Genomic DNA, 57,671 nt, shown 5'->3' on the forward strand with positions numbered 1-57,671 from the left:
AACATGTCTGTAACTCGACCTTAGGGGTTTTTTTGTGTTTTGTCCAGATAAATACATCATTTAATTACATATTTAGGAATATATTCTAACGAAATATTCATGTTAGGTTTTTTGCAAAGCTTCTGTGAATTTGCCTTGAAACAGCAAAATAGCGGACTGTAGTTCCCTCACCCCCGCGATATGGATACTTTTGGCTAGAATAGCGGACTGTAGTTCCCTCTGTTCGCACAAGGCGGCTGGAGTAACTCCGCGCTCACTCCAAAACATATAAACTCTTATATTTAAACAAAGGAGCTAAGCGCATACAAGCCGCTTAGCTCCTTTTACATTCAAATATGTTTTATGCCAGCCACTGCTTCACTTTGGAAGCAAAGCTCGTTAGCATCTCTTGAGAACCGAATTGACCGCTAAAATCTTCAATACCCAGGTAACCATCGTAGCCAACCGCTTTCAAGTCGTCCAACAGTTGCTTAAAGTTCACGATGCCATTATCTAATGGCGCCCATTCGCTTTTCCAAAGTTTAAGACCGTTTTGCTCCTCGCCTGAAGGTATCCATCTTGCATTTTTCACATGGACATGCGCCAGATAAGGTCCCAACAACTCAAGACCCATCCGATAATTCTCGTATCCCTCATGCACCATATTGCCTGCATCGTGCAGAACGCCTAGATTGTCAGGGTTAAAACCGGAGATCAGCTTGTGTGCCAGACCAGCGCTCGACGTAATTGTATTATGATGAATTTCGATAATTCCTTTGACTCCATACTGCTGTGACAGCTCCTGAGCGTGGTGTAAATAATCGACAGCCTTTTTGAACAAATCATTATAATTTTGGCTGCGATCATAGCCGGGAACACCTACACGAATGAAGGAAGCTCCAATTTGGCGAGCAGCTTTGAACACATTCTCCGTTTCTGCCACATTACAATCATTCAGGTACGGAGTAACACTTAGGTTTACCAAATTATGATTAACAGCGATGAGACGGAATTGCTCCAGCTCTTCATCCGTTGCTTTAGGGTCAATCGAACATAAGTTATTTCTCCAGAACGAAGGCGCTTCATTAGCGACATCCGCTGGAATATCTTTAAAACGCCATTCAATGCCTTCAATCCCAGCTGTAACAGCCGCTTTGGCTAATTCTACAGGTGTCAAATCAGGTGTGGCTACAGTGAATACAGATAGTTTCATATAAGTTCCTCCTTGGCATGATGAACATTTAGCAGGTTTGGCGAAAGCCGTTTGTTTATCTATTGTTTATTTTGCAGTATAATAAAAACGTATTCATTGCATTAATTGGGCAAAAGATTGCTAATATTGACTCCAGTTTAATTAGAGGAGAGCCTCACATGCAGGAACTATACCATAACTTACATCAGATGATTACTTTCAGGCATTCGGTTACCCATGATCCGATTCCCCTAGATTTTCATCAACATCAAGACCTATATGAAATCTATTTCTTCCTCACGGGAGATGTTCACTATTTTATCGAAAAACAAGTGTACCCTTTGCAATATGGCGATCTGCTGATCATGCACAGCAATGAACTTCACCGGCCCAATTTCCAATCCAAAAAGCAGCGCTACGAAAATGTCGTCATCCATTTCAATCCATCTTTAATCAAGGCTTTCAGTTCGCCGGAGTTTGATTTGCTGGAGTGCTTCAATAAACGAGTATTCGGTGAACAAAACCGCATGCGACTGACTCCGCAGCAAATCGACGACATCATGAAGATCTACGAGCGCATGGAAACTCACAGCCGGCACCAAGCGCTTCCTGGATCGGAAATTCTGTATGTCTCTGCCTTCATCGAGCTGTTGGTGTTCATCAATCGAACTTTCCAGAATCAAGGCAAACAAGAGGAACAGGTCATGATTCCTGACAAGCTTTCCTCCCTGTTCACCTATATTGATGAAAACTTAGAGCAGGATCTCTCACTCGAAGTCCTCGAGCATGTCGTTTTCATGAACCGCTCTTATCTTTGCCGCTTGTTCAAAAAACATACTGGCAGCACGATTCATGAGCATATTCTATTCAAGCGCATCGCCAAAGCGAAGCAGCTCCTGCGCGAAGGCTCCACCGTCACCGACACCTGCCAGCTCGCTGGCTTCAACGACTACTCCAACTTCATCCGAACATTCAAGAAAGCTGTCGGCTTGCCGCCGCGACAATACCAGACGCAGCAGCGGCGGGTTTGAGGTGGGGCGGCCGGGGACGGCCTTGCGGTTACGCTGCAGCGGTGGGCGGGCGCGGCCGGGGGCCGGCTTTGCGGTTACGCTGCAGCGGTGGGCGGGCGCGGCCGGGGACCGGCTTTGCGGTTACGCTGCAGCGGTGGGCGGGCGCGGCCGGGGACCGGCTTTGCGGTTACGCTGGAGCGGTGGGCGGGCGCGGCCGGGGACGGCGGAGCGGGGACGCTGGAGCGGCGGCACCTGTAGTTCGCCGCTGCGCCTTTCCCCCATCCTGCCTTGCATTGCGAAAACAAGCAATGGCCTAGAGGAATCAAAGGAAACGTAGATCCGTTATTTCGCGAAAATCAGGCTGATTACAGGCTTCCGCGGAACTACGATTCGTTATTTCGTGATTTCTCAAGAAATCTGCCGATTTCCTAACTCATAACACATCTACGTTCCGCGACACGTCGGTTTCAGCTATACTTCTAGCAAATAGCGAACCACAGTTACTCCTGGCTCCACTCACCACGCGCACAGCATAAAACAAGATAAATCTACGAGGAAAATCTACAAGAATTGCTCATAAGATTAGCTCATTAAGAAAACCGGCTTCGCCGCCCTGAGAGATCGGCCTCTTATTAGCGACAAAACCGATTAAGGGAACTAGAGGATGCTATTTAGGCAAATAGTAGGGATGCGAGGGTCAAAGCGGAACTACAGGGTCTTATTTCCACGAAAAGCGCTAATTTTCCCAGGAAATAGCAAAATAGCGGACTGTAGTTCCCTCACCCCCGCGATATGGTCACTTTTGGCTAGAATAGCGGACTGTAATTCCCTTACCGCAGAACACAGACTCCCAAATTTCGGGCGGGGAACACGATATAACTGCACAACAAAAAAAGGTTGCCCAACAAGTCACAAGGACTTTGGGCAACCTTTCCTGCATTACTTCAAATTTTCCGGGTTTAATTGCAGCAGCTCAGGCAGAACGAATAGGCCGTCTTTGCGAATCAGCACGTCATCAAACCAAATTTCGCCGCCGCCATACTCTGGACGTTGGATATTCACGATATCCCAGTGCAGCGAGGATTTGTTGCCGTTATAGGCATCATCGTAGCAGTTGCCTGGCGTGAAATGGAAGCTCCCGTCGATTTTCTCATCGAATAACGTATCTTTCATCGGGTGTTGGATGTACGGATTCACGCCAATCGCGAATTCGCCGACATAGCGAGCGCCTTCATCCATATCAAAAATTTCATTAATGCGATCCGTATCGTTCGCGGTCGCTTTCGTAATTTTGCCATTTTCAAATTCCAGCACAATGTTCTCAAAAATAAAGCCGTCGTGAGGCGTTGGTGTATTGAAGGAAATAACCCCATTAACGGAGTCGCGAACAGGCGCGGAGTAAACTTCACCATCTGGAATGTTCAATTCGCCATCACATTTGACGCCGCCGATACCTTTGATCGAGAAGGACAAGTCCGTTCCAGGACCAACGAGACGCACCTTGTCTGTGCGATCCATAAGATCTTTCAAAGCGTCCATCGCTTTGGACATTTTGCCATAATCCATCGTACAGACGTTGAAATAGAACTCCTCGAACGCCTCCGTGCTCATGCTGGCAAGCTGTGCCATGGAAGAAGTCGGGTAGCGCAGCACAACCCATCTCGTATCCTTCACTCGAACATCAAAGTGAACTTGCTGATAATAAATAGAATTGTAAAGCTTCATCCGATCAGCCGGAATGTCCGACAGTTCATAAATATTCGCTCCGCCACGCACACCTATGTAGCCTTGCATCTGTTTCATTTGGAACGCGTCGGCTGCTGCCCAAGTCTGCATTTGTGCTTCTGTACCATTCATAATAAGCTGACGCATAATCGCATGGTCTCTAACATTTACATAAGGATGAGCGCCTGCTGCGTGCACGTTTTTCACGATTTCTTTCACCAGAGCTGCATCAATACCGTATGCTTCAATCAAAATATTTTCACCGGGCTGCGCCTTAACCGAATAGTTCACAAGGACATCAGCCAGCTTCGTTAGTCTTGGATCTAACATGTCTATCTCTCCTCTTCTTCATCCATCGCAAAGGATGGCTCATTGATTTGGAACCCCACTGTCGTCAAATAAAACCACTCCCCTGTTTCCTCCTGCTGCCCGTCCAGTTCAAAGATCAACGCCCGAAACTTGCTAAGCCACTCTGCAAATTTCTCCCTGCTCATCTTGACTTCAAGCTGCGTGGACATCCGATGCCATAAGGCGCGATCTGAGGAAGGAATTTGAAAAGCTTCCTCCGGTGCGGCAATCGCACGAAGCCTCGCACGACCGAGCACATTCAGCGTCGTTTCACGGTAGTAATTCTCTACTTCGGATACATAAGGGAGCAGCGCTTCGCTTGGCACAAAGCCACGTGCAACAGCGCGGTAGAATTTCTGTACAATGCCATTCTTGAGTTCCGTACGAACGACCGAAATCAAGCTATGCTTCTCAAGCTCATTCAAGTGGTAATGCACCTTCGCACGCGCCATTCCCAGCAGTTTAGCCAATTGCTGACCGGTGTAAGCTTTTTCGATTAAATAAAGTAACACCTTCGCGCGAAGGGGATCACTTACCGTTTTCAATTGCTCAAGATCTTCAATAATGTAAACCGGTTGCAGCTTCATCTTGGACTCGACCTCCTCTAATGTACCTGTTCGACCTCGTATAGCAGGGCGTCTGGGTCAACTTTTAACCTCTTAATGAGATTAATTAAACGACGGTCAAATCTTTTTAACCGTATCATAATGCGAAAAAGAATTCATGTCAATTGCGGTTTCAGCATGCCCGGTATCTCTTCCCTGCAGCCAATTCAGCGCTTTAACGAATTACCGAAGTTAAGCTTTTCTCTATGGTAGCAAAAAGGGACGTTCCTGTCACCACATTAATGGTGAAAAAACGCCCCAAATGCTATTACTGATAAATTCGACTTCCCGCTTCGCGGAATTGCTTGGATTTCTCATCCATTCCACTGTTGCGAGCAATCTCTTCGTCATAGGCCAACTGCCGAATATCCTGCGTAATTCGCATGCTGCAGAACTTAGGTCCGCACATCGAACAGAAGTGCGCAGTTTTGGCCCCTTCAGCCGGAAGGGTCTCGTCATGGAACTCTAATGCCCTCTCAGGGTCCAAAGAGAGATTAAACTGATCGCGCCAGCGGAATTCAAAACGCGCCTTCGACAAAGCATTGTCACGGATCTGAGCGCCAGGGTGCCCTTTCGCCAGATCGGCCGCATGCGCGGCGATTTTGTAGGTGACGACACCTACCCGGACGTCTTCTTTATTCGGCAAGCCCAGATGCTCCTTAGGCGTCACATAACACAGCATCGCCGTGCCGAAAGAACCAATCATCGCTGCGCCAATCGCAGAGGTAATATGATCGTAGCCCGGCGCAATGTCCGTCGTCAGCGGTCCAAGCGTGTAGAATGGTGCTTCTTTGCACACATCCAGCTGACGGTCCATGTTTTCCTTAATCAGATGCATCGGCACATGACCAGGCCCTTCGACCATCACCTGAACATCGTGGCGCCAAGCCCGCTCCGTAAGTTCACCGAGCGTATCCAACTCAGCGAATTGGGCTTCATCGTTGGCATCCGCAATCGAACCCGGACGCAAGCCGTCACCGAGGGAGAACGCGACATCATAAGCTTTCATAATTTCACAAATATCATCGAAATGGGTGTACAGGAAATTCTCCTGATGATGGGCCAAGCACCAAGCAGCCATGATGGAACCGCCGCGAGATACTATGCCTGTCACACGGTTTGCGGTCATTGGGATGTAGCGCAGCAAGACGCCTGCATGAATGGTGAAGTAACTCACCCCTTGTTCAGCTTGCTCAATTAGCGTGTCCCGGAAGACGTCCCATGAGAGATCCTCGGCTTTCCCGTTCACTTTTTCCAGCGCCTGGTATAACGGTACCGTGCCTACAGGAACTGGAGAATTGCGAATAATCCATTCGCGTGTTGTATGTATATTTTTGCCTGTCGATAAATCCATGATCGTATCTGCACCCCAGCGGGTAGCCCACGTCATTTTCTCCACCTCTTCTTCAATGGAAGAAGCTACTGCAGAATTACCGATGTTGGCATTTATTTTCACAAGGAATTGGCGTCCGATGATCATCGGCTCGCTTTCTGGATGATTGATATTCGAAGGGATAATGGCGCGGCCCTCGGCTACTTCTTGGCGAACAAACTCCGCAGCTAAATTCTCGCGAATGGCAATGTACTCCATTTCCGGAGTCACGATACCTTGGCGGGCATAATGCATCTGCGTCACATTGCAGCCTTTTTTGGCTCGAAGCGGTTTGCGGTTTAAGCCTGGAAAAAGTTCAGCGGCCCCTTTCGCTTCTGGCAAAGCAAGCCCATTGTCCTCCGGCTTCACTTCACGCCCCGCGTAGGCTTCCACATCACCGCGCTCTTCAATCCATGGCAACCGATTCGCGGGCAGCCCCAACCGAATATTGGTTTGGCAGTCGGCATCCGTATAAACACCGCTGGTATCATACACTTGGACAGGCTCGTTGCTTACTTCTTCTCCACTCATATTGGTCGATGTTCCCAAAGCGATTTCTCGCATAGGCACTTGGATGTCTGGCCTTGAACCCTGAACATACACTTTGCGGCTGCCTGGAAATGTGCTCACTTCGATGTCTTTCACAGGCTCCTTGCTTGTCGTTGTCAATGGAATTCCTCCTCTTACCTATTGATGATTCGCCTAAGTTCCTTTGCTGCCTCGCGTGGTGAGCCTGCAGCGGCAATCGCGCTCACTACAGCAATGCCATCCGCCCCGGCTCGGATAACGGGCGCGGCATTCGCGGCATCGATGCCTCCGATGCCGACTAACGGCAGCCGGATACCGCTCTCGCGTATCCGGACGATCATGGCAGGCCCCTGAACCTCACGCGCATCGAGCTTCGTGCGCGTGGCGTATTGGGGGCCTACGCCCAGATAGTCGGCGCCTTCGGCCAGCGCCGACTGGGCTTCTTCCGGATCGTGGGCCGATACCCCCACGATCATGTTCTTCAGCCGCTGCCGCACGGCGGCGGCTGGGGCATCCTCCTGGCCGATGTGAATACCATCGGCCGCAAGCTCTAGTGCGAGCCCCTCATCATCGTTCACGATGAAGGGTATCGCATGCTGCGCGCAAAGGCGGCGCAGCCGCGCGCCCAGCTCGCGCTTCGCCGGCCCCTCCAGGGCTCCGGCGCCTTTCTCGCGGAACTGAAACATCGTAATGCCGCCGGCAATTGCAGCCTCCAGCACAGCATAAGGGTCAGCCCCGCCGCAGTTCGGGCTGCCCATGACCAAGTACAAACGCAGCGCGTCTCTCAGCTTCTGGCTGTTCATCGCGCACCTGGCGTGGCCACATTTTCGTTGATGCGAACATCATCATTGCTCACGCCACGCCGATAAGCCCAATGATTCGTAGGTCCATGCCCGTTGCCGATATTCAGCGGTTCAGCAATTGCCGCTTGGATGAAGCTCTTCGCCAAATGAAACGCTGCCTTCATAGGCAATCCCTGCGCAAGTCCGGAAGTAATAGCAGCTGCGAATGTACAGCCCGTACCGTGCGTATGGCGAGTCACCAGCCGACGTGAGGAGAACTCCGTAAACGATTGGCCATCATATAACAAATCCGTCGCCTGTTCGCTGTTGTCCTCATGTCCACCTTTGATCATGACCTGTTTGCAGCCATATCCATGAATTCGCTGAGCCGCTTCCTGGCGCGACATGCTGTCCGTAATTGCGATGCCGCTAAGAGCTTCGGCCTCCGGGATGTTCGGCGTAATCACATCAGCAAGCGGCAATAAATAGCGAATCATCGCATCAATAGCCTCCTGCTGCAGCAGGGAAGCGCCGCCTTTGGCGATCATCACAGGGTCGACAACGACCTGCTCCCACTTGTACTTCTGTATCGCTGCTGCCACCACTCGGATGATATCCCCGCTGAACAGCATGCCCGTCTTTAACGCAGCTGGCGTAAGATCCTCGCCGATCGAAGCTAATTGCTGTTCAATAGCCTCGGCACTCATTGGATATACCCCTTGAACGCCAAGCGTATTTTGAGCTGTGACCGCTGTAATGACCGACATCCCATACACGCCTAGCTCCTGAAAAGTCTTCAAGTCTGCCTGAATCCCGGCGCCACCGCCGCTATCTGAGCCTGCAATGGTCAGCGCTTTATAAATTGACATCTGCATCCCCCTTCTCTGTCATCAGGCAACCTGCTAAACCCGACTAAAACCTTCCATAGGGCTGCTTGCGGAGGCATAGCGTTTCTTCGGAATTCTTCCTGCTTCAAAGCCAGCGCGCCCCGCTTCAATAGCAAGCTTCATGGCGTAGGCCATTTTGATTGGATCTTTGGCGCCAGATACGGCTGTGTTCAGCAGCACGCCATCCGCACCCATTTCCATCGCAAGCGCAGCATCGGATGGAGCCCCGATTCCTGCATCCACAATGACCGGAATCGTCGATTGCTCAATAATGAAACTTAGATTAAGCGGATTAATAATTCCTTGACCTGTGCCGATCGGTGATGCGCCAGGCATAATCGCGTGAACGCCAAGTGCTTGCAAACGCTTCGCGAGCAACACATCATCCGATGTATACGGAAGCACGATGAAGCCTTCTTCGAGCAGCATTTCCGAAGCTTTCAAAGTTTCCACTGGATCAGGAAGCAGCGTTTTCTCATCGCCGATGACTTCCACCTTGATCATGTCGCAAAGTCCCGACGCTTTCGCTAATTTCGCGATACGCACCGCTTCTTCGGCCGTTTTGGCGCCTGCGGTATTGGGCAGCAGCGTGAAGTTGGCAACGTCCAGCATCGCCAAGAAATTCGGCTGACTCGCTTCAAAAATATTCATCCGACGCACCGCAAACGTCAAAATTTGCGACTCACTGGCAGCAACTGCCTGCTTCTGGATATCAAAATCCGGGAACTTCCCCGTGCCTAACAATAAACGTGAACGAAACTCATAAGGACCAATTTTTAACATGTGGATTATCCCCCTCCGACAAAATGTACGATTTCGATTTGATGTCCTGCCGAAAGCTCAGCTTTGGCATGATCTTCCTTTTGTAAAATAGCTTGATTATGTTCCACGACGAGCATTTTTTCTCCCAAAGCAAAATGCTCGAGCAACTCGTCAATGGTCCGAATGGTATCCGGAACTTCCACAGATTCACCATTAATGTGCAGCTTCAATGCTTTGCAGCTCCTTTCTACTTCCGTTTGTTGCTGACAAATGGGACTGGTCCTGCTGCACGACACGCTTGGATACTGCTGAAAAATCCGGGCTAAAAGCATCCAGCCACGGCTCCACGCCTAATGCCGTCCCCAGTTCGCCAACGACTTGATCGGCAATTACCTTACCGGTAATTGGGCTGAGCACAATCCCGTTGCGGTAATGCCCGCATGCCGCATACAGCCCCTCATACTCCGGTACTTTGCCAATGTAAGGCAAGCCATCGGCTGTCTGCGGCCGCAGCCCCGACCAGGCCTTTTCCCACTCCGCAGCGCCGATTGCAGGCATAAGCTGCCTCGCCCGATCCATCAGCTCGGCAAGACCCGCCATCGAAACCTTCCGGTCGTAGCTATGCGGTACCATTGTTGCGCCGACCAGCAATCGACCGCCAGCTTTAGGGACAATATAGCACCCTGGTGTAAACAGGGTTTTCCTAAGTTCCTGCTTCGGGGTCAGCACCGAGAAGCACTCGCCCTTCACAGGATACATCGGCAGCTCGATGCCGATGCCAGTCAGAAGCTGTCCGCTCCACGTGCCAGCAGCCACAATGACTTGCTCGCTCCAAAGCGGACCTTCGCTCGTCATTACGCCACTGATTCGGCTGCCGTCCTTGAGCAGCGCCTGCACTTGGGCGAATTCTTGCACCTTCGCCCCGAGTGCCCTCGCTGCCTGCGCGTACGCCGCCGCCAGCCGTGGCGCCTCCACCTGCCCATCCTCAGGCAGGTATAGCGCACCCCGCGTCGCCTCGCCGAGAGCGGGCTCCAGCTTGGCGGCTGCGGCTGCGCTCAGCCACTGCGCCTGCTCGCCCGCTGCGAGCTGCAGCTTCTCACGCGCTCGCAGCTCGCGCTCTTGCTCATCGCTGAACGCGACGTTCAGCAAACCTTCACGGACGAGGCCGATGTCGATGCCCGTGAGATCTTTCAGTTCCTCGCTCAGCTGCGGGAACATCGCCCGGCTGTGACGGGCCCACTGGAACAGCGGGCCTGTGTCCGCCATCTCGGACTGCGCGCCGAGCATGCCTGCTGCCGCTGCCGAGGCTTCCGTGCCTAACCTGCTGCGTTCCAGCAGGGTTACGGCCTGGCCCCGCTTCGCCAGATAATAGGCGATGGATGAGCCTATGACACCACCGCCGACAATAAGAACATCACTCGTCTGCTTCATTTAACTCACCTCCGTTCGCTCTAGTCCGCGCTTGTATGCCAACACCGCAGCGACTGGGTCAGCCGCTTCCCAGATGCCGCTCATGACCGCTACACCTGAAGCCCCTGCATCCAGGACAGATTGAACACGCCCAGGCGTTATGCCGCCGATTGCGATCACTGGAATGGAGACGCAGCCTGCCACATTTTGCAGTTGGTGCAATTTCCTAGGCTCAGCGCCTTCCTTCGATCTTGTCTCAAAAATATGACCATACAGCAGATAATCCGCGCCCTCTTCTTCACGAAGCTGAGCCTCTTCCTTGCTATGAATCGATAGCCCAATCCGCTGCACGCCTTCGCATGAATTCTTGATTGTCGGCAGAGCCGGTGAACGACCTGGGAGATGAAGACCGCCGAGTTTCTCTGCTGCCGCTATCCAGGGAAAGCCATTCATGTAGATCCTGTTCGCAGGGATTCCTTTATCAAGCAGAAACTGCAAACCGATATAATTTTCATCCATGGATCTCGTTTTTTCACGAATATGGATCGCCGTCACATAGGGATGAATCTCGGCGGCAATGGCCGCCAGCTCCGCCCACGCCAGCTTCCCATTCGATATAACGTGCAGCTCATGTTCTGGCATCGAAGTCTGCCTCCTTTGTTCAAAAGGTCTAAAAACCACACAAAAAAACCACTTTTCGCAAAGAAAAGTGGTTGTAGGTTGCCGCATAATAAACATGCATAGATGGCGCGCCAATGATCGTTTTCCACTTTCCTCCGCTGGTATGACCCAGTTCAGGTTCGAAGGGTTCAGATTACTCTGTCTCAGCCTCACGGCGCCCCTAGGGATACAAATGTATGCAATTGCTACCTATCATAGCACGTCATCCAACAGTTGGAAATAGAAACTTTCTATCAGTCCCTATTCTAGTCACAGGCTCCGATTCCTCCTATAATAGGGAGAATGAATCCCCCCCTGATGAGCTACACGAAAGGATGTTCACCTAGATGCTGTTGCAATTCAATCGTCAGTTGGAAAAGATTTTGCCTCTTATTACACCCATCAGTGTTCTTATCGGCGTTCTTTTGGGCAGTCATTTATCCGGCTTCACTTTTTTATCTCCTTGGCTGTTTGCCTTCATGACTTTCTCTGGCAGTATTAGCTCCAGCTTCAAAGAGTTTGTCAAAGTAGTCGTTCAACCGCTGCCGCTCATCACCACACTGCTGATCCTGCATGTCGGAATGCCGCTCATTGCTTTGGGACTTGGACATGCCGTTTATAGTCATGAACCTTTGACGATCACGGGTCTTATTCTGGCAGCAGCGATACCTACGGGTATCACCAGTTTTGTCTGGGTTGCGATTTATCGCGGCAATATCGTACTGACGTTGTCTATTATTTTAATGGATACGATTCTTTCCCCGTTTGTCGTGCCTTACACCTTATCAGCTTTGGTGGGAACGAAAGTCCAGCTGGACTCTTTGGCCATGATGAAAGGTCTCTTCTTCATGATCGTAGTCCCGTCTTTAATCGGGATGCTGTTAAACCAATGGACGAAGGGGCAGATCAAAGAAAAATGGAGCGGACGTCTCGGCCCCTTCTCCAAAATAACGATGGGGATCGTTGTCGCTATCAACAGCTCAGTGATCGCCCCCTACTTGCGTGATTTCGATGCTGAACTGCTAGGCTTAGCCGGTCTCGTTCTGCTTATAGCTTCGCTCGGCTACATGCTGGGATGGCTGATTGCCTGGCTGATGCGATGGGATCAGGATGTTGTCGTTGCACTCACTTTCAACAGTGGCATGCGTAATATCAGTGCGGGCGCCGTGCTCGCCGTTGCTTATTTCCCGCCTCCTGTGGCGATTCCCGTTGTGCTTGGGATGCTGTTTCAGCAATCATTGGCTTCACTTTTCGGCTATTTATTGAATCGACGGTATGCTTTGAAGAAGCCTTCATCTAACGTAGAGGTACGTGTATAAAAAAATACCAGCCATAGATTGTACGCGCTTGCTGATGCCCAAACCATCACGATATCCCGAGGAACACACTCATTTTCATTATCAAAGGTGCTGGAGTCGGTGAAACCCCCGATCGCTTACTGTCCCTTTTTTCCGCAAATACCCTTCTTCTTCCAGTTGGAGCGGTGGCACTGAAATTATACAGTCGGGATCATCAGCCGCTTCAGTACAGCCGGTTTCGCTTTAATGCCTACACAGAGGGGCAAACCTAGATGGAGGGAACTCTGGTAAGCTATTTAGGCAAATATCAGCGATACTGGGGCATTAGCGGAACTACAGGGTCTTATTTCTATGAAAAGCGCTGAATTTCGCTTGAAACAGCAAAATAGCGCACTGTAGTTCCCTTTAGCCCCCGATAATAACACTTTTTGCTGGAATAGCATCCTGTAGTTCCCTTACCTCCTCGCGAGGCAGTTGGGCTACTCCGCGTTCACTTCAAAATATTGAAAAAAGGGCAGTGCAAAAGGTTAAATTGACCTTTGCGACTGCCCTTTTTGATGTTCCTCGTCTTGCTGAACGGAAGGAAACCTTACTACCTCAACGCCTGAATAACCTGCTCTGCATCAGCTTCACCGCTGGCTACCAACTCCACATGCTCTGCAAACATATCGCACATATAGACGAACAAGCTAAGAATTTCCAGCACTTCTTCGCTTTCGAAGGTGCTTGTTGCTGGAATGCTGTACACATAGCGGTAGTGCAGTTCATTTTGTTCATTGATGCCGAAATGGCCGATCGGGAGTCTTGTATTGATTTCCAGCAGAACAGATCCGACTTCCCCACGTTTGCCCTCTTCCAGATGAAAGGGCAAAGTGCTATAAATTTGCAATAATTGAATGGCGCCGATTTCTTCATCATTTAACGGCAAAAAGCTAAAGTGAAGGAAACGTTCACGGCCTTTCTTGTCTTCTTGGAAGCCAGCCATCAAAACGTGAAGCGGAATCGCCTCCGATTTTTCCAATAAATTCGTGGCTAGTCCGGTTTCATCCAATATATCTTTCAGCAATCCTAATTGCGCCAAGTGACGTGCATGTACAAGGTCAGGCAGCATCTAATTCACTTCTCCTATTCTCGTTTAGCCATAGCATCAACAAGGAATTTTCTCAGTTCAGGCAAATCTGTTTTATATTTATCCAGTTGAAGCGTACTTACACCCGCAGCCTCGATAAATCGGTCAACATTGATATACGCATCTGGTGTTGCACTCGTTCTGGCAGGCAGCTTGTGGATCATGTCGAGGATTAACTCAGCATCTTGGACCCGCTTGGCATGCTTCTTCTCCGTTGACTTGTCCGCGTTAAAGACAGCCTTGGTAATGCCCCATGCGTCTGCTTTGGCCGCTCGATCGCGCCCTGCCTGTTTCAAGGAACGAACCACCGGCATGGCCGCGCCAACGCCTGACGCCACAATTTTCAGTGGTGTTCCTACTTGCGCCCCGACACCTGTCAATGTCGCGATATCTGCCGCAATCTTAGTCAACTCGAGTCCGATTTGCAAGCCTCCGCGCGTGGTGCGCTTCACGTTAATCTTCTTCATCTCTTTGGCTAGCTCATACTGGGTAATTTCATCGAGTTCGATCTGGGCATCTGCAGATTCTTGCGCACTGCCATTCGCTATCTTGTCGCGAAGGGTTTGCTTATGCAAGTCCATTTTCACTTTATCGACACCAGCATTCCCACCGAACCAGCGCTTGGCCTTGATGTAGGAAGCATTCGCATGCTTGCCTTTGAACTCGCGCTTCAACGTCGTCATAGCTGATCGATTCAGCCCCGCTTTGATCACATCAACGGTTTTAATAGCTATTTTCACACCGCTTACTGCGATACTAACACCAGGAATAACCGAGGTCAAACTACCTGCGCCGGTCTCCATGATTTCCATTATGCCTTTAGCCACTTTGAGGCTGGAGTGCGCCGCCGAAATGGCGTTGCTGACAATCTCAATGGCGCCTTTGGATTTTTCTCCCTTGTCCAAGCCGCCATTTTTGCTATGTTTGTCGTACAGATCGTAAATGCCTTTAACGGCCATAATGGTGCTCTTAACCGCAGAAATGGCTTCGCCGACAGTCCCCGCATAATCACTTACAGCCGAAGACGCTCCGACCCCATCCACTTGCCCGGAGGATTTCGCAGCTTTATCGACAAGCCCGGCTGATCCGCTGACCATTTTACCTGTGGATTCAATCATGGATGATCCTGTTGCCGCATAATTCCAGTTCTTGTTATGCACAGTTCTGCTGCTATCTCCAGAAACCTCCATTGTTTCTCGAATAGCGTTCAAAATTTGAAAAGGACCTGCTACCAAATCAGCGGTTGCGGCTACTGCACCAAAGGAGGCTGCCTGCTGTCCTGTAGCGGCGTCACTGGTTGTATCATAAGAGTCTTTCAGGTCATCGGCCCTCGCGCCGAAGCTGTCACTGAACGTGGAAACGGCTCCACCCTGCGCATCAGTGACACTGCTGGCCGTATCTGGCGCATCCAATGTCCCGTATACCGGACGAGGCGCTGGCACTGCCACAGGTGCCGGTGTTCCTGGCGCTGGCGTTCCTGGGACCACTTGCGCTCCCGGCGCTGGTGTGCCTGGAACCACTTGCGCTCCCGGCGCTGGCGTCCCTGGAACCACTTGCGCTCCCGGCGCTGGCGTCCCTGGAACAACCTGCGCTCCTGGCGCTGGCGTGCCTGGAACAACCTGCGCTCCTGGCGCTGGCGTGCCTGGGACCACTTGCGCACCTGGCGCTGGCGTGCCAGGTGCGCAAGTGGTCCCAGGCGCTGGTGTTTGAACCGCAGCTGGGACCGGTATGGCCTGCTGAGTAGCTGTGGTGTTCCTTTGAATCAACTGATTCGTATAGGCTTGTGTTGCTCGATTGCCCGCCGTACGCTGCATCTGCATGAAAAAATCCATTGCCATAGGTGACACTTGAGGTGCTGTGCTGCTGGTTTGAGCGGCTTGCGATTGGGCGGCCCGTTGATGAGATGGACTGGCTGATCTAGACTGGAGCTGCTTTCCTTGTGGCATTATTGACCGCCTCGCTGCTGAACGACATGCGTCAATTCATGCCCTAGCAATTCCTGACCCTGATGGGTGTCTGGATTGTAGCGTCCCTCACGGAAAAAGATATCGTTCCCCGTAGCGAATGCCTCCGCCCCCAAAGAAGCGCTAAGCTTCGTAGATTCTGAATCATTATGTATATTAACGTTGCTGAAATCCTTGTTAAAAGCGGATTCCATCTTCGCCTGAATACTGCCATCCATTTTGCTGCCGTTGCCTTGCTTGGACTTAATCTGAGATTCGATAGAGTCATCTACCCCTTCGTCCTCGCCGCCCTTCCGCTGGATCGAATCTGTCGACGGCTTCATCTGCAGCTCTTCCTCTTCAGACTCCGACCGCTGGATCGAATCCATTGACGGCTTCATCTGCAGCTCTTCCTCCTCGGACTCCGTCCGCTGGATCGAATCCGTCGACGGCTTCATCTGCAGTTCTTCCTCTTCGGACTCCGTCCGCTGGATCGAATCTGTCGACGGCTTCATCTGCAGCTCTTCCTCTTCGGACTCCGACGACTCCATCCGCTGGATCGAATCCAAGGAAGGCTTCATCTGCAGCTCTTCTTCCTCTGAGCCCTCGCCTTCGCTCTCCATGCGCTGCACATCCGGTTTAGGGGAACCGCTGCTTTCGGAGGCAGCAATACGATCAGCTACTTGTTTGCCAACTTGGTCCGCTTCTTGCTCATAGGCGTCACCGACAGGACCTACGGTCAGCTTGGTTTGGACAGACAGCATACTGCACACTGCTTTATTGCCGATCGTCTGCTGTATATTCATAAGATCCTGCGATTGCCCCTGTGAATTGCTCTTGGAACGATGATTGTTTTGCAGAGAAGTATCTTGGTGCCTGCTGATGCGTGATTGGTGCATTGGCATATGAACCCTCCTATTTGTATTGGCTTGCGCTCCTTTACATATCCGTGTCTAAGCGCATGGAGTCTATAATTTCACTATATCATAGCTGGCTAAGTTTGAGGCTACATTTCAGATGGTTTTCGATCAACGATCAGCACAGCGATATCATCAGACTGAATCGCCCCATTGGTGAAGTGATCTACATCTTCAACCATACGCTCTAATAAGCAGGTTTGAGGGCTTGCCTGCTCTTTTGCCAATAACTGCTGAAGACGTGCGAAGCCATATTGTTCGAGCTGACGATTCTCCGCTTCGGTAATCCCATCCGTATACAGGACTAACCGATCGCCAAGCGCTAATGTGACTTCATTGTCCCTGTATTCCATGTCCTCCATCACACCTAATGGAAGGCCTTTCTTCCCTTTCAGCTGCTCTACGTCCCCGGCCTGCCGCATTAGATATGGCGGGCAATGACCGCCATCACTATAAAGCAATTGTCCAGTACCTACGTCCAGCAAGCCGCAAAATATGGTCGCAAACATCGAGGAATCATCCTTGTACAACTCCCTATTCACGGCCGTTAAGAGCTCTCCAGGCGTCATCTCGGCGGTCATCTTCCCTTTCAGCAGGGTCATGGTTACAGCCATGAATAATGCCGCTGGAATCCCTTTGTCCGAGACATCTCCGAGTATGAAAAACAAGCGATTGTCATCGATGGGGAAATAGTCATAGAAGTCTCCGCCAACTTCTCGAGCCGGACGAATGACAGCCTGCGCTTGCGCTGTGGCAGCTAGACTTTCAGCGGGCACGCCTGAGACTGCCAAGCTTCGGCGAGGCAGGAAGCCCATCTGAATCTCCGTAGCAATGCGCAGCTCGCTTTCCATTCGTTCTTTGGTCGCTGTCGTCTTCTCGAGCGCATCGTACAGCATGGCGTTCTCTAGCGAAGCCGCAATCGGCGAGGCAATGGATTCCAAGAGCTGCAGATCGCGTTCTGAGAAATGGGCGCCATCCCGTTTATTGAGCACCTGCAGGACGCCGATGATTTTCCCTTTGCTGATCAGCGGAACGCACAGCATACTGCGCGTGGGATAATCAACACGCTTGGCTACCTTGGACGACCAGCGCTCATCCTGCGCCGCATCGTCAATCTTGACCGACTGGCCCGTCTGAGCCACCCAGCCTGCGATGCCTTCCCCGATTTTCAGGCGAATTTCCCGCACTTCATCGCCCTTGGTTCCGAGCGCAAGATCGAAGAACAGTTCCCCCTTCTCCTCATCGACCAGAATAACGGACGAAGCTTCCGCATTCATGATGCGAGACGAAGTCTCCATGATTTTGACAAGCAGATCCTGTTTGTGGATCGTCGAGTTCACTTCCAAACTAACATCGAACAGCTGCATCGTTCGCCCAAGCTCCAACTCAGCTGAATTGCGTTTGCGCTCGCTTCGCTGCCAGCCTGCAACAACCGCCAGACAAATAAGCAGAAGCACACCAGCGACTATATTCATTCAGCGTGCCTCCTCTGTGTACAGCTATGCAATGGCTTGAACCGCTTCTTCTTGGGTTTCATAAATCGCAAAGATCGCGCTGAACCCTGACATATCAAAGACATCCTTCACATGTTCATTCATGCTCGCCAGCGCCAGCTTGCCCTGAATGACTTTAATCATTTTGGCCGCTACCAGCAAGCTTCTTAGACCTGCACTGCTGACATACTCAAGTCCTTGCAGATTGAATACGAACTTCCCGTTCCCTTGCTCTACAAGCTTCATAAAAGCCGACTCCAGTCCCCCCGACGTATTCGCATCCAAACGGCCGTTTAAGCCGAGAAGAATCGTAGCCCCTTGCAATTGCTCTGTAATATTCATAAGATTCCCTCCTCCTGAACACGTCGTTTCACCATCATAAGTACATTTTCATTGTTCAATCGTTCATAGCGGATGTCATCCATCACTTGTCTCACAAAGTGGATGCCCAGGCCTCCGATACCGCGTTCGTCAACGCTCAAATCGATACACGGCGCGGACTTCAGCAAAGGGTTGAAAGGGATGCCGCGATCCGTAAGGCGGAGTTCCCAACCATCAGAAACTACCTCAATATCGATTCGTATCGCTTGGTCTACAAGCACATCCTCTGGATACCCATAGAGAATAATGTTCGTTACCAGCTCGTCGCAGACCAAATTCACGCGATACAAGGTCATTTCATCAAGTTGCAATGTTCTTGATGCGTCTTGCAAGAATGCGCCTAACCGCTGCAGTTCCTTCAGATCATTGCTCAGCATGATACTCTCGACGGTCACGATATTCGCCCCTTTGCAGATAGTTATCGCCAACTGAACTCAGGCCATTTTGAGAAGCATGTTTTCCAGCAACCGCACTCTTGCGCTTGAGGCATGCAGCAGCCCAATGCCAATCTCCGGATATAGTCTCACTAGACGAGACAGGCTTTCTCCTTGCAGCGTCAGCACCCGAACCTCGTCAAAGATAACCTGCGCAGTAATGGAAGAAGGTGAGCCGTCCAATGCGGTTGTTTCACCAAATGCCTGCTTAGGACCAAGTACGCCGATCGTTCCGGTTTCTCCCTCACCTGTCTCATTGCTCAGCTCTACGTTGCCTTCAATAATCAGATACATGGCTGCATTGCTATGCCCGCGACGGAGCAAATAAGTCAGGTCTTCATGCACTTCTTCCGTAGCAATACCGGCAATCAAACCAAGTTCGTCTACCGAAAGATCCGCGAATAAAGACACTTGCTTCAAAAATATAACTTTATCCAGCATCGTTAAAAACTTGCGCTCTTCTCTCATATCAACACGCTCCAATGAACTTAGTGCGTAACTGGCAATCTCACTGAGCCAATCATCCGACCATGACCTAGCCTCTTGTATAATAAGCAGCGGCGCTTGTTTGACCGAGCTGTTGTTCGCTGCATCTTGCTTCAAAAGTTCCAGCAAAGCCAACGCTAATCGGCGGTCACCGAGCCCTTCTGCGAGCACTTCCAACCCATTGTCGCGTACTTCTTCGCTGTCATCCTCCGTCGCTTCGCGCAAGGTCGCAACCACACGCTCGTCTGCGAACTTCGCCATGACAGCCCAGGCGCCACCAACCAGCGCTTGGTGAAGTTCTGCGCAGCGCTGGCCGGCAAGTTCGGCAAGCCCCTTCATCCCCAGCTCATTGAGCGCTGTAGGCAGGGCACGTTCCTGCGTGGAAGCCAGCATCCGGTTTACGCAAGGATCAACAAGCTGTTTGCGCAGCATGCTTTCATCGAGCAGCTCCGCGAGCGCCGTCACAGCCGCGTTCCAGATAAACGGGTTCGCGTGGTTCACGTACGTCAGCAAGGCAGGCAAGGCGTTATCGCCCATATCGACGAATGCTTGCAAAATCGCTTTGCGCATCTCTTGATCCGCAAGCGGCACCATGGTCAGAAGAAGCGGAATAGCTTCCACATGCTCGAGCTGCCCGATGCAGTGCGCAGCGGCAACCTTGACGGCCGGACGAGGATCATCCAGCAAAGACAATACCCACGCCGCATACGAGTGAAGCTTCAAATCAGCGACGGTATGACAGCCATAGACGGCCCACTCTCCGCCGTTATCGAGCATTTTGATAATCGCTTCTTCACAAGCTTGATAGCTTTCTTCGCTCTCAAGCGCATAAAGCGCCTTAACCCCCTCGTGCACCACTTTCGGATGATTATCCAGCAGTTTCACACGAATGAAGAAATGGGATTGGCTGCGCAAATGAGTCGCTTTGGAAATGAGCTTCACACTTTCCGCACGCACTTCCGGGTCTTCATCCTCCAGGAAGGAAGCGACTTGCACGAGATCTTGAATCGTCGCACCCTGCAGATTCATGGCTCTTAGCACAGCTAGACGAATTCGCGAGCTTTCCTCACCGATCATGCCGATCAAATGAGGCAGAAACGCCGAATCTTTCGCTTTCCCGATGACTTCTAGCGCAAGCTCACGCACATAATCATTGGGATGTTTGAGATATCCAAGCATCGCGGACAACGCCTTCGAACTGCGAATCCCCCCGATGAAGGAGCCTGCAATCTCCGATAAATCGGCGTGCAGGGATTGCACGCTTTTCACCAGCTCACGGACATACAGATTTCTGCCAAACCAGGCAACAACAACGAGAATCGCAGCTACAGCCACCCCTAACCAAGCCAGTGGAGACAGTTCGAGCCAGCCAAAAGAATGCAGCAGGGAGAGCAGAGACCCAATTAAAATTCCGCCGGATGCCGCTACACCCTGAGCAAAATAGCGGTAGCCGTCCCTTTTGGAGATCGGCATCATTTTGAAAAACAACTGATAACAAGGTTCGGCAATGTAGTAAAGCAAAATATAAAAAACAGCATAAGAGCCGGATACCATGAAAAGTCCAAGCGATTGATTCAGGAACATAGCCGTCAGTCCAAAGCCTCCGAAGAAAATGACGGTAATGGCGAGCAGCATATTGCTTGCGCCAAGCCAATTCATTAAGCGCGTTGAGACGGTTTGCAAAAGCAGGCAAAACGTAAACTGAATGGCGGTAATTAAGCCATAGAAGGAAGTCAGATCCCCTTCTGCCGGAAACTTGGCTTCAGCAGCCGTAAAGTATTGATATTCAATCATAAAGTAGACAGCCGGCATCAGTGTCATCAAGGCGACCGCACAAAGCAGAAACGGGCTGCGCAGCATCTGTTTGGCATAATAGCCAGCAGGAAGCTGTGTCAATTCTTTGGGATCAGCAGCGATTTGCGTCTTGAGACGAATATCTTCCTTCAATGTCAATGGCACCAGATAGCGGGCTAACGCTTTGCGAAAGAAAACAAATCCGAACACCATTAACACCGGTGCCAGCGCATAGACAGCTTCGGTACCTAATAATTTACCGATTTGGTGAGCGATCAAACCCGCGGTAATCCCGCCTGTTGTCGTTGAAGCAATAAACACAGGCATCATCCGTTTCGCTTGTTGGGTAGGGCACAAATCAAATGCCGTGCTCCACAGCAGCAGTGTCAACTGCCTGACAACAAAGTTCGAGGAGAGAAACAGAATCGGATAATAGTAGCGAAAATCAATACCGCCTGCCTTGAATCCAAGCAAAACAGCGCCATTGAGTACAAGCAGTCCAATCATGATCAGGTACAGGGTCATCATCATTCTGGCTTTGGGCAGGCGATTTGCCAGTTTGGCTAGCAGCCAGCCCTCCAGCGGCATAATAGCCGCCTCAGCAATGTAGATATAGGGCAAATACTGCACACCGAATCGCTGGTTAAAAAGCGCCATGAATGCCGTATAGTTCAAGGATTCTGCGATCCCGCTGAAATAAAAGATCGGCAGCATCATCCATAGCTTGCGAATATCTTCTGTGCGCAGTCCCATCCATCGGGTTAAGCTTCCTTGCATATCATCAGGTCCAATCTATTAGTTCATCTGTCACTTGGACAGTGGTTTGTAGAAGGCTAATCTGGCTTCACCTTCATAATAATAATTCGGATAGGTGCCGATGAGTTCAAAACCATTTAAGGCAAACATTTTTTGAATAGGCTGATACTCAGGCAGGTCACAGGTGTAAGTCAGTATGTATCGTCCCTCCGCTTGACGGGCAAACGTTTCAAGTGCTTGAAACAAAATTTTGGCAAAACCATGTCTCCGATAATCCCGATGGACGGCCAAATAATCCCATAAGAAACCTCCGGATTGATGCTCATTCTCCTTGCAACTGGTTACAGCGATAATCTCGCCTTCCTCATTCTCTATATACCAATGCCGATGATTGCGCTGCGTTAAGCTAAGCAGAGGAGCATGACGGAAATGTTCCAGTTCTCCCGGTGTATGCCTTTGGTCATCGAAAGAGACCGGCGAGAGATAAAAATCCGTGATCCGCCTTGCATCTGATTCCGTCATTAATTCGCGTACGTGCATGCCAGTTTCGCTCCTTTGTTATCAAGAAACAGATAAAGTACCATTCCACTCAGCAGTTGTACCATGTTGGAAAAATTCATCGCATAAATAGAAGTAAAGCTGTGCCGCTTTATCTTGACGGTTCTGCTTAATAACCATCAGGAAAGCTTCTCTTGCATCATAGAAACGTCCCACTTGATAATAGGTGACCGCTTGCTCGAATAGCACTTTCGTCTTATCTTTCAAGGTACGAATCGTATCCAAATCCCCTTGATAAACATCGAACAGATGGAGCGGTTCTTTGACCCCTTCTACTTGTATCAAACCCAGATTCCGATATTGGAATCCTGCCGGCTTTTCCAGAGATTGAATGACATAATCGGTAATCAGGATGGAAGCGCCTAACGGCTCTGTCATTTTCTCGAGCATCGTAGCCACGTTGACCCCATCCGAGATAACGTTGCCTTCCAAGCGCTGTTCTTCCCCAATAATTCCGAGGCGAAGCGGCCCTTTGTGCAGGCCAATGCCGAAATCAATAGGCTGGTAGCCGACTTTGGCGCGATGGGAATTGTAGATCTCCAGTTCTTTGCGCATTTCAATGCAAGCCAGCAGCGCTTCATCAGCTTGATTTGGGAATAACGCCATGAAGCCAGCGCCCAAATATTTATTCATAAGCCCTTGGTGGTTGCGAACATAAGGACCGAATCGTTTGAGAAACGAGTTGACGAAATTGAAATTTTCTTCCGGCGTAAGCCTCTTCGAAATATGGAAAAATCCGCGAATGTTAAAAATCAGAATCGACATATTCTTCTCGACTTGGTCACCGAGCGCAACATCCAGAATGCTTTCTTTATTCAGGAAATGCAGAAACTGCTGCGGCACGAATCGATAGTACGCTTGACTGAAATTCTCCACCTTCGTGATATAATCCCGGATGCGCGCGGCCATCGTATTGACGCTATCGCCCAAGTCCGAAACTTCATCTCTTGTGTTAATGGTAACGACTGTATCCCAATTGCCCTTGGCGATCTCACCCACACTGTTGCGCAGCTTGCGAATCGAGGATAGCAGGACATACGTCATTAGGAAAAGCACCAGCAGCAGACCGACGGAGATTAAAGCAATATTGCGAATGATGGAATTCAGCACCGTTTGGCGATGCTTGAGTATGCCGTCCAGGTTCTTGCTCGTTTCGAACACCCCGACGATTTGGCCGGCTGAATTGAAAATAGGAGCAATGGCGTAACGCCACTCGCCTGAGAAATCCTGCCATTGCCCTTTGGCCGGCTTGCCTTCCAATACGACTTGCTGATTCTCCGGCGTTTGTTGGAACGGATTGAACATATGCATCCCGTCATCATCTTCCAAGATGCGATAAATGACGCCGTTTTCGTATTTATAAACAGCTTTGTAAAAGCCTTGGTTGTCGTCTTGGTCATTGTTCTCGAAGACAGATTGAATCTTTTTGCGGAAGGATTGATAGATCGCGCCTTTGTAATCCAGCGGGGACGTGAGGCTCTCCAGTTTATCGCCATCGATCAGGTTTTGACCGTTTTTGGCCAGCAAAGTAAGCTCGCTGAAGGTTTCTTCTTCCATTTTCTTCGAAAAACTGTTGTAGATCACAGTGGACAGCAAAATCATAGATGCCGCAATGACCGGCACAAGAATGAAGATTTGTTTCATCATCAGAGGCAATCTGCGATTCAGCAAATTGAAGAAAATAATTTTAATCGCAATGAGCAGCAAAATAACTCCCACAATCGCCAGAGACCACAACAGAATAACCTTCGTTCGCGCCGCATCGCTATACTGAGCCTCAACGAGCGACGGCGTAAGTGTGCCGTCCGCCAGACGACGATTGATTTGCGCCGATTCCACGATAATCAGACTGTCATCATCGGCAATACTGCTGGAGGTGGCGTCGAAAGCAAGCTCAATTCCGCTCGCTTTGGCCTTATCCTCATTGACCAATTCCTCAATCACATAGGGCTGTTTGGGATCGAGCCTGGAGATGGTCTTACTGTTAAAATCAATAAAAATGAGCCGCCCATGATTGTCTAGATGCATGCTTTCGGGAAAATTGCGTCTGGTGCGATCGAGGCCCGGTACTGGATACACAAGCTCTGAGCGCCCATCTTCGAAGGCGCGATAAATCTCGCCGCTGCGTGTTGAATAATAAATTTCACCGGGCTTAAAGCCATCGGCTTCGGATATGTATTTATTCGTTGGAAGCTTAACGGAGTAAGCGATTTGAGGTGTCGAGGAAGCCGTTTCACCCACAGGCTCCTTGTACAAGGTTAGCTTGTCGGTCTCATCATTGAAAAAGTAAACCATACCTTGGCGAATCTGCACGTTGCGCAAGGAACCCAGACGATATCTGCGGGCTTGTGAATCCGTATATTCTTGCGTAAACAAGCTGCGATCGAACTGACCCTCCGGTGTGTAACGCACGATCTGCTCGGATTTCACAGCTATGCCATAAGGGTCCAATAGCGTACGAATCGTATATAGATAGCCTTGATCGTCAACTGCCATGTCATTAAACCGATAGACTTCGCCGTTCTTCCCCGTGTCGCTGGTAATGGAGAATTGCAGGACACCCTTGTCATTAAGCTTATGAATGGTTTTCTTGGCATTATCGATAACGAATAAATTGTCTTGATGGTCAGAGATCGCCTTCGATAAACCGTCAAAAGGCATGCTTTTGTTAAAAGGCCATAGGGTAAAGCTATCCCTGTGCATACTCAGGTAGCTTCCTGCAGCGCCCAGAAGCAGCAGGACGAGCAGCAATGCCGCAATCGATTTCTTCATCGCTCTGTAATCTCCTCTTAATTGGCAATCTGAATAATTTGCGTAGGGGCGTTCCATTCCACCTGTAGGCCCAAAGATTCAGAAATGAATCTTAATGGCACGTAGGTCTTTCCTTCCAGAAGCAAGGCAGGCGCCTCGATTTGGAAGGGCTCTCCATCTATGTAAGCCGTAGCATTGTTGATCTGACAAGTAATGGCCGCATAATCCGAGCTGACCGTAACCGTCATGCTCTCTTGCTCCCAATCCACGGCTGCTCCGAATGATTCGGATACAGATCGTATAGGTAAATAGGCCTGCCCATTTATTATAACAGGCGGAGCGTCGAATTTGATGAAAATATTAGGTGAAAAAACATTTTCTGCTGCGATCGGTCGAATGCTGACATCAAGATCCTCGGGGATCGCTGTCGTCTGGGCCAGAGCCGCCGCAAGATCTGCAAGCTTCTGCAGCTCCTCAGCGCTGTACTTGGCCTTCTCCTGCTGCTGCAGCTGGCCCAGCAGCTTGTTGACCTGCTGTTCAAGCAGCGGCTGCACCGAGGAATCCAGCGGCAAGCTAGCCGCCAATTCCTGCACGGCATCCAGCTGCGCGAACAGCGCATCCTTCTGCATCGACTGCGCAGCCTCGTCGACGGCCGCCAGCGAGCGGGTCAGCGTCGCGACCCGCTCTGCGTCCTGCTGCGCCTGTGCTTCGCGCAGCGCAGCTTGCAGCTTCTGCTTCGCTGCGGCGAGCGAAGCCACGCCTTCGGATGCGCCGGCCTGCGCATCCGCGAGCTGCGCCTGCGTCGCCAGCAGCGGCAACAGCGCAGCTGCTGCCGCACTGGCATCGCCGGCGGCGATGGCTTGCTCCAGCTTCACCTGCTGGAGCTCAGACTGCTCGGCCAGCTGATCTTCGCTGGCCGCAGTCTCGGCCCCGCCGCCCGGTTCCGCAGGCGGCGCCGCCCCCTCCTCAGCCAGCGCTGCGATCAGCGCGTCCGGGTTGTTCACCAGCTCTATCTGCTTGAGCGCTGCTCCGGCGTCGCCGGCAAGCAGCGCTTCCGCCATGCCGAGCTGGGCCTGTGCATCCTTCAGCTGCACCGCCAAATCCGCGATCTCGGTCAGTTTCATATCTGTGACTGCAGCGGCTTTGGCAGCTTCCAGCTTCACGATATCCTTCTTCAAGGCATCAATCTGCTGCTGTAATTGTGCAGGCGTTTCTGTGGCGGCAATCGCGCCAGGCTTCGTTATTTCCACGGTCACCTTCAGTGCGGCCGATTCTTCCTTCGAGAGTGCTGCCGAACGGCCTGAATCCGTCAGAACGCTTGGATCTACAGCATTATCAAGACCGAACCAACCTGCCCCTGGCTCAGCAGATTGATAAAAAACCCCTTGCCCCGACTTGGCCATCGTCGCCGCAGCGGCATTGTAAGCCGCAGGTGTAAGTGCTTCGAGCTGAACTTTGTAGGAACCTATGATGACCTTTCCAAGTCCTGTGTCCTCTGCGGCAGTCTCCCCGCTGTCGGTGCCTGCCTCATTGTTGACGGCGGCTGCGAGTTGACCCGAATTTCCTTTGCCTTCGAGGGCAAACTCAGCAATCTTTTTCCCTTTTTGATACAGATTTACCTTGAGATTATCGATTTGACTAAACCTCAGTGTCAGATTCCGCACTGATTTCTTCAATTTCGTACGCTTGCCAATCGGATGACCGTCTTTGGTAAACACAGCGTACTCGGTTGCCCCCAGCTTTTTATTTACCTTTAGGCTGAAATCACTAAGCAGCGGGCCGACCGCTGGCTTCAACTTCCACGTACCCACAGGTGCTTGGGGTTTTTGCGGTTTAACCGCTGCGAGTCCATCATCCAGATTGCGATACGGCAGGATGCCCTTTGTCAGCGTCTGCCCAACAGTTCCTCCCGTATCCAAATCCAGCTTGCCTAAAGCCGTTTTATAACTGACCTGCGCAGCAAGTATCTGTCTATCCGCCGTAACCACGGCTTCTTGGAACGTTGGAAGCTCCTCTGTTTTCATCAAGCTTAACTTGACCTTTTGCGTGGCCTTATCTAAATTGGTTTTGGCATTGTCCCGATCGCGCAGAGCTTGGGCATAGCCCTCTTCGGCTCCCTTGGCTTCGAGAAAAGATTGCCTCACGGCAGCGATCACCGCTGTTCGACTTTCTTTTTCCTGCAGCACCGCCTTGTTCTGCTCCATCGTCGCAATCGGCAGCGCATCCCGCAGATCGTTCAAATAGCGCAGTCCGTCAAACTCTCCTTGGAGCAGCGATTTGGGAATCGGTATGACACCAAGCAGCAGGAAAAAACCTTCCCAATCTTTCTTCACCTGCGCAAGCGTCGTTTCATAGCTAGCCATAAACAGTTCCATGTCCACATCCTGCAACTTATACATGCCGTCCATGACCTTCATTCGTGCGGAACCAAATTTCGAGCTGTATAAATTACGGGTCGTATTCAGCTTATTGTCAGCCAAACGGCGAACCTCCGAATCTTTGAGCAAATTGACTGTTGATTTCAGCGCGCTTGCTATGTAAGCAGGCAGCTTGTCTTGCTTCAAATCTGCATAATCCGGTTCAAAAGAAAGCTCAACCTTATTTTCCATCTCGATATTCAGCAGCTTGCCGAGCGCTAATCGACTCGATTTGGCCGACAGTTGCGCTTGTTTGTAAGAGGACGATGCCTTCTCCAGCGCCGTATCCGCTTTCTCCTGTTCGGCTGCATCTGCAAGTCCAAACTTGCGCTTCTTTTTCACTGTGTCCACAGCCGTCTTGGCTTCTTCCCACCGCTTGCGCGCTTGCTCTTCCGCTGCCGCATCCTGATAAGTTGTTAAATATGCTTTCTGAACATCAATCTGGACGGCGTTCATCGACTGCCGCAGTGTTTCCTGGGCAAGATACAACCCCTTGCTCGCCTCCGGCACCTTCAACTGCGTCAGCAGATCCTGACTTAAATTGCGTGGCTTGGCAAAAAGACCGGAAGCTTTGGCCTCCTCGCTTTTCACCGCATGCTGGGCCTGCTCCAGCTCTATTTTTTTCTGCAAAATATCTGTCCGTGCATCCCGCAACACCGCGCTGATTTTGACCCCCTGAGCCATTGCTTCTTGCATCGTTAAGGATTTTACCGTCAGCGCTTCCACTTGGGGACCATTTGTTAGAAATGATGATGCTCCGAGCAGTAGAACAAGACCCCATTTTACCCATTTGACCTCGATCACAATGATTCCCTCCGCTCCGCACTTCTCTCCTTTTATAGTACAATATCTCCTTCACTCTCGCACTCACTTTTGGAGAAAATTAGCGAAACCCATCGAATATAGTAATAGATTGCTGCTGAACCGCTTTTCTAGTAGTATGAAAGTAATAGAATTGCAACGAATAGGAGAGATCCGAATGGGAAACCTCGTCTGTGGCGGAGCGATGCTGCAATGCTCGTTCGGCGCTGCGCCCGGCACCCTGATGGTGCTGCCAGCCAATATGGTCATGACCGCGATGCCAATAGCCAATATTATGGATAATAAGCCTCTGGTGAACATTTTACCGTTTGGCATGTGCAACTCCCTAGCTAATCCAACTGTGGCTGCAGCTACTGCCGCTGCGTTAGGCGTACTGACCCCCATGCCCTGCATACCTGTGACGGCTGCTCCCTGGGTTCCCGGTTCACCAACCGTGCTCGTCGCCAACATGCCCGCTCTGAACAATTCCTCCAAGTGCATGTGCAACTGGGGCGGCGTCATTCAAATCCAACAGCCTGGTCAAATGACCATCCAAGTCCCATAACTTTATCGCCAACACCCCATTAATCATCCCCACTAGGAGTGAACACATTTGGAGATCCAGCCGGTCAAAACGATTGAAAGAGTGCTAAAGCCCGTCGTAGCACCGTTCATCGGTCATGTCATGAAAGCCATCGCAACCATTGGAAGACTCCCTAAATTAGCGATTATCAAGTTCCAGCAGATGCTGAGAGTCATGCTGCAAACACGTGAAACTTCACTCAAAAACTATGTGCTGATCGGCTCCTACTATATTTCCAAACGCCTGCTGCTATTCGCCACCCTAGTGATTCTCGTATTGATCTTTTTTATCTTTATTCGCCCGCCGGCGATCGTGAACAAATGGCTTCATCGCGTGCCAATTCTCCAAGAGAACTCAACCAAATTGACCAGCTTCTCTGGCAGCGGCAAAGTGGTTGGCACGGAAAAAGATGCCCGCTATGAAGGCGATTTGGTCGACGGCCTGTACGCCGGGAAAGGCAAGCTGTTCCACAAAAACGGCCAAATTGCTTATGAAGGCGATTTTGAAAAAGGGCAGAAATCAGGCAGTGGCTCCGTCTACGACGAGCATGGCACCTTGCAGTACAAAGGCGCTTTCGCCGGCGATGCCTATAATGGAGCTGGCACGCAGTATGATCAGAACCAGAAAGTGCTGTACATCGGTGAGTTTCAAAACGGCAAATACGGCGGCGCCGGGAAATTATTTGCGCCCAGCGGCGATCTTAAATATGAAGGCGCGTTTAACGGAGGGCTCTATAACGGAGCTGGCAAGCTGTTCACCTCCGGCGGCATCGCCCTCTACGAGGGCGAATTTGCGGCAGGCCAATACAGCGGGGCCGGGAAGCTGTTTGATCCCAAGGGCCTTCTCATCTATGAAGGCGGCTTTAAGAACGGCAGCTATTCCGGAGACGGCACGGAGTTCTATACGAATGGCCTGATGAAATACAAAGGCCAATTCCTTGCAGGCACGTATGGCGGGGAAGGCACCGCATACGATGACAAAGGCGTGCCGCGTACCAAAGGCACGTTCCAGGGCGGCGCGCTGACTGGCGCCGGAGAGGCGTATGACGAGTTGGGCAAACTCGTCTACAAGGGCGATTTCAAGGCCGGCGTCTATGACGGCATTGGCTCGTTGTTCGATGCAGACGGCGCGCCGCTGCTGCGGAGCTTTTTTGCAGGCGGCCAGGCCAGCCTGCAGAGCTTCCTCGGTTTGTCCAGCAAGAAAGTCGAAGACTTGCTGGGCAAACCTGGCGAAGTGACGCTGCAGGATGCGAGCGTCCTGCTTGCAGGGCAGGAGCCGCCGGCGACGAGCGACTCTGCTGCCGCGGAGTCGGCGGCCGCTGATCCAGCGGGTGGCGCTGGTGGCGTTGCGGGTGGCGCTGGTGGCGTTGCGGGTGGCGCTGGTGGCGTTGCGGGTGCTGGCGCTGGTGCTGGCGCGGGCGACGTCAGAGCATCAGCAGCAAGCGTTAAGCTGCTGCTGAGCTATCCGGCCTACCAGCTGTCGCTGCTGGTCGAGCCGTCCAAGGCCAACCCCAAGGAGGCCGTCGTGACCTCCCTCAGCATTTGGGGCTCGAAGCCATTGGCGCTGCTGCAGCCAGTCATCGAGACCGTCAAAAAGCGCGGAGAACCCAACGATGCCGGCTACAACGTGATGGAAACAGCCGTAGGCGCCGGAACTGGCGCCTACGCGAACACCTACTACAAAGGTGATTATCTCTTCACCTTCACGTACTTCAACAAAGCCAAAGAAGCCCACCTGCTGCAGGTGAGCTCCACCACATAAAGCAAAGGCTGCCTTCGAGTATTGCTCTCGGATGGCAGCCTTCTTTGTGCGAATGTTTGTGCGAATGGTTGGAGGTGGATAATAAGCTCTCCATTGGAAAAACTCCATCAGAATCCCTGTGTGAGCCCTGTATAACTTAGTTTCATTGGATTTTGTCCAATGGGATGACTCAATTCGGCTCCTGAGCAGCTAAATTCGAAGTTTTACTGGATAGAATCCACTCAAACCGAATCTCTACGCACATAAGCCGGATTGCATTGGAGTAAATCCAATGCAATCCGCTAAAGAAGCATAACGAGCCCTATTAGACGCGCTTCGCATCTTCAACAATCTAGCCACTTTCCTTAGCAGCCACGCTACAAGTTCTCCCCACCCTCTATCTAACTCCACCAACCAAACAAATTTGACCCCAGAGGGATCTTAGATCCTCTATTTCTGCTGAAACCGCTCAAAAGCGCCCCTTGGCGGAACGTCGTTCCTCTATTCCGCCGTTCCACCCCCGAAATTGGCTGATTCGGACAAAATAACGTATCTACGTTCCCACTGAGCACAAATTTCGGCCGCTTTGTCACAAATAGCGGATCGTCGATCCCCTTGACACTCATTTAACGGAGTTCCCCAAAGCAACCTATGGCAAAGCCAGCTTGCCCATAATCGTCGGGCAATCGGCTCCGGTGGCCGAAGGCAAGTTGTTCGGCACGCCGTGAATGAAATCGTTGCCGAGCAGAGCGAACAGAATCGCTTCCTTGGCATCGCCGGAAATACCGAGCTCATCGGAGGTAAGAATCGCTTGCTCAGGGAGCAACTCCTGCAGCATGCTTAGCAGTGTACGATTGCGCGCACCGCCACCGCTCACGATGACTTCCGCCATGTCATATTGCGGGAAGATGAAATCTTGATATGACCGTGCGATGGAATGCGCTGTGAACGCCGTCGCTGTAGCGACGATATCTTCATGGGCAAGCCCGCGCTCCAAGGCAGCTTTGAGCCATGTCGCGGTATACGTTTTGCCGAACAGTTCGCGTCCCGTTGTCTTGGGAGGAAGCTGCGCGAAATAAGGATGAGCCAGCATCTCCTCGAGCAGCTCTGTGTTCACTTGCCCGCGAGCTGCCCATGCGCCATCTGCATCATAGGACAGCTTGCCCTCGGACAGTTCATAGACCACTTGGTCCATGATCATATTGCCCGGACCCGTATCGAAAGCGATGAGGTTGCCGGCATCGGTTGCAGTTCCCGTCCCTTGAGCCGGAATCGCTGTACAATTGCCGATGCCGCCGATATTTTGCAGGATGCGCCCTTTGGCCTCATCGCGGAACATAATGAAGTCCCCATATGGCGCAAGCGGCGCGCCTTGGCCGCCAGCCGCCATATCGGCGGTGCGGAAATCGCCTACGACGGTTACGCCCGTCCGCTTGGCGATGACGGATAAGTCGCCGATTTGCAGCGTCGATTTCGGTAGGAACGGATTGGTTTCATCCGCTACAGGGATGTGCCAAACCGTTTGACCATGCGAGCTGATGAGATCAATCTCATCCACCCGCATGTTGGCCGCTGCGGCAGTTTGCACAACCGCATCCGCAAATTTCTCCGCGATGGCAAAGTTCATGCCGCATAGAAGAGCCACATCCGAATGCTCAATTGAGCACATCTGTTTGAGCTTTTCGCGCAATTCGTCATCATACGGGAAGCTTTCGAAATGGAGCAGCTGCACCTTGGCGTCGACGCCGCAGCCATCGATGCGAACGATGGCCACATCGATGCCATCAAGGGAAGTACCCGACATGAGGCCTGCAACCGTCAGTGACGTTTGATTCAAAAGGGATAGAAGGTTCATAGTTCGTCCCCCCATCTCCAGCCTGCGGGATACTCCGCGCCGAGCGTGATCGGCAGGCGCCCTTGCGGGATCAGCTCACCCAGCAAACATCTTGCTATGCTTTGCAGCGCCAACGGACGGCTTTCGTACGCGGCGATGAAGGTAGAAATATCCGGCAGCTCAAGCAGATCGTAAGGCACGCGCAGCGCGACGACGATCAGCGGCTTGCCGAGCTCTTGCAGAGCACGCACGAGTTCAACCTGTGCGGGGTGGAATCTCGCGTTGTAGGTGCCGACAACGATCTGCTCTACATGCTGCGCGTCGGCGAGTACTGATGCGTGGAGCTCGCTGACGTCGTGCAGCGGCAGCACGCGATCGAGCACGTCAAGGCCGTGCTCGGCCAGCGCAGCTCCCAAGCTCGCTGGCCCCGCGTAGGCTTCGTCGACGCCCGACGAAACGGCTGCGGCCACGGTGACGGCGAGCGTTCTTGCGCGCCGCAGCGGCAGCAGCTGGCGCTCGTCCTTGACGAGCGTGATGCTCGCCTCGCTCAAGCGCTGTGCGACCGCGCAATGCGCGGCGGTCCCCACATCTGCTGCTGCGCCAAGCTGCGGCCCAACTACGCCTCGCCGCTCCTTGAGCGCGAGCAGTCTGCTGACGGAAGCGTCAATCTGCGCTTCCGTTATTCGCCCCTCGCTCACGGCCTGCTCGATCGCGGCAATGGCAGAGATCTGGAGGTCTCGTCTGTGGCTGATCAGAATCAGATCAGCGCCGGCCTCGACCGCCATGACGCTGGCTTCAACCGTGCCATAATGCTCCGAAATGGCGTGCATTTCCATGCAGTCTGTCATGACAACGCCTTCGTAGCCCAGTTCTTCACGCAGTAAATCGGTTAACACCGATTTGGATAAAGTCACTGGCAGCTTTTGCGACTCCAACGCCGGGAAATAAATGTGCGATGACATGATCGCATCAACGCCATTTTCAATGGCTTTTACAAAAGGAACTAACTCCACTGCGCGAATCCGCTCTTGGTCATGCGTAATGGTCGGCAAGTCCAAGTGGGAATCTACGCTCGTATCCCCGTGTCCTGGAAAGTGTTTAGCCGTCGCGACAACATTCGCATCTTGATAGCCAGCAATCGCCTGTTGGCCGAATTCAGCCACTAGCTGACTGGACTCCCCAAAGGAACGAACCCCTATAACCGGGTTGTCCGGATTATTGTTAATATCCAGCACTGGCGCGAAATTGAGATTGATGCCCAGTGTTCTCAGCTCAGTTCCCGATACGAAGGCCGATTCATAAGCAGCGTTATTACGTGCGAGGATTTCATTCGCTGCTCCTGCTTCCGCACTCCCCAAAACGCCCGCAGCCAAGGCCATTTGCCCTGGCATTAAAGCGACACCTTCCGTAATCCGGGCTACCATCCCGCCCTCTTGATCGATCGAAATCCACAGCGGCACGGTGTCTGCATGTTCAGCAATTTGCTGTAAACGGTTCGATAAGCCAGCCACCTGCCCGGTATTTTCCACATTACGCGCAAAATAAATAACACCGCCAATACGGTGCTCTGTAATGAGCGTCTCCAGTTCTTCCGTTGCGGCTGTGCCTTGAAACCCACAAAGCAGCATCTGTCCTATTTTTTCTCGCAAAGTCATCGTATGAACCTGTTTCATCCGCTATCTCTCTCCCTTATCCGAACACTCTTGTCAGCTATCTTCCCAGACGGTTTAAGGCCATCCATACCGCACCGTTAGCTGCATCGTTTTTAGCTGTTATACACGTTAACTGTGGATAAATCTCATTCAACTGCGCAGCGAACAAGCTCTGCACATAGGTGTTTTTCATCAGAACACTCCCCGCCATGGCGAGAGATCCCCTTTGCAGAGACAGCTTCTCAACGACAGGAACGGCGATTTCACATAAAGCCTGTGCGCTTTTATTAACAATGCCTAGAGCTGCTTTATCGCCAAGCTCACAAGCTGCCGACAGGATAGGAGCAAGGGCCGCAATATCTTTTTTGTTCGTCTGTTTGTCGTACACAAACCCAATAATCTGCTGGACCGACGAAAGTTGAAGCTGTTCATACACCATGCCCGTTATAACGGTTTCTGGCAATCGGCCATCCTGCGAACGGACCAATGCGGCGAGCAAATCGCGCCCGATGCTGTAGCCGCTGCCCTCATCGTCAATCAGGTAGCCATAACCGCCGCTGCGGTGAGTGAAGCCCGCTTCATTTTTGCCATAACATATCGACCCGGTCCCTGCAATTAGGATAATCCCGAATTCACTTTCATGCGCGCCGCATAGCGCCGTTTCCTGATCCCCTGTTATGAGCAGCTCTCCGTGATAACCACAGGCGCGAACATTCGCCTCCAGCCGGGCGATTACGGAAGGATTACTGACCCCTGCTGCTCCAATAACAATTTGCGCGCACGCATCAAGACCCTCGCAAGCAGTAGCAATCGTCTCGAAGATCTCTTGAAAACTTTGGCGAATACTAAGCTCGTCTTGTCCGTTATAGTTAATAGCACCGGATGTGAAGGCGTGCACCAACTTGCCAGTCTCATCTGCCACATTCACGGCGGTTTTGGTGCCGCCGCCATCAAGTCCTGCGACATATCTCTTCATCTGAACACGTCCTTTGTTCTTGGGTGCGCTTATGGATATAAATGATATCGCTCTTTGATTTGTCCAAAGAGTTGGCTTTCCTCACGAAATTGCTCCAGCAGCGCCGGAACATCCACGCTGTCTTCCCGGTATACCTTATCGCCGCCCAATAAATCAATAAAAGGCCGCGATCCCTCTTTCACCGGTGGCAGAAAAGCGAACTGTTCATAGTTGTTTTTGATCGTATACAGTAATGCAACACCGGTCTCTAATGGCCGTATCGTCCGTGTATCGAGCACATGCAGCTGTACGCCGCTACAGGGCTCTCCTTGAAACTTGGAGAATGTCGGTTTGAAATAAACCGGACGGAACAGAACCCCCGGCAGCTTCTTCGCGTTCATGTCATCCGCCAGCTTCTGGGCATCGATGAATGGCGCTCCAACGATTTCGAAAGGAACCGTTGTCCCTCTGCCCTCAGATAGATTCGTCCCTTCGAACAAGCAGGTGCCAGTGTAAAGCAAGGCGGTCTCAAACCGCGGAATCCCCATGGACGGCATCACCCACTGGCGGCCTGTTTCAGGAAACAGCATCTGCCTCTCCCAGCCTTGACAGCGCACCACATGCAGCTCGCATTGCCAGTTCATTTGATCATTCACCATTGTGGCCAATTCACCAACAGTCAGCCCATATCTGACACAGAGCGGATAGTTGCCTACAAAGGATTGGTAGCCGAGTTTTAACTGATTTCCTTCTACGGTCACACCGTCCAGCGGGTTAATCCGGTCCAAAATGACAAAAGGCTTGCCTGCCCTCGCACAGTCTTCCAAAGCATACAGCATCGTATAAATGAACGTATAATAGCGAACACCTACATCCTGAATATCATAGACGACCATGTCGACTTCATCCAGCATGGCTTGCGTTAACCGTTTGGAATCTTTGCGATATAAACTATAGACCGGCACTTTGGTTATCGGATCCAGATACGTTTCTACCTGAGCGCCAGCAGCTTGATCCCCACGCACCCCATGTTCAGGGGAAAATAAAGCGGTTAGCTGGAATTGTTCATGTAAAATTTGAATCGTGGATACAAAGTCACTGTTTAATCCGGTTGGCGCGGTGATGAGACCCAAACGTTTCCCTTTGAAGAGATGTGCATATTGCCTGATACCATCAATACCGTTAAGAATCATTGCCATTTCCTCACTCCTGTTTGATTGAGAAAACCCCTACCCGAGCCTTATGTTGGATAAGCGGCTGCGTGCAGAGGTCGGATACTGTCTATAATTCAGTTTTGAGCACACGCATATTTTCTTCCGGAATCATGAACGTTTGTGCATATTGCTTTCTGGCTTCCAGGCCGCGGACTCTCATCAAATGTTTGTAATACTCCAAATACTGGAATGATTTGCTGCCTGTTACGAACCAATGCGTAGATACCGCCTTCACCCATAGATCAAAAGCTTCTACGTCAAAGTCGACATACACATACGGACGATAGTCGACCGCATCCTCCCAGTTCTCGGCATAATACAATCTCTGGGCAAAATGTGCCGGAAGCTCCCGCTCGAACGTCGGCAAGGCGGCAAAAAAGCGGGCATCGTTCACGATGCGGTGTGTTGTCATATGATCCTTGTGCATGCTGTTCTTCCAATGGGTAATAATTACGTTAGGTCGAACCTGACGAATGACATCGCATACACGGAAACGCATCTCTTGGTTATCCGGCAGTTCGCCGTCCGGAATATCGTCGAATACGAACGCTTCCCCGCCCAGCATCTCGGCAAACGTTTTGGCCTCTTTCACTTTCTGCACGCGGTATTCGGCCATATCTTCTCCTGCCGGAACGCCGCGTTCGCCTGCCGTCAGTGCCAGGGTCGCAATGCGATCCCCCTTCAATGAGTGGCTTGCCAATACGCCGCCTGCCGTTAATTCGGCATCGCCTACGTGTCCGCCGATGGCCAGAATCGTTAACTTTTCTTCGCTCATGATACAAACTCCCTTCTCATAACAGAAAATTGTTTGACGGTTGTAAAACCAGCTTTTTCATAGATGCGGATTGCCGGATTCGTGCTGCCGGTATACAAAGACATATAATCGGTTTGAATCGCATGAAAAGCTTCACAAAGCTTGAAGAAAAGGATGCTTCCTAACCCGTGTCCTTCGTGATCGGGAAGGACACCGATGCCGGCGAAATATCCACGGCCGTTCGCTTGCCGAATGACCGGCCCAGCGAATCCGACGGGTTCGCCTTTATATGCAGCAATGACCACAGGCACACCGTCTGCCACGCATTGCCCGATTTGCTTTTGCCATAGTACATTATTAAAGCCATTAAGCATATGATCAACACCCGCATGTTTCATGGGGTCAAATAAGGCCACCTGATAACCCTGGGCACCAGCTTTGTCTTCCTTGGCTTTAATTTCTTGCGGAAGGGTGAATCCTGCTAGGTTCAAGTACATCGCACACTGTTTGGCCCGTTCCTGATAGCCATGCGCAAGCAGATACGCATACAACCTGCTATCTACCGGCACACCAGGCGCATTGTTGTGTTCATGGTTCGGTGTATCCGGTATATACCATGGCAGCAGCATCGGGTTAAAGAAAAGGATGTCTGCCTGTTTTTTGCCCAAGTCGATGAAGCGCTGCTCCAAAGCAGCTAACAACTCCCCGTAATTTCCATCGGTTTGGTGCGGTTGCGACAAGACGATACAGGTGATATAGCCTGCCACATTGCCAAGCGGCAAATCATCGCCCGTGCATCCGCAAGCAAAACCTTGGACTTGATCTGACACCAATCGAACAAACGTATTCTTCTTATCGAAATAAGGGTTGGATAAGAAAATCTCATCGAAGCTCTGCCGCGTCAGCTCTTTGTAGCCATCTCGGACAGCTTCCTCATTCCATAAATCAATAACAGCTTGTGTGTATGAATCATCCCAGGACACAATCATGATGATATGCTGCCTCCCCCGAAGCCTTGATTAACCTTTCACTGCTCCGACTGTTACACCCTCTAGGAAGTATCTCTGCAAGCTGAAGAACAGGATAAACATCGGCAATGCTGAGATCGTTGCACCAGCCATCATAGGCGCGATGAACGTCGTATTGGCGAAGCGGAAGTTTTTCAAACCTACCTGAATCGTTTGCATATCCATCGTATTCGTGACGAGAAGCGGCCAGAAGAACGTGTTCCAGCTGTCCATGAAGGTCAGAATCCCCATAACGGCGAGAACCGTTTTCGACAGAGGCAGGATAATTCTCCAGTAAATCTGGAACTGGCTGCAGCCTTCAATTTTGGCAGATTCCATAATTTCATTCGGGATGCTGCCCATAAACTGTTTGGCTAAGAAAATGTTATAAACCGTGACAATACTCGGCATAATTAACGCGCTGTACGTATTTTGCAGTTCAAACACGTTAACAACCAAGATGTACAAGGGAACTTGTGTCACCTGATAAGGAATCATCATCGAAACAAGCAGCACAGCGAACAAGGGACCTCTTCCTTTGAAACGAAGCTTGGAGAAGGCATACCCGGCCATACTGGCAAAAATCACGTTCGAAATCATCACCGTTGTGGCTACGATTAGCGAGTTCAATATCCAACGATACGAATATTCACTGTAATCAAAGAAGAATTTGAAAGAAGCGAATGTAAATTTACTTGGCAAAATAGAATAACTGACCGCCCCGGCCTCGACCGGATCCGCAAAGGAAGAGATCACCATGAAATAAATTGGAAATATGGTCGCCAAAGCGAAAAGAAGAAGGGCGATAAAAATGATTGTATTTCGCGTAGTCTTGACTTTCGGATTTCCTGCATGAGTGCTGTACAATGCCATTTTTGTATCCCCCCTTCTTAATACTCGACGTCTTTGCCGGCATATTTAAACTGAATAACCGAAATTCCTGCGATGATAACCGCTAGTATGAGTGATTGCGCGGCTGCTTTACCGAATTCAAAATAGGTGAACGCATTGTTGAAAATCAGCAAACCAACCATCGTGGTGGCATTGTTGGGTCCGCCACCTGTCATCAGATAAGCGTTCTGGAACACTTGGAAGGAAGCGATGACACCCGTTACTAACAGAAACAGCGTAGCTGGTTTCAAGGCAGGAATTACGATATAGCGAATTTTCTGAAAGAAATTGGCTCCATCGAGCTCTGCCGCCTCGTAATACGCATCATCTATCCCCAATAATCCCGCTAGGTAGATAATAATGCTGGTACCGTGACTGGATAGCCAGGACATGAGAACCAAAGAGAACATAGCCGTGCTGCTTGAACCCAGCCAGTTTTGATTGCTGAAGCCGAAGAATCGAATCAGCTGATTAAGAATTCCGCCTTCCATTGGATCGAAGATCCATAGCCATACGACGGATAACGCGACGCCAGAAGCAACGACTGGCAAGTAGTAAACGGCTTTGAAGAAGGACTGCGTTTTCTTCCTGAGTGGCAGAATCAATACAGCGATTGCCATGGATAAAAGTAGATTCACAGGAACGGTAAGAACGGTATAAAGGAGCGTATTGCCCATTGCTTTCCAAAATAAAGCATCTTTTAATGAATTCGTATAATTGTCCAAACCAATATAGGTGGAGCCTAGCGGCTTATATTCCTGCAAACTAATCATAAAGGCGCTGACAACCGGGTAAGCGGTAAACATGGCAAAGGCCACCAATGCTACAGCAATGAAAGCATACCCCCAGGCTCCTTCGCCTTTGATTCTCCTTCTTTTTATCGATCCGGCGATATTAGCCATACTGTCAAACCCCCTTTCAGAAAACTCATGTTAAAATAGTTCGGATAGTCGCACTTTCGATGCGCGACTATCCGAAGGGTTGATACCTAGATTAGTCTTTCACAATTCCATTTTCGCCAAACGCGGCAATGGCCGCTGTTTTAACAGCTTCGTACATCGCTTCTGCCGTAATCTCACCAGCAATTAAGCCTTGGAATTTAGGTACAATAACTTCTGTTTCTAGTTTAATTGCTTTGGCCCCAAGGTCACTCGGGATATCAGGACGAGCTGGTGTTGCATTTTTAAGCATATTGTCAACAGCAATGATATTGTCTGGGCTGCGATCAATTTTCATGCTTTCAGCTGCTTTTTTACCGCTTTGTGTAATGTGCGCTGCGAACAAATCATTGTTCGTCGTTGCCGCTACTTTGCCGCTAGCTAAGAAGTAAGCCGCTTTAACCACATTCGCTTTGTGCTCAGCAGTTGGTTCTTTTTTACCGCGGAAAGTCACATAACCGTCTACGACTGTGCTGGATGAAGCTTTAGCTCCTTGGAACGTTGGAGCTGGCAATACGATGTAATCGACAGGAATACTGCCTTTGACAGCACTGCCGTCATTCGCTGTAATTTTGGCGTTGTTTGCTTTCGCCGAATTCTCGAACGTAGCCAAACCTTTACCCGTAATCATCGTTTGACCCGTCAAGAACATATTCCAGCGTTTCCCTGCATCAACGGAGCTAAGCTCTTTGGGCATGGAACCGTCATCAATTAACTGGCGAAGATTTTTGAGCAATCCCAAATAGTTTTTGCTTGTGTAGGCATATTTCAAATCTTTATCAAACGGAGCTGGCATGCCTGCATTTTTGGCCATAATACCCAAATAATCTTTGGCAGCAACACCTTTGGTAGCGAATACAAAGCCGTATGTGCTCGTTTGACCATTCTCTTTAATAACACCTTTTTTGATCGCTTCACGGAACTCATCGAATGTCCAACCATTTTGTTGAACTTTCTTCCAGTCGATACCCGCTTTTTCCAAATACGCTTTGTTACCGCCCAGGGCGTGCACTTCCATATAAGCCGGGAAGCCGTAGAGGCCTTTGCCGTTCTTCATATATTCAAGCGGCGCCTTGTCGTAGTCAGCAACCATTTCTTTGGTCGCTGTATCGGTGATATCAAGTACCATGCCTTGCTGCACATATTTGGAGATGCCTTCAGAACCGATGAAAGCAATATCCGGAGGGCTGCCTGCATTCACTTGCGTATCCAGCTTCTGCGTCATATCTTCCCAGCTTGCTGGTTCGATTTTCAGCGTCAGGTTCGGGTTCGCGGCATTGAAATCCTTGGCAATTTGTTCGAAAGTCTTCTGGTAGTTTGGTGAAACCGGTGGAAGCAATGCGGTAATGGTATCTTTGGCCGTTGACGTTGACGTGCTTGCAGATGCGGCTGGCGTGGAAGTGCCGGCTGTATTGCTTTCAGTTTTACCCCCACAAGCCGTTAGGGCCATGGTTAAAGCGACGACGGATGCTAATACATGCATTTTTCTTTTCATAAAAAGCTAACCTCCCAGTTTAGGAACCTTTTTTATATTGCGTTATTTATACAACTTTGATAAAGGTGCTTATTGCTTTTTTCAAACTACCGTCACACTGTTCTAAGGCTTGCCCTGCTTCCGCGGCATCCATGCCGGTCTTGATCATCATAATAGCTAGTTTACAATTCATCGACGCTTTCTCCAAATAGGCAATCGCTTGGCTGTCGTCTACGCCTGTCGCTATTTTGATAATACGCACGGACCGATCATACAATTTGATGTTGCTTGCCTTCATGTCAACCATAAGGTTGTTGTATGTTTTGCCAAGCTTCACCATCGTACAAGTCGTCAGCATATTGAGAACCAGCTTCTGTGCTGTCCCCGCTTTCAAACGGGTAGATCCCATAATCACTTCCGGCCCCACCACAGGAGCAATACATACTTCACAGACAGACTCTAACTTGGAATGCTTGTTATTCACAACGCCGATAGTTGCAGCTCCCAGTTCCTTCGCTTTGTTCAAAGCAGCAATCACGAACTGTGCGCTCCCGCTGGCTGTAATTCCAACTACAGCATCTTTGTCTGTCACGCCGCACCGTTCTATCAGTGCGATCCCCTCTTCTGCATTATCTTCAAAGCCTTCCACTGCTGTTCGAAGCGCCCCATCGCCACCGGCAATATGACCTTGCACCAGCATGGGATCAATCCCAAACGTAGGTGGACATTCAGAAGCATCGAGCACACCGAGTCTGCCAGACGATCCTGCTCCTACGTAAAACATTCTGCCGCCGTTCTTGAGAACGCGATGCAGAATGTCAACCGCTTTCATAATCTGCGGTATTTCCGCAGCTACAGCGCCCGGCACCCTTGCGTCTTGTTCATTCATCAAACGAAGCATCTGTTCCGTTGTACCTTCATCTATCATCAGCGTTTGCTCATTAATCTCTTCCGTAGTCAATCCTGACAGATACTCATCCATAGCCATCCTCCTGTCCTGTTTTTTTTGAATTTCATAAATTTATACTAACGAAAAGTTTCATCACGGTCAATAGTTTTTGAAATTTTATTTTATTTTACAATAAACTTTTGATTTTTTATTTTATTTTACAACAAAAAAAGACAACGACTTTAGGTAGCTAAGTCGTTGTCTTTGTCATTTATTTGCGATGTTTGCTGCTTGCTATAATATCGTGCGTTTTGGATAAATATTTCTTCACATGTTTGTATTCGCTGCTGGCCACCCCGGCAAAAAGGATGTCGATCACCGTTAACATCGCGATTCGCGAGCCCATCGCCCCGCTTCTGATCGTAACTTCAGGCGTCGAAATGCTTAATACAATATTCGCCTTGTCGGCCAACTCGCTTTTGTTATATTTGGTAATGGCAATAATGCAAGCGCCATTCTTTTTGGCAATTTCTAGCGCATCCAGAATTTCAATCGTGCTGCCGGAATTGGAAATGAAGATCGCTACATCGCTTTTTCCCAGGAGTGTTGCTGCCGTAAGCTGACTGTGTCCATCCGTATAGGTATGGCACATCTTGTTAATTCGGGAAAATTTCTGCTCCGCATCAATCCCGACCAAGCCTGACGCACCGATGCCAAAAAACACAATGCGATTGCTGTCACAGAGCACTCTGACGGCTCGCGCGATTTCATTTTTATCGATGACACTTAGTGTATCCTCAATGGATTTGCTGTTATTCCGGGAAATATTAGAAATGATAGTGGATAAATCATCCCCAGGCTGTATATCGGTATACTGATCCTTCTGCTCCTCATCCATCGATCCGAGCGAAGCCGAAATACTGACAATAAAGTTGCGGTAACCTTTGTACCCCATCGTTTTGCAGAAACGCAGCACGGATGCATCACTGGTCTTCGTCAGCTGTGCGAGACTCTTGATGGAAAGATGCGGAATATCATCTAGATTCTCCAGTATATATTCGGCTACCAGCTTCTCAACCGGCGTTAAACTGTCCTTCATATCTCGAATTTTAATCAAAATATTATCATTAATTGACATTTGGTTTCCCTACTCATCCTAAAGTATCCGAGCTGAATTCCCTTTCATCATACGAAGAATTGCTCAAAAAAACAAGATGAATATCTAAAAATGACTAAAATTGACATCCGTTGATTCGAATTTTTATTTTGAAATATAATTATCACCGTAAAATTTAATTTCGATTTAATGGTGTCGTGGCAAATGATTGCTCCTGCATAGAATGACTGAAAAGCAGCACCAACTGAGTCTTACTAGCAACAAAACCTAGGCAAAGGGAACTCAAGGACGCTATTTAGGCAAAAAGTAGGGATACGAGGGTCATAGCGGAACTACAGGGTCTTATTTCTACGAAAAGCGCTCATTTTCCCACAAAACAGCAGAATAGAGCACTGTAGTTCCCTTTGGCTCGCGAGAATTCCACTTTTTACTAGAATAGTGAACTGTAGTTCCCTCCCTCTGCGAGAGGCAGCTGGTGTAGGCAACTTTCACCATATCATGCTGCCCAACCGTATTTCGTTACTAAGATGACGCGGCTGGTGGCTGTTGACGCCAAAATAGGCCGCTCTCCAGTTTCCAACCTTGGAGAGACAGCCATTTTGCAATCTAGTTGCCTTGCTTTTTCACAACCCCCATTAACCCATGCAGCGTTCTGACGAAATCTGCTCCGGATAAACGTCCAAGCCCGCCATAGGCGCAATCCATCTCATTGTACTTCGTATTGCGATCTCTGCGGATACTTGGCCCATAAATAAGAATCGGCACAGGATCGCCTGTGTGCTCACCTATCTCACAAGGCGTGGAGTGATCCGCCGCAAGAGCCAGGTAAGTATCCTCCGGCAGCTTATCTGCGATAAGCCCTACCATCCGGTCGAACAGCTCGATCGCTCTTGCCTTCTCGAAAGGTTCGTTATCATGGCCTTTTACATCCGGCGCTTTCAAATGGACATAGACCATATCACTCTCGGATATTTCTTCCAGTGCCCTTTGGGCTTTTAATTCAATATTCGTATCGATGTTCCCCGTCATGCTGGCTGCCGTCACCGTCTTAAATCCGGCAAGTTGAGCCACGCCCAAAACGGTGCTTTCACCCGCAATGCAGCTCCCTTGGATCGATAGCTGTTTGACAATGGGGTCAAGATCAGCCAATTGCCCAGCCCCTCGGGTCAAGATGAAATTAGCGGGATTCTGATCCTGTTTCTGACGCCGCGCATTTACCGGATGGTTCAACAATATGTCGTGAGCCTTCTGAAGGAAGCGATTCAAGACAGCCGCTGTTCGCTCAGCCTCCTTCGTATGGTCAAGCGCTTCTATCGGATGAAAGGCTACGCCGTCATTGGGCGCTTTGGGATCAGAATCACTGATTTGATCACTCAATCCGTCTCCCCGAAGAATGAGCACTGCGCGATGTTCAGTAGCTGCGCGATAATAAATTTCAACGCCGTCGATACAAATCCCATTAATGGCGTCAGCTAATTCATCCGTCCCCTCTCGTATGCGGTCCGCACGGCGATCTACAACAATCCCATTCTCGTTCACGGTGGCAAAATTACAGCGAAGCACGACATCCCCCGCTTTAACTGCCATCCCAATACCCAATGCCTCGATCGGCCCGCGTCCTGGATAGTGATGCGGTTGATAGCCAAATAAAATCAGATGCCCCATGTCCGTCCCCACAGGAATGCCAGGAGCAATTAAATCCATCATCCCCGTTGTGCCTTTTGCTGCTAACCGATCAAGATTTGGCGTTGCGGCATATTCGAGTGGTGTTCGCTGACCTAATAAAGGGTGAGGTCGATCCCCTAATCCGTCAGCTATAGCCACAATAACTTTTCTTCTAAGCATGGTCTCCTCCATATATGTTTATAATCCCAGCAATTTAAACCAGGTGAAAATAGATAAGCTGATGACACTAGCACCGATAAAACAAGTCACAATGGCATATTTCACTTGATCCAAGACAGAGAAATAGCCTGTTCCGAAATAGATGGTGTTTACTTTGGAATGCGGAGGCAGCGTAATCGTGTACGTCATTGTCATAGCTGCTGCTAAGGCAAGAGGCACAGGATCCATGCCCAGTGATTTGGCTAGCGCGATGAAAGCCGGGATCAAGATCGTCACGCGCACCGTTTTACTCGTAAAAATGAGATGGCTGTACATACTGAGGAACACGACCACCACATAAACCAAGGTATGACTCATATGTTCTAGTCCCAGGAAACTGACTACATTCTTAATGATCCATTCCGCGCCCTTGGATTTATCGAGTGCATTGCCAACCGCGTAAGCGCCTGCGGCGAATATCATCAATTCCCATTTGATGTTCGCTTCTTTCCATGTCAGTACCCCAACTCTAGGCAGCAGGCAAAATAGCGCCGCAAGAACCGCGGTTTGTTCGGTGCTGATAGAGAAACCAAACCAACCTTTTTGATAATCGCCAGTCGCCCAAAGAAGGACCGTACAAACAAAAATGATCAAAGCCTTCTTTTCATTCAGTGAAAAAGAACCCAGCTTCTTCAATTCATCTTTCAGCGTCCCCATAGCATCCTGGAAGTTGGATTCCCCTTTGATGGAAAATAGCTTTAACCCAATGAAGAAGGTCAGACCCATCGTGATAATCGCCGTAGGCATAGAAGCGAGCAGCCAATCCATATAGCCGATATGCCCGCCCGCTTGTTCGTTGATAAAGCCCACGGCAATGATATTGCCGGAAGTGGCTGTCATAACGCCGGATGTCGCGATCGCGTCTGCCTGGACGCCTTGCAGCATCATAACTTTCCCTAGATTGCTGCTGCCCGGCATTGCTCGGTAGACTTCAAGCAATATTAAGCAGATAGGCACCATTAGCGTTGCTCTTGCCGTTGTTGATGGGACGAAGAAAGCAAGCACAAAATTAATAATAATAAGGACGAGCAGCGTTCTTTTGGGTGTTTTCCCGAAACTCGTAACCATCCATAAGGCGAATCTTCTGCCTAAATTAGATTTCATCATGGCGGAAGTAAGAATAAATGCGGCTACCATTAACCAAATAACGTCAAAGCCTAATGTTCCGAAGGCCACTTCCTGATCTTTCACAGCTCCAACTAGTGGAAGCAGCAAAATCGCCATAATGGATGTTAAATAAATCGGAATCGGTGTAGTTATCCAGAGAATTAGCGATGCTGTAAAAATAGAGATAGCTTTTTGCCCTTCTGCGCTCAAGCCCGCTGGCGTTGGCATGAAGAAAAGCAATAGTCCCACAATGACGGCAAGCGGGATTCCCCACTTTTTCATGATGTCTTCCGCTTTGCTCTTCTTGGGGAGTTGCGGCTCCTTTCCATCCTTTTCTGGGGTCGTCAGGATATTGGTCATCGATCATTCTCCTCAAACTTATAATGTATTCGCTTTCATTTTAGCTAAAACAATACTATAAAACAATTTGATTTAATTTTAATTATCATAATATTTTGTTATAGTAGTAGATATCACTCTATACTAGCGAGGTACACGATGAACGTTAATAAACTCCAAACCTTTCTAACACTCTCAGAATGCCTTAATTTTACGGAAGCAGCTGAACGGCTCTATTGCTCCCAGCCGTCTGTCAGTATGCAGATTCAAAGCATGGAAGATGACCTGGGTGTTCCCCTATTCGACAGAATCGGCAAAAAACTGTACTTAACCAAACAAGGCGAACATTTCAAACCCTACGCGGAACAAATCATCAACTTACTTGCCTCGGCCAAGGATCATATCCGCCAGCTCGAGGATCTATCTTTTGGAACTTTATCCATAGGAGCCAGCAATTTTGTCGGTGTTTACCTGCTCCCACGCATGCTGCGAGAGTACACGACGTCATTCCCCAATATTAAAATTAATATGAATATCACATCTTCCAATCATCTCATTCACATGCTGGAGACGAATAAAGTGGATTTATTAATTCTGTCAGATCGTGTGCGGATAGATGAAACGCGTTATCAGCGAACTACCTTTTATCAGGACGAACTCGTTCTCATCGTGAACCCCGAGCACAAGCTGGCTAAGCAGAAGACATGTACCCTAGCAGATTTGACCAACGAAACATTCATTCTAAAACCGAATAAATCCGCCACGCGCGTCTACCTGGAAGATCAATTCCAAGAGCATGGCTTTACGCCCCCGCATTATATGGAAATCAGTAACTTGGAAGGCATCAAACAAGGCGTCATTCATAATCTCGGCGTTTCTATTGTCTCTAACTTTGCCATCCAACAAGAACTCAAACACGGCTTGCTGGTTAAGGTTCCTATACAAGGCATCCAATTTCTTCGCGGAATCAGCTATGTCTATCCTCGCAATAAACATTTCTCGCCTGCGGCCAACAAGTTTCTGCCATTGTTGGATCAAGCTAATCTATAGCAGGGGGGAATAAAAAAAGAAGAAGAACTGCAGCTCAGACTGCCAGTTCTTCTTTGGGGATTTATTTGGCTACAGAAGTTCTCGCCACTCTCACTGATGCCATTGCGTAGACAACTAGCGCCGTCCAAATCAAGGCAAAACTGATGAGCAGCATCGGGGAGAAATTTTCTTTGAATACGAAGATGCTGAGCATCAGGGTGATGGAAGGACCAATATATTGAATGAATCCAAGCATGGAGAGCGGGAGTCGAACAGCCGCTTTGGCAAACCATAATAAAGGCAAGGCGGTTGCCACACCCGATAGTAATAAAAGAGTTAATGAAAGCGGCGGCAGCGACCAAGCCGAGTCATGATGCGTCAGATGTAAGTAAATAACGTACACCAGGGCTATCGGGAAAACAACGGCCGTTTCCCCTGCCAGACCGATAGACGCGTCGTAGGAAACTCTCTTTTTCACAAGGCTGTATAGGCCGAAGGTAGTCGCTAGCGTGACTGAAATCCATGGGAATCGGCCGTAGTCAATCGTTGCGAGCAGCACGCCTGCGCCTGCCAATGCAACAGCAAGCCATTGACTGCCGCTTGGTTTTTCACGCAGAAAAAAGACACCCAGCATAACATTGAACAGCGGCGTAATATAGTAGCCCAAGCTGGTCTCGATCACATGTCCATTATTGACTGCCCAGATGAAGATGAGCCAATTCGAGCTGATCAGCAGCCCGCTTGCCCCTACAAGGAGCAGGACTTTGCCGTTCGTCACCATTTTGCGAATTTCTGGCCATCGCCCGCGTCCTATCAAGAGGAAAACAGCCATGAAAACAAATGACCAAACCACACGGTGAGACAGGATTTCACCCGCTAGCAGCGTTTCAAACGATTTCCAATATAGCGGCAGTAAGCCCCAAGCCGTATAGGCAAGAATGGCGTACCAAAGACCTTTCTTCATAGCAAAATCCTCTTTTCTATTCGGTACAAACGGATAGATTCACAATTTTATCCGCCGGTCAATTTCATCGCAGCATATAGCGAAGAACCCCATCATCACCTTAGGGTAACACACACCAAAAAGAACGTCGATACGTTATTTGGGACAAATAGACGCTATTTCGCTCATTGATGGAGCAACCATTCGCGATTACTCCGATTATCTCTTCAAATCGCCCGATTGGTCACATATCGGTGCATCGTAGTTCCTCTGTATGGGTGAAATGGCGGCATATCCAACCTTCCGCGGATTGCGGCCCTCTTCCCGTATAGGAAATAGAGCAAACCTTGCCTAACGGCTAGGTTTGCTCTACAATTTTGTGCGGATTATTCGGACTCCGTCCGGTAGAAGAAATTAGGCAGCTTCACTTCGTTGTTATAGCCATGATGAAAGATATGCGTCGTAGCCGGCGAAAGCGGCGGAATCAACCAAGTCCAGTCGCCCGTTACCTCGCGGCCTGTCTTCTTTTCATTATCCTCGAAGCGTTGGAACTGCTTCGCTGCGGTATGATGATCCACGATCGCCACGCCTTGCTTCTGATAGGAGTGCAGCACAGCTACGTTTAGCTCCACCAGTGCGCGATCTTTCCACAAGGAAGCATCGCGTCTTGTGTCCAGTCCCATAATGGCAGCGACCTTAGGCAGCATGTTGTATCTGGCTTCGTCAGCGAAATTGCGGGCTCCAATCTCTGTCCCCATGTACCAACCGTTGAATGGCGCAGCCGGATAAGAGATGCCGCCAATCTCCAAACGCATGTTGGAAACGATAGGCACAGCGTACCATTGCAGTTTCAGCTGCTCAAAAGCCTCTATCTCTGGATGCGTAATAGCTACTTCCATGATTAAGCTGCTTGGCACTTCGAACCATCGGGGCGTTCTCTCGCCGATTTGCACGACATGCGGCAGCACATCATAAGGCGTTCCCGCTCCCTGCCAGCCAAGAGCCTGGCATTGTTTCGTCAGTGCCAGTGAGGCTGGGTCGCCAACCAAGCCCTCCTCTGTCTCATAGCACGCGTAGCGAATTAGCTGCTCATTCCAGATTCGAAACACTTCTCCCTTGCCATCGTCAGACGGAAAAATGGTCGTTACCGGGCGAATCTTACCGCCATTCGTAGCGAAATCAATGTGTGTAAGAAGCGCTTCAGCCATCTGCTCTTCGGTCTCAACGTGGCGCGCATCCTGAACCTTGAGCGTTTCCCAGAACAATCGCCCAATGCAGCGATTGCTGTTGCGCCAAGCCATTTTGGCCCCATGCTCAAGTTCTTGCAGGGTTTGCTCATAACGACCTTGGCGGTGGATCGCCTCCGTTATCTCAGCGAGACGGGCAGTGATTTCAGCTTCGCTTTTGCCCAATTCGGCATAGCATTCTTGTATAAACGGGACAGCTTTCTCCAGCAGTTGATCCTGAACTTTCATTGGTAGGACTCCTATCCATTAGCCATGGAAGCTCTCGCAGAATCCTAGCCCCTGCTGCTTCCTATTTGTGTAATTACAATTGTGCGCTGAATTGCTCAGGCACGTAGATGATTTGTGAAGTGGCTACAATCGTCAACTCGCCCTTGTCTGCGGAATAATGCACCGAATCATCCCCGGCATAAAACCAAATTTTCTTCGTAGGTTCATTCTCGATTTCTTGAAAAACAAACACATTGAGCTCATTTTTCCATTTCAAAAGCTCAGCGATGTCCTCTTCTCGCGCTATTTGTACCGTAAAAACCCAGTGATCGTCGATTTTATTCCACACATAGGGAACTGGATGTTTACCTGTATCAATAAAGGCTCGACCGCCTACCGCATGCTTCACCAAAAAGACTTCCTTCATTACTCGCAGCCTCCTTCTTCAACCGATTAGGGTAGATCAATTAACATGAAATGCGTGTCTTCCACACCACGAATAGCGACAGATGATTCTGCTTGTATACGCGCGCTATCTTTCGTTTCCAGCACAGTCTCATTGGCTGCAAGCTTTCCGCTGATGACCATGAGGAAAATGCGGCGATTCTCGCCCTGGTTGAAAACAAGCTCTTTCCCGGCATCCAGCTTGCTAAGATAAATGCTCATATCTTGGTGAATCTTGGCGATGTGCTCGCCACCCTCAGGCGTAACTACGGGCAGCAGCGCATTGATCATGGCCTCAGGCTCGTACGTCACATTTTCAAAAGAGGGCTCCATCCCCCGTTTCTCGGGCATAAACCACAGTTGGAACAGACTCATCGGCTCCGTTTCCGATGCATTGTACTCGGCATGAATGACGCCGCTGCCCGCTGACATTCGCTGAACGCCGTTCGCCGCAGTGACCGCAACATGCCCTAGGCTGTCCTCATGTTTAATCGCTCCGCTGAGCACGATGCTGACAATCTCCATATCGCTATGCGGATGTGGGCCAAATCCCCGTCCTGCGGCAATATCGTCATCATTGCATACTCGCATTACACCAAATCCCACGTTCTCTTCATCAAAATAATCGCCAAACGAGAAATTCTTATGGCTTTTCAACCAACCCAAATCGGTTGAGTTGCGCGTATGCGCCGGGAATACTTGTATCACAGCAATCGCCTCCTTCATAAAGTACTCTTAGCTTAACACAATCCGCTAACCCACATCCATGTCAGAACGATGGCAGATTCATGTCCCGGACCATACAAAAGCCCCTACCCTCACGAAAGTTGAGGCAGAGGCTTCAGGACAAGGGCTAATCTATCGCACGCGCCAAGCTTCCAAGGTAATCGCATGAAATTTTCGGGATTATAGCATAATAAGCATTTGCAGCATTACTGAGACAATAAACCTACGACTTAGATGAATCAGGTGATACGCATGAGTAAAGTTCCTCTTTATAAACAAATCTACCATTCCATTAAAGATAAAATTTTAACCGGAGAACTCCGTCCCAAAGACCGCGTTCCTTCCGAGCAGGAATTTATGGATCAGTTTATGGTTAGCAAAACAACCGTCAAAACTGCACTCGCCATCCTGCTCGATGAAGGGCTTGTCACTCGTATTCAAGGCAAAGGAACCTTCGTATCGGCATCGCCTTCCTCATTCATTGTTGATCCGAACAGTCGCACTATCGCATCCAATTCGCCTACCTGTATAGGTCTGATTATCCCTACAATAAAAACCAAAGTCATTCAGCGACTTGTCGACCACATCGAATATTACGTCAAAGAGGCGGGATGCCAGCTTGTGCTGCATATTACACGTGAATCGTCATCGGAAGAGTCCCGCTCTGTTCAGGCTTTGACCCAGACGCATGGTGTCCGCGGCATCATCGTTTTTCCTACGGAGGATGAGAGCTACAATGAATCGCTGCTGCGTTTATCCCTAGATAAATATCCGTTCGTCTTCATCGACCGCTACTTGCGGAATATCGATACCTACCGGATTACCTCCGATAATTGGGGCGGCGCGTACGAGACGATTACCAACCTGCTCAGCGAGGGGCATCAGCAAATTGCGCTCATCTCACCCGACAATACGAACACGACGATCGAGGATCGTACGCATGGCTTTGAGAAAGCTTATATCGACGGCAACATGCTGATTGATAAAAGCTTATGGTGCCACGTTCCTATCCGCACCCTTCGAACTGGCGATACCTATGCGCATATTGTCAAATTCCTGCGCCAGCAGCCTAACATCACAGCTGTTTTCGCTCTGACCGCAGAGATGGCACGGCATACCCATCTTGCCCTGCATCAGGAGGAGGGATTAAACCCTCACATCGAGCTGGTTTCCTTCGATGATCCGGAAATCCCGGGAATCTCGCATATTTTGCAGGATGAAGAGCAAATGGCCCTCTCCGCCGTTAAGCTACTGCTCGAGCAGCTTGGTGGACAGCACGCTCCGCAGCGCGTCGAGATCCCAGTGCAGTGGATCCATGTTTGAGGCGCTTGGCTCACAGCGAGAACGGCAAAAGGCTACCCCTAGTTACGGGACAGCCTTAATGCCGTTGCGATAGCGCAATTGTGTGCGATAGCACGTCTTTATACGTGGCAGTACGTCTGTGCTGCGATAGCGCATCTGTGTATGGCAGCACGTCTATGAGTAGAGTCATCCTATTCCGCGCTAGCTGAAGCTGCGCTGCCAGATAGGCAGTTTCATTGGAAAAATCCAATGAAATCCTCTATTTCACAATCAAAATCCCGATTTCATTGGATAAATACAATGTAAATCTCCAAATTGGCCCTTGGGAGCCGATTTCAAGTAAAACCATTGGAAAAATCCAATCAAAGGTTGATTTCAACCGTCCTCAAGCTGATTTCATTGGAAATCTCCAATGGAGCACTTGATTACTTAGTGGTGTAATGAGCAACAGAAGTCGGTTGAGAGTTGAAATGTGCGGTAAGGGAGGCTTTGGGTGGGAAGAACAGCCAGGGGAATCGTCGATTCGCTATTTGTGACAAATCGGCCTCTCCTAGCATTCCCGCGGATCGTAGATTCGCTTTTTCATACAAACCGCGCTTTTCTGGGCGTAGCACAGTGAAATAGCGGAACCACGTTCCGCGCTTGCGGAAGCTGCGCTGCCAGATAGGCAGTTTCATTGGAAAAATCCAATGAAATCCTCTATTTCACAATCAAAATCCCGATTACATTGGATAAATACAATGTAAATCTCCAAATTGGCCCTTGGGAGCCGATTTCAAGTAAAACCATTGGAAAAATCCAATCAAAGGTTGATTTCAACCGTCTTCAAGCTGATTTCATTGGAAATATCCAATCAAAGGTTGATTTCAACCGTCTTCAAGCTGATTTCATTGGAAATATCCAATGGAGCACTTGATTATTTAGTGGTGTAATGAGCAACAGAAGTCGGTTGAGAGTTGAAATGTGCGGTAAGGGAGGCTTTGGGTGGGAAGAACAGCCAGGGGAATCGTCGATTCGCTATTTGTGACAAATCGGCCTCTCCTAGCATTCCCGCGGATCGTAGATTCGCTTTTTCATACAAACCGCGCTTTTCTGGGCGTAGCACAGTGAAATAGCGGAACCACGTTCCGCAGAAGCGCCATTTTGCGCGATTCCCGCCAAAATAACGGATCTACGATCCCTTTGAGACGCCGCTCATGCAAAAGGCATCTGGCTCCATGGGTCGCTCAGGCACTTGCCTCCAAATTCGCCCAGACACCCACCTCCAGCTTCGCTCAGACACCCGCCTCCAGCTTCGCCCAGACACCCACCTCCAAATTCGCCCAGACACCCACCTCCAGCTTCGCCCAGACACCCACCTCCAGCGTTCACCCAGCTCCCGCCTCTGCTCTCCCTTACTCCTCAATGTGCAGCCACTGCTCGTAGAGCAAATCCAGCACCTGCTGCGCCGATTCTCGTTCACCCCACAGCTGGCTGAGCTCATCCGAGGCTTCGCTGCTGGCCAGCCGCTGGTCCAGATCGTTCAATCGCGCTTCGCCATCGGCGATCTGTCGCTCCAACTTCTCGCGTGAGAACACGGAGGAGCTGCCCTGTGGCTTCTCCCGAGCCACCGACTCCGTTTTGTCCCCGCTTGCAGCAGTCATGCTTGCGCTGGCCTTGGCACTTCCATGATTTGACGTATCCTCACGCAATCGAGCGCTCTTCTCTCTGTAATCGTCGAAGCTCCCCACAAAGACGGTGATACGCCCTTGATCCAGCTCCCATATTTTCTGCGACAGCCGATTCATAAAATATCGATCATGCGTCACAGTGAGCACCGTACCTGGGAATTCGTCAAGCGCATCTTCCAATGCCTCTCTAGAGGCGATGTCCATGTGATTGGTCGGCTCATCCAAAATGAGCAGATTCGGCTTGCGCAGCACTAGCAGCGCCAGGCGCAGCCGCGTCCACTCGCCTCCTGAGAGTGAACTGACCGCTTTGAAAACATCAGCTCCATAGAATAAATAAGCAGCCAGGCGTCCCCGAGCTTCGCCTTCCTCCAGCCGTGCTTCTTCACAAAAGTACGTGAGCACCGACTTCTTGTTATCTTCAGGATAGGCTTGCTGCGCCAAATAACCAATGTCCACTCGCGCACCTACCTCGAGCTGTCCGCGATCAGGCTGCTCTTCACCGAGAATCATCTTGAGCAGCGTTGTTTTCCCTGAACCGTTATGTCCTACGAGCATGACTTTCTCGCCATATTGGAGCAAACCATTCGCCCGCTGCAGCAGCACTTTCTCGCCGAAACGTTTATCCACCTCTTCCAGACGCACAACTCTGCGACCGGAGCGGTCATCCAGCTTCAGTCCAAACTCAGCCGCCTTAGGATCAAGGACTGGCCGCTTGAGCTTCTCCATCCGGTCTAGTGCTTTCTGCATCGACGCCGCGCGGCGGAAAAATTTCTCGTTGTCTCCGACTTTGCCCCACTCTGTCAGTTTCTTAATCGTCTCTTTCATCTTCTTGATGACCTTCTGCTGCTCCTGATAATCAGCAAATTGCTGCATCAGTCTGATCTCTTTCTCCCGCACAAACCCTGAATACGAGGAAAAATAAATCGCTGACTCCCCGTCTTCCAGCTCGATGATTTTCGTTACTACCAGATCCAGGAAATAGCGATCATGGGAAACAACCAAGCATGCCCCTTCATACTGAGCAAGATACTCCTCCAACCATTCGACGCCGGACAAATCCAGATGATTCGTAGGCTCATCGAGCAGAAGCAAATCCGGCTTCCCGATCAACTGCGAGGCGAGGGTGACCTTCGTCTTCTCCCCTCCGGACAACGACCCGAAGCTCCGCTCGTAAAACTCGCGAGCAATACGCAGCCCATTCGCCACTTGGTCGATGCGGGCGTCCATCTCATACCCGCCTTCCCTTTCGAAGCGCTCCTGCAGATGCGCATATCGTTGGAGCAGTTGATCCAGCACATTGGGGTCGTTGACCGCTTCATCACTTGCCATTTGCTGCTCTATCTCAGTCATCTCTTGCTGACACTTCATCAGTTCTTGATAGCTGGCAGCCAGCACATCATACACCGTGCCATTCTCCCACTCTGTGGGAATTTGCGCCAAGTAGCCAATCTTCGTGCCTTTGCGCACGGTTAATTGACCTTCGTCAGGCTTTTCCATTTTGGCGATCAGGCGCAGCAATGTTGATTTCCCGCTACCGTTGCGACCTACTAATCCAATTCGATCTCCTTGATGGATTTCGAAAGTGACGTCTTCCAGTACGAGCTGGGCACCGTGAAATTTCTTTATATGTTGACCATTTATCATTAACATATGGGGATCCTCCTAAGTTTCGGAAAGACCCTAATCCCCCACCATCAGCCAATAAAAAAAGGCCGCAGGAAAATTCCTACGACCTTTCGAATGGATCCGTTCGAGGTTAAGGTAGGTGTCTTTTCGTGAGTTGTAATACCGTATGAGCATAATTGGACAGACTTCTCCCGTCTTTGAATGCTGCATGAACGATGCCAGCCATCGAAATGGGTAACTGGCTCACACGATTGTTTACAGACTCTCGATTCATCCTACCTTCACCTCCTTCAAAAACATGATGGAAAAATCATAGCATAACCCTCGGTCAATTCGCAACCTCAAAGATTCCTTTTTATGCTGAGCCCTATATTAAATCCCAAATCTGCTTCCCAATCAGGATGATACAAACTGTAAGAAACAAGGGACGTACATAAGCTGTTCCTTTGCGAATCGCCATACGCGAGCCTAAGAAGGAACCACCAACCATCGCTAACCCCATGGGAATGCCGATGCCATAATTGATTGATCCCAGTACCATAAAAGTCGCCAAGCTAGCGATATTGCTGCCGAAATTCAGCATTTTGGAATTGCCGGCCGCTTTGACGAAATCGAACCCAAGCATCAGAAAGACGAAAATTAAGAAAGACCCGGTGCCAGGGCCAAAGAAACCATCGTAAAAACCCAGAACAAATGCGGCGCCACCCATTAAAACCGCGGTTTTCGTCGAGTATTGGCGGAACGATGAGGTTGTCCCCCAATTTTTGCGGAAGGTGGTATAGATCGTGATGAGAATCAACATAACAACCACCAATGGTTTCAAGAAATCAGACGGAATCTGACGCAGTACCATCGTACCGCTCACAGCGCCGAGCAGGGATAATACGAACAAGCCCTTGACTGCTTTTATATCAATATTGCCTGATCGCATAAAGGAAATGGTGCTGGTCAGGGATGACATAGTGCCTGCCAGTTTATTAGTCCCCAAGGCCACCGCCGGCGGCAGTCCTGCAGCTAGCAAAACCGGTACGGAGATGAGTCCTCCTCCACCCACAACGGAATCCACATAGGCGGCGAGAAAACCACCGATGATGACGAAGATCATCATTTCTAAACTCAAGTGCATCATGCTGCAAGGACTCCTCTTTTGTCTTTTTTTCCAATCCTTATTCTCGCATGTTGCTTGCATTCAGGCAAGAAAATAAGCAAAAGCTGAGCTGCCAAAAAGCGACAAAAAGAGGTAGGGGAAACCGCTCCCCTACCTCATTCAACCTTTTGCGCAAAAATAAAGGGTGATTAACTCGTACTGGGGATCGTAATGAGTTCCTTCCCGTAGTTTACGAGAACCCCTAGCACATCCCGTGGAGACTCACGCAGTAAATCGTAAGCCTCTACCATCGTAGATAAAGAAATTTCATGGGTAATTAAAGATTGAATAACGATTCTTCCTTCCGCCAACAAGCGAATGAACTCCGTCATGTTGCGGCCCTCTGTCCAGCGTACATAACCAATCGGATAATCAACCCCGTTGCTCTCGTAACTCTCATTATATCTGCCTGGACCGCCAGCACGCGCGATAAGCACCTGTGCCTCTTTGGCGAACATCAACTCGCGATTGAAGTCCATTTTGAGATCGCCGACAATAACTACTTTCCCCCTGTCGCGAATCCAATGCAGCGCC

48 protein-coding genes and 1 riboswitch (1 of these 49 running past the window's edge) are annotated in these 57,671 nt (G+C 50.0%); of the genes, 7 read left to right on the forward strand and 41 right to left on the reverse strand.

Features of this window, described 5'->3' with window-relative positions; translation table 11 throughout:
• Positions 1-340: 340 nt before the first annotated feature.
• Positions 341-1,192, reverse strand: coding sequence for a sugar phosphate isomerase/epimerase family protein (locus tag IEY34_RS09250; RefSeq protein ID WP_189010593.1), 852 nt, complete (start codon positions 1,190-1,192; stop codon positions 341-343).
• A 158-nt stretch (positions 1,193-1,350) separates the two neighbouring features.
• Between IEY34_RS09250 and IEY34_RS09255 the strand changes: the two genes are divergently transcribed.
• Positions 1,351-2,202 (forward strand): helix-turn-helix domain-containing protein, encoded by an 852-nt coding sequence (locus tag IEY34_RS09255; protein ID WP_189010595.1) that lies wholly within the window; start codon positions 1,351-1,353, stop codon positions 2,200-2,202.
• Positions 2,203-3,120: 918 nt separating this feature from the next.
• On the opposite strand, the gene IEY34_RS09260 is transcribed toward IEY34_RS09255, so the two are convergent.
• The 9 genes from IEY34_RS09260 to IEY34_RS09300 form a co-directional block, all read right to left on the reverse strand.
• Positions 3,121-4,236, reverse strand: coding sequence for an aminopeptidase (locus IEY34_RS09260; protein ID WP_189010597.1), 1,116 nt, complete (start codon positions 4,234-4,236; stop codon positions 3,121-3,123).
• Between the two features lie 2 nt (positions 4,237-4,238).
• Positions 4,239-4,841, reverse strand: coding sequence for an ArsR/SmtB family transcription factor (locus IEY34_RS09265; protein WP_189010599.1), 603 nt, complete (start codon positions 4,839-4,841; stop codon positions 4,239-4,241).
• A gap of 286 nt (positions 4,842-5,127) precedes the next feature.
• A complete protein-coding gene (gene thiC, locus IEY34_RS09270; protein WP_189010601.1) occupies positions 5,128-6,900 on the reverse strand; it encodes a phosphomethylpyrimidine synthase ThiC in 1,773 nt (590 codons plus the stop codon).
• 14 nt (positions 6,901-6,914) lie between these two features.
• Entirely contained in the window at positions 6,915-7,562 is a 648-nt protein-coding gene (thiE, locus tag IEY34_RS09275; protein WP_189010603.1) for a thiamine phosphate synthase, read from the reverse strand.
• Positions 7,559-8,410 (reverse strand): bifunctional hydroxymethylpyrimidine kinase/phosphomethylpyrimidine kinase, encoded by an 852-nt coding sequence (gene thiD / locus IEY34_RS09280; protein ID WP_189010605.1) that lies wholly within the window; start codon positions 8,408-8,410, stop codon positions 7,559-7,561. Before thiD ends, thiE begins: the two co-directional genes overlap by 4 nt.
• A 33-nt stretch (positions 8,411-8,443) precedes the next feature.
• Positions 8,444-9,211: a thiazole synthase gene (locus IEY34_RS09285; protein ID WP_189010608.1), complete on the reverse strand. Its 768-nt coding sequence runs from the start codon at positions 9,209-9,211 to the stop codon at positions 8,444-8,446.
• A 5-nt stretch (positions 9,212-9,216) separates the two neighbouring features.
• A complete protein-coding gene (gene thiS / locus IEY34_RS09290) occupies positions 9,217-9,420 on the reverse strand; it encodes a sulfur carrier protein ThiS (RefSeq protein ID WP_189010610.1) in 204 nt (67 codons plus the stop codon).
• Entirely contained in the window at positions 9,404-10,621 is a 1,218-nt protein-coding gene (gene thiO, locus IEY34_RS09295) for a glycine oxidase ThiO (RefSeq protein WP_189010612.1), read from the reverse strand. Before thiO ends, thiS begins: the two co-directional genes overlap by 17 nt.
• Positions 10,622-11,242: a thiamine phosphate synthase gene (locus tag IEY34_RS09300; RefSeq protein ID WP_189010620.1), complete on the reverse strand. Its 621-nt coding sequence runs from the start codon at positions 11,240-11,242 to the stop codon at positions 10,622-10,624.
• A gap of 112 nt (positions 11,243-11,354) precedes the next feature.
• Positions 11,355-11,453: riboswitch (TPP riboswitch) on the reverse strand.
• Between the two features lie 154 nt (positions 11,454-11,607).
• On the opposite strand from IEY34_RS09300, the gene IEY34_RS09305 reads away from it, so the two are divergent.
• Positions 11,608-12,579 carry a bile acid:sodium symporter family protein gene (locus IEY34_RS09305; RefSeq protein WP_189010622.1) on the forward strand — a complete coding sequence of 324 codons (972 nt, stop codon included), beginning with the start codon at positions 11,608-11,610 and terminating at the stop codon, positions 12,577-12,579.
• A 571-nt stretch (positions 12,580-13,150) separates the two neighbouring features.
• Here the strand turns inward: IEY34_RS09305 and IEY34_RS09310 are convergent.
• The 10 genes from IEY34_RS09310 to IEY34_RS09355 all read right to left on the reverse strand — a co-directional run bounded on the left by IEY34_RS09310 (position 13,151) and on the right by IEY34_RS09355 (position 28,421).
• On the reverse strand, positions 13,151-13,669 hold the full coding sequence (locus tag IEY34_RS09310; protein ID WP_189010624.1) for a YbjN domain-containing protein: 519 nt from the start codon (positions 13,667-13,669) through the stop codon (positions 13,151-13,153).
• A gap of 14 nt (positions 13,670-13,683) precedes the next feature.
• Complete coding sequence (locus IEY34_RS09315) at positions 13,684-15,633, reverse strand: hypothetical protein (RefSeq protein ID WP_189010626.1); 1,950 nt, start codon at positions 15,631-15,633, stop codon at positions 13,684-13,686.
• Positions 15,633-16,535: an eCIS core domain-containing protein gene (locus IEY34_RS09320; protein ID WP_189010628.1), complete on the reverse strand. Its 903-nt coding sequence runs from the start codon at positions 16,533-16,535 to the stop codon at positions 15,633-15,635. The genes IEY34_RS09315 and IEY34_RS09320 overlap by 1 nt, the downstream gene beginning before the upstream one ends.
• 101 nt (positions 16,536-16,636) lie before the next feature.
• Positions 16,637-18,022, reverse strand: coding sequence for a PP2C family protein-serine/threonine phosphatase (locus IEY34_RS09325; protein ID WP_189010630.1), 1,386 nt, complete (start codon positions 18,020-18,022; stop codon positions 16,637-16,639).
• Between the two features lie 24 nt (positions 18,023-18,046).
• Positions 18,047-18,382 carry an STAS domain-containing protein gene (locus IEY34_RS09330; protein WP_189010632.1) on the reverse strand — a complete coding sequence of 112 codons (336 nt, stop codon included), beginning with the start codon at positions 18,380-18,382 and terminating at the stop codon, positions 18,047-18,049.
• On the reverse strand, positions 18,379-18,816 hold the full coding sequence (locus IEY34_RS09335) for an ATP-binding protein (protein WP_189010634.1): 438 nt from the start codon (positions 18,814-18,816) through the stop codon (positions 18,379-18,381). Before IEY34_RS09335 ends, IEY34_RS09330 begins: the two co-directional genes overlap by 4 nt.
• Before the next feature lie 39 nt (positions 18,817-18,855).
• The gene (locus tag IEY34_RS09340) at positions 18,856-21,888 is read right to left on the reverse strand and encodes a HEAT repeat domain-containing protein (RefSeq protein WP_189010636.1); all 3,033 of its coding nucleotides are present in this window, start codon (positions 21,886-21,888) and stop codon (positions 18,856-18,858) included.
• A gap of 54 nt (positions 21,889-21,942) precedes the next feature.
• On the reverse strand, positions 21,943-22,431 hold the full coding sequence (locus IEY34_RS09345; protein WP_189010638.1) for a GNAT family N-acetyltransferase: 489 nt from the start codon (positions 22,429-22,431) through the stop codon (positions 21,943-21,945).
• Between the two features lie 21 nt (positions 22,432-22,452).
• Positions 22,453-25,221: an adenylate/guanylate cyclase domain-containing protein gene (locus IEY34_RS09350; protein ID WP_189010640.1), complete on the reverse strand. Its 2,769-nt coding sequence runs from the start codon at positions 25,219-25,221 to the stop codon at positions 22,453-22,455.
• Between the two features lie 17 nt (positions 25,222-25,238).
• The gene (locus IEY34_RS09355) at positions 25,239-28,421 is read right to left on the reverse strand and encodes a stalk domain-containing protein (RefSeq protein ID WP_189010642.1); all 3,183 of its coding nucleotides are present in this window, start codon (positions 28,419-28,421) and stop codon (positions 25,239-25,241) included.
• Positions 28,422-28,596: 175 nt separating this feature from the next.
• Here IEY34_RS09355 and IEY34_RS09360 point away from each other — a divergent pair, with 175 nt between their 5' ends.
• Together IEY34_RS09360 and IEY34_RS09365 are read left to right on the forward strand one after the other, a co-directional pair.
• On the forward strand, positions 28,597-28,983 hold the full coding sequence (locus IEY34_RS09360) for a DUF4280 domain-containing protein (protein WP_189010644.1): 387 nt from the start codon (positions 28,597-28,599) through the stop codon (positions 28,981-28,983).
• 48 nt (positions 28,984-29,031) lie between these two features.
• Entirely contained in the window at positions 29,032-30,762 is a 1,731-nt protein-coding gene (locus IEY34_RS09365; RefSeq protein ID WP_189010646.1) for an MORN repeat-containing protein, read from the forward strand.
• Positions 30,763-31,390: 628 nt separating this feature from the next.
• Here the strand turns inward: IEY34_RS09365 and IEY34_RS09370 are convergent.
• From IEY34_RS09370 to IEY34_RS09430, 13 genes are all read right to left on the reverse strand, one after another.
• Positions 31,391-32,596 carry an anhydro-N-acetylmuramic acid kinase gene (locus IEY34_RS09370; protein ID WP_189010648.1) on the reverse strand — a complete coding sequence of 402 codons (1,206 nt, stop codon included), beginning with the start codon at positions 32,594-32,596 and terminating at the stop codon, positions 31,391-31,393.
• Positions 32,593-34,248, reverse strand: coding sequence for a beta-N-acetylhexosaminidase (gene nagZ / locus IEY34_RS09375; protein ID WP_189010650.1), 1,656 nt, complete (start codon positions 34,246-34,248; stop codon positions 32,593-32,595). The genes IEY34_RS09370 and nagZ overlap by 4 nt, the downstream gene beginning before the upstream one ends.
• 37 nt (positions 34,249-34,285) lie before the next feature.
• Positions 34,286-35,203, reverse strand: coding sequence for an N-acetylglucosamine kinase (locus IEY34_RS09380; protein WP_189010653.1), 918 nt, complete (start codon positions 35,201-35,203; stop codon positions 34,286-34,288).
• 29 nt (positions 35,204-35,232) lie between these two features.
• Complete coding sequence (locus IEY34_RS09385; protein ID WP_189010985.1) at positions 35,233-36,375, reverse strand: exo-beta-N-acetylmuramidase NamZ family protein; 1,143 nt, start codon at positions 36,373-36,375, stop codon at positions 35,233-35,235.
• 88 nt (positions 36,376-36,463) lie between these two features.
• Positions 36,464-37,171: a PIG-L deacetylase family protein gene (locus tag IEY34_RS09390; RefSeq protein WP_189010655.1), complete on the reverse strand. Its 708-nt coding sequence runs from the start codon at positions 37,169-37,171 to the stop codon at positions 36,464-36,466.
• On the reverse strand, positions 37,168-38,139 hold the full coding sequence (locus IEY34_RS09395) for a GNAT family N-acetyltransferase (RefSeq protein ID WP_189010657.1): 972 nt from the start codon (positions 38,137-38,139) through the stop codon (positions 37,168-37,170). Before IEY34_RS09395 ends, IEY34_RS09390 begins: the two co-directional genes overlap by 4 nt.
• A 30-nt stretch (positions 38,140-38,169) precedes the next feature.
• Complete coding sequence (locus IEY34_RS09400) at positions 38,170-39,030, reverse strand: carbohydrate ABC transporter permease (RefSeq protein ID WP_189010660.1); 861 nt, start codon at positions 39,028-39,030, stop codon at positions 38,170-38,172.
• A gap of 17 nt (positions 39,031-39,047) precedes the next feature.
• Complete coding sequence (locus IEY34_RS09405; protein ID WP_189010662.1) at positions 39,048-39,950, reverse strand: carbohydrate ABC transporter permease; 903 nt, start codon at positions 39,948-39,950, stop codon at positions 39,048-39,050.
• A gap of 91 nt (positions 39,951-40,041) precedes the next feature.
• On the reverse strand, positions 40,042-41,481 hold the full coding sequence (locus IEY34_RS09410) for an ABC transporter substrate-binding protein (protein ID WP_189010672.1): 1,440 nt from the start codon (positions 41,479-41,481) through the stop codon (positions 40,042-40,044).
• Between the two features lie 46 nt (positions 41,482-41,527).
• On the reverse strand, positions 41,528-42,442 hold the full coding sequence (gene murQ, locus IEY34_RS09415; protein WP_189010674.1) for an N-acetylmuramic acid 6-phosphate etherase: 915 nt from the start codon (positions 42,440-42,442) through the stop codon (positions 41,528-41,530).
• A 178-nt stretch (positions 42,443-42,620) separates the two neighbouring features.
• Entirely contained in the window at positions 42,621-43,487 is an 867-nt protein-coding gene (locus IEY34_RS09420) for a MurR/RpiR family transcriptional regulator (protein ID WP_189010677.1), read from the reverse strand.
• A 585-nt stretch (positions 43,488-44,072) separates the two neighbouring features.
• Positions 44,073-45,311, reverse strand: coding sequence for a 2,3-bisphosphoglycerate-independent phosphoglycerate mutase (gene apgM / locus IEY34_RS09425; protein WP_189010679.1), 1,239 nt, complete (start codon positions 45,309-45,311; stop codon positions 44,073-44,075).
• A gap of 18 nt (positions 45,312-45,329) precedes the next feature.
• Positions 45,330-46,817, reverse strand: coding sequence for an SLC13 family permease (locus tag IEY34_RS09430; RefSeq protein WP_189010688.1), 1,488 nt, complete (start codon positions 46,815-46,817; stop codon positions 45,330-45,332).
• Positions 46,818-46,955: 138 nt separating this feature from the next.
• On the opposite strand from IEY34_RS09430, the gene IEY34_RS09435 reads away from it, so the two are divergent.
• Positions 46,956-47,846, forward strand: a complete 891-nt coding sequence (locus IEY34_RS09435; RefSeq protein ID WP_189010690.1) for a LysR family transcriptional regulator — start codon at positions 46,956-46,958, stop codon at positions 47,844-47,846.
• Positions 47,847-47,907: 61 nt separating this feature from the next.
• On the opposite strand, the gene rarD is transcribed toward IEY34_RS09435, so the two are convergent.
• The 4 genes from rarD to IEY34_RS09455 form a co-directional block, all read right to left on the reverse strand.
• A complete protein-coding gene (rarD, locus tag IEY34_RS09440) occupies positions 47,908-48,789 on the reverse strand; it encodes an EamA family transporter RarD (RefSeq protein WP_189010692.1) in 882 nt (293 codons plus the stop codon).
• A gap of 365 nt (positions 48,790-49,154) precedes the next feature.
• Positions 49,155-50,243 (reverse strand): nitric oxide synthase oxygenase, encoded by a 1,089-nt coding sequence (locus IEY34_RS09445; protein ID WP_189010694.1) that lies wholly within the window; start codon positions 50,241-50,243, stop codon positions 49,155-49,157.
• Positions 50,244-50,316: 73 nt separating this feature from the next.
• Complete coding sequence (locus tag IEY34_RS09450; protein WP_189010695.1) at positions 50,317-50,649, reverse strand: hypothetical protein; 333 nt, start codon at positions 50,647-50,649, stop codon at positions 50,317-50,319.
• Between the two features lie 26 nt (positions 50,650-50,675).
• Positions 50,676-51,374 carry a pirin family protein gene (locus IEY34_RS09455; RefSeq protein WP_189010697.1) on the reverse strand — a complete coding sequence of 233 codons (699 nt, stop codon included), beginning with the start codon at positions 51,372-51,374 and terminating at the stop codon, positions 50,676-50,678.
• A 270-nt stretch (positions 51,375-51,644) separates the two neighbouring features.
• Here IEY34_RS09455 and IEY34_RS09460 point away from each other — a divergent pair, with 270 nt between their 5' ends.
• Positions 51,645-52,715: a GntR family transcriptional regulator gene (locus IEY34_RS09460; RefSeq protein ID WP_189010700.1), complete on the forward strand. Its 1,071-nt coding sequence runs from the start codon at positions 51,645-51,647 to the stop codon at positions 52,713-52,715.
• A 655-nt stretch (positions 52,716-53,370) separates the two neighbouring features.
• Entirely contained in the window at positions 53,371-53,610 is a 240-nt protein-coding gene (locus IEY34_RS09465) for a hypothetical protein (protein WP_189010702.1), read from the forward strand.
• Positions 53,611-54,088: 478 nt separating this feature from the next.
• Here the strand turns inward: IEY34_RS09465 and abc-f are convergent, their stop codons facing one another.
• From abc-f to IEY34_RS09485, 4 genes are all read right to left on the reverse strand, one after another.
• Entirely contained in the window at positions 54,089-56,014 is a 1,926-nt protein-coding gene (gene abc-f / locus IEY34_RS09470; protein WP_189010704.1) for a ribosomal protection-like ABC-F family protein, read from the reverse strand.
• Between the two features lie 106 nt (positions 56,015-56,120).
• A complete protein-coding gene (locus tag IEY34_RS09475; RefSeq protein WP_189010706.1) occupies positions 56,121-56,264 on the reverse strand; it encodes a hypothetical protein in 144 nt (47 codons plus the stop codon).
• 93 nt (positions 56,265-56,357) lie between these two features.
• Complete coding sequence (locus IEY34_RS09480; RefSeq protein ID WP_189010708.1) at positions 56,358-57,119, reverse strand: TSUP family transporter; 762 nt, start codon at positions 57,117-57,119, stop codon at positions 56,358-56,360.
• Positions 57,120-57,286: 167 nt separating this feature from the next.
• Positions 57,287-57,671 carry the 3' end of a zinc-dependent alcohol dehydrogenase gene (locus IEY34_RS09485; protein WP_189010710.1) on the reverse strand. 647 nt of this gene lie beyond the right edge of the window, so the window shows 385 of its 1,032 coding nt (coding positions 648-1,032); its start codon lies off the right edge, out of view; its stop codon occupies positions 57,287-57,289.

The sequence above is a fragment of the Paenibacillus marchantiophytorum genome, assembly GCF_014640555.1.
Lineage (GTDB): Bacteria > Bacillota > Bacilli > Paenibacillales > NBRC-103111 > Paenibacillus_E > Paenibacillus_E marchantiophytorum.

What these genes read in the sequence shown, in the direction of transcription:
- IEY34_RS09400 (WP_189010660.1), bottom strand. Translation starts at nt 39,030, where the DNA reads ATGGCATTGTACAGCACTCATGCAGGAAATCCGAAAGTCAAGACTACG.
- IEY34_RS09480 (WP_189010708.1), bottom strand. Translation starts at nt 57,119, where the DNA reads ATGATGCACTTGAGTTTAGAAATGATGATCTTCGTCATCATCGGTGGT.
- IEY34_RS09350 (WP_189010640.1), bottom strand. Translation starts at nt 25,221, where the DNA reads ATGAAGAAATCGATTGCGGCATTGCTGCTCGTCCTGCTGCTTCTGGGC.
- abc-f (WP_189010704.1), bottom strand. Translation starts at nt 56,014, where the DNA reads ATGTTAATGATAAATGGTCAACATATAAAGAAATTTCACGGTGCCCAG.
- IEY34_RS09420 (WP_189010677.1), bottom strand. Translation starts at nt 43,487, where the DNA reads ATGTCAATTAATGATAATATTTTGATTAAAATTCGAGATATGAAGGAC.
- IEY34_RS09330 (WP_189010632.1), bottom strand. Translation starts at nt 18,382, where the DNA reads ATGAATATTACAGAGCAATTGCAAGGGGCTACGATTCTTCTCGGCTTA.
- IEY34_RS09285 (WP_189010608.1), bottom strand. Translation starts at nt 9,211, where the DNA reads ATGTTAAAAATTGGTCCTTATGAGTTTCGTTCACGTTTATTGTTAGGC.
- IEY34_RS09360 (WP_189010644.1), top strand. Translation starts at nt 28,597, where the DNA reads ATGGGAAACCTCGTCTGTGGCGGAGCGATGCTGCAATGCTCGTTCGGC.
- IEY34_RS09430 (WP_189010688.1), bottom strand. Translation starts at nt 46,817, where the DNA reads ATGACCAATATCCTGACGACCCCAGAAAAGGATGGAAAGGAGCCGCAA.
- IEY34_RS09445 (WP_189010694.1), bottom strand. Translation starts at nt 50,243, where the DNA reads ATGAAAGTTCAGGATCAACTGCTGGAGAAAGCTGTCCCGTTTATACAA.
- IEY34_RS09315 (WP_189010626.1), bottom strand. Translation starts at nt 15,633, where the DNA reads ATGCCACAAGGAAAGCAGCTCCAGTCTAGATCAGCCAGTCCATCTCAT.
- IEY34_RS09255 (WP_189010595.1), top strand. Translation starts at nt 1,351, where the DNA reads ATGCAGGAACTATACCATAACTTACATCAGATGATTACTTTCAGGCAT.
- nagZ (WP_189010650.1), bottom strand. Translation starts at nt 34,248, where the DNA reads ATGAAACAGGTTCATACGATGACTTTGCGAGAAAAAATAGGACAGATG.
- thiE (WP_189010603.1), bottom strand. Translation starts at nt 7,562, where the DNA reads ATGAACAGCCAGAAGCTGAGAGACGCGCTGCGTTTGTACTTGGTCATG.
- IEY34_RS09385 (WP_189010985.1), bottom strand. Translation starts at nt 36,375, where the DNA reads ATGATTCTTAACGGTATTGATGGTATCAGGCAATATGCACATCTCTTC.
- IEY34_RS09450 (WP_189010695.1), bottom strand. Translation starts at nt 50,649, where the DNA reads ATGAAGGAAGTCTTTTTGGTGAAGCATGCGGTAGGCGGTCGAGCCTTT.
- IEY34_RS09260 (WP_189010597.1), bottom strand. Translation starts at nt 4,236, where the DNA reads ATGTTAGATCCAAGACTAACGAAGCTGGCTGATGTCCTTGTGAACTAT.
- murQ (WP_189010674.1), bottom strand. Translation starts at nt 42,442, where the DNA reads ATGGATGAGTATCTGTCAGGATTGACTACGGAAGAGATTAATGAGCAA.
- IEY34_RS09325 (WP_189010630.1), bottom strand. Translation starts at nt 18,022, where the DNA reads ATGAATATAGTCGCTGGTGTGCTTCTGCTTATTTGTCTGGCGGTTGTT.
- rarD (WP_189010692.1), bottom strand. Translation starts at nt 48,789, where the DNA reads ATGAAGAAAGGTCTTTGGTACGCCATTCTTGCCTATACGGCTTGGGGC.
- IEY34_RS09265 (WP_189010599.1), bottom strand. Translation starts at nt 4,841, where the DNA reads ATGAAGCTGCAACCGGTTTACATTATTGAAGATCTTGAGCAATTGAAA.
- IEY34_RS09340 (WP_189010636.1), bottom strand. Translation starts at nt 21,888, where the DNA reads ATGGGACTGCGCACAGAAGATATTCGCAAGCTATGGATGATGCTGCCG.
- IEY34_RS09300 (WP_189010620.1), bottom strand. Translation starts at nt 11,242, where the DNA reads ATGCCAGAACATGAGCTGCACGTTATATCGAATGGGAAGCTGGCGTGG.
- IEY34_RS09410 (WP_189010672.1), bottom strand. Translation starts at nt 41,481, where the DNA reads ATGAAAAGAAAAATGCATGTATTAGCATCCGTCGTCGCTTTAACCATG.
- thiD (WP_189010605.1), bottom strand. Translation starts at nt 8,410, where the DNA reads ATGTCAATTTATAAAGCGCTGACCATTGCAGGCTCAGATAGCGGCGGT.
- IEY34_RS09475 (WP_189010706.1), bottom strand. Translation starts at nt 56,264, where the DNA reads ATGAATCGAGAGTCTGTAAACAATCGTGTGAGCCAGTTACCCATTTCG.
- IEY34_RS09370 (WP_189010648.1), bottom strand. Translation starts at nt 32,596, where the DNA reads ATGAACCTTCTATCCCTTTTGAATCAAACGTCACTGACGGTTGCAGGC.
- IEY34_RS09310 (WP_189010624.1), bottom strand. Translation starts at nt 13,669, where the DNA reads ATGCTGCCTGACCTTGTACATGCACGTCACTTGGCGCAATTAGGATTG.
- IEY34_RS09390 (WP_189010655.1), bottom strand. Translation starts at nt 37,171, where the DNA reads ATGAGCGAAGAAAAGTTAACGATTCTGGCCATCGGCGGACACGTAGGC.
- IEY34_RS09460 (WP_189010700.1), top strand. Translation starts at nt 51,645, where the DNA reads ATGAGTAAAGTTCCTCTTTATAAACAAATCTACCATTCCATTAAAGAT.
- IEY34_RS09405 (WP_189010662.1), bottom strand. Translation starts at nt 39,950, where the DNA reads ATGGCTAATATCGCCGGATCGATAAAAAGAAGGAGAATCAAAGGCGAA.
- IEY34_RS09345 (WP_189010638.1), bottom strand. Translation starts at nt 22,431, where the DNA reads ATGCACGTACGCGAATTAATGACGGAATCAGATGCAAGGCGGATCACG.
- IEY34_RS09320 (WP_189010628.1), bottom strand. Translation starts at nt 16,535, where the DNA reads ATGCCAATGCACCAATCACGCATCAGCAGGCACCAAGATACTTCTCTG.
- IEY34_RS09305 (WP_189010622.1), top strand. Translation starts at nt 11,608, where the DNA reads ATGCTGTTGCAATTCAATCGTCAGTTGGAAAAGATTTTGCCTCTTATT.
- thiO (WP_189010612.1), bottom strand. Translation starts at nt 10,621, where the DNA reads ATGAAGCAGACGAGTGATGTTCTTATTGTCGGCGGTGGTGTCATAGGC.
- IEY34_RS09395 (WP_189010657.1), bottom strand. Translation starts at nt 38,139, where the DNA reads ATGATTGTGTCCTGGGATGATTCATACACACAAGCTGTTATTGATTTA.
- apgM (WP_189010679.1), bottom strand. Translation starts at nt 45,311, where the DNA reads ATGCTTAGAAGAAAAGTTATTGTGGCTATAGCTGACGGATTAGGGGAT.
- IEY34_RS09435 (WP_189010690.1), top strand. Translation starts at nt 46,956, where the DNA reads ATGAACGTTAATAAACTCCAAACCTTTCTAACACTCTCAGAATGCCTT.
- IEY34_RS09380 (WP_189010653.1), bottom strand. Translation starts at nt 35,203, where the DNA reads ATGAAGAGATATGTCGCAGGACTTGATGGCGGCGGCACCAAAACCGCC.
- IEY34_RS09250 (WP_189010593.1), bottom strand. Translation starts at nt 1,192, where the DNA reads ATGAAACTATCTGTATTCACTGTAGCCACACCTGATTTGACACCTGTA.